Genomic DNA, 42635 nt, shown 5'->3' on the forward strand with positions numbered 1-42635 from the left:
AGAGTTAAGCCGGGAAGATCGCTACACACAGCAGCAGCGTTTGCGTACCGCAATCGCTCATCACGGACGCAAGCATAAAGAAGATATGGAGGCGCGCCACGAACAATTAACCAAAGGCGGCACCATCCTCTGATTAAAACGTGCGTCTGGCCACCAGCCAGGCGCCAACTACCAACAAAACTGCCCCGCAAATTGGGCCAATCAGCGCCCGAAGTGGTACGCCATGACTGCGGAAAATATCCAGCACCAGACCACCAATAAGTTGACTGGCGACCAGTACCGCAATGGTCGTTGCTGCGCCAACATTCTGATATCCGCTGATACTGGCGAAAACAAAAAACGATCCCAACAAACCAGGGATTAGAGTCCACCAGCGCACGCTGGACACCAGTTCGCCAAAGCCTGCTGTTCCTTGCTTAAACCATAAAATAGACACGAACAGCACAATCCCCACCAGTGAATTCAGCAGCATGGCGATGAGAATGGTGGAGGATGTCTGGGTGATGCGTACCATCAATGTGTTTTGCACCACAAGACCAATCCCGGCAGCGATCAAAAAGGCAAGGGTAAGCGACTGATTCATCCAAGTGAGTCCGGTTCGCTACGATCGTCAAGCTGCAATTGCATAAAGGTGAGATCCAACCAGCGGCCAAATTTAGTACCAACTTGGGGCATTTGCGCTGTGACGACAAATCCCAGCGACTGGTGCAGATGCAACGACGCCTGATTTTGTGATTCTATGCCGGCAACCATCACATGCTTACCGCAGTTCCGCGCTTCATCAATCAACGCGCGTAACAATTTTCGCCCAAGACCTTTGCCCTGATGATCCGGATGGACATAAACCGAATGTTCCACGGTATGGCGAAAACCGTCGAAACTACGCCAGTCACCAAACGAGGCATATCCTGTAACTACGCCATCTTCTTCGCTCACCAGCACCGGATAACCCGATAAAGTTCGTGCTTCAAACCAGGCAATGCGGTTATCTGTATCCACAGTCTGGTCGTTCCAGATAGCTGCCGTATGCAGTACAGCGTGGTTATAAATTTCCGCAATTGCAGCACAATCGGCTTTGCGGGCAGAACGGATGGACATCTTAAGCCTCGATAAAATAATGATGATGACGTTATCAATACTATCGAAAACAGCCCGAAGCAACGGATTCCTCGATGAAATTATTGCGTGTCGCAGTAGTGATGTGACGGCTGCAAACTAAACCAATCCAGTGAGCCTGCTACTATTGATGGATTCATGCCAAAAGCACAGGAGAGCATTATGGGTCAACAAAAGCAACGTAATCGCCGTTGGGTTCTGGCGTCGCGTCCACACGGCGCGCCGGTTCCGGAGAATTTCCGTCTTGAAGAAGATGATGTCGCCACGCCGGGTGAAGGACAGGTGTTACTGCGCACGGTCTACCTGTCGCTCGATCCGTATATGCGCGGGCGCATGAGCGATGAGCCATCTTATTCACCACCGGTTGATATTGGTGGCGTGATGGTCGGCGGCACGGTGAGTCGGGTGGTGGAATCTAATCATCCGGATTACCAGCCTGACGACTGGGTGCTGGGTTACAGCGGTTGGCAGGATTACGACATATCCAGTGGCGATGATCTGGTGAAACTTGGCGATCATCCGGAAAATCCTTCGTGGTCACTGGGTGTGCTGGGGATGCCAGGCTTTACGGCTTATATGGGGCTGCTGGATATCGGTCAACCTAAAGAGGGTGAAACGCTAGTGGTTGCTGCAGCAACGGGACCGGTCGGTGCGACAGTGGGGCAAATCGGCAAACTAAAAGGTTGCCGCGTGGTGGGTGTTGCCGGTGGCGCGGAAAAATGTCGCCATGCCACAGACGTTCTCGGTTTTGATGTTTGCCTTGATCATCATGCAGATGATTTTGCCGAACAACTCGTGAACGCGTGTCCGAAAGGCGTTGATATCTATTATGAAAACGTTGGTGGTAAGGTGTTTGATGCGGTGCTGCCTTTACTCAATACATCCGCGCGTATTCCCGTTTGCGGTTTAGTGAGCGGCTATAACGCCACCGACCTGCCTTCCGGGCCGGATCGTTTACCGCTACTTATGGCTACGGTGCTGAAAAAACGTATTCGCCTGCAAGGGTTTATTATTAGCCAGGATTATGATCATCGCATCCATGAGTTCCAGCAAGAGATGGGGCAATGGGTGAAGGCGGGGAAAATTCACTATCGTGAACAAATTACCGATGGTTTAGAGAACGCCCCGCAGACATTCATCGGTCTGCTGAATGGTAAAAACTTCGGCAAAGTCGTGATCCGTGTTGCGGATGATGATTAACATTTCAGGTGGCGGCATTCTTGCCGCCACTAATGAATATTATTCAAATCGCCATGCGAGATTTACGCCTACACCATAATTCCGCCCAGGCGCAGGCTCGTAATATCGACCATTCGATTCATTAACAATCACCGAGCCGACATATTCTTTATCGAATAAATTATCGACACGACCAAATAAATCTATTGTCATATTACGATAATTATATTTGTAACCGGTGAACAAACCGACGAGAGTGTAAGAGGGCGCTTTTGCCGTATTTTCGTCATCCGCCATGATATCGCCCATATAACGTGCTTCTGTGCCTGCATACCAGCCTTCTTCTGGTACATAACCTAATGACGCAAAGCCCATATTGCGGGCGATCCCGGGCATTCGGTTACCATTACAGTCCTGAGCGTTACAAACATTGCTGCGATAAGTTGCGTCAAGCCGCGTCCACGACGCTTTCACACGGAAATCTCCGGCAAAACGCTGATCCCAGGCCAGTTCAGCCCCCTGACGGCGCGTCTTCCCGGCATTTTTATACGTGGTACGCCCGCCGCTACTGCTATCAACAACGATTTCATCATCGGTATCAGTCTGGAATAACGCAGCGGTAAACAAGCCATCGCCGATACGCGTTTTACTGCCGATTTCGATTGTGTCGTTGGTGGACGGTTTTAAACCAAAGTTCATGCCACTTTGCCCGTCAGCACGGTAAGAAAGCTCGTTAATGGTTGGCGTTTCAAAACCGCGCCCGGCTGCCAGATAGACGTTCCAGGCATCGGTTATGGCGTATTTCAACGATCCCGCAGGAAGCCATTTGTGATAACTGGCATCACCGCTGTCATCACCGTTACCCGGGGTAACGTAATGATCGTCAGAGTCAAACCACACGGAGCTGTAGCGCACACCAGCATCCAACGATAGTTTGTCAGTTAGTTGCCACTGGGTTTGTAAATAGGGATCGACGTTCCACATCAGATTGCGCTCGTCGCGGCGCAGATCCCCTTTTTGCCCGTACTCCGGCACGCCGTTATTAAGGCGGAAGTTATTGTAACCCTTGCGGTTTTCGCTCATGTTTTCATAGTTCAGGCCAGTAGTGAAAGTGACCGGAACCCCCAGCTCGCCACGATGTGTCCAGCGGCTGTCTATACCCTGGTAATGACGTTGCAGAGTAATTACGCCGCCCGCATGAGATGGGGTAAGTTGGGGGGCCATCGGAATCGATTGATACTGGGTCGTTTCCCGTTCACCTGCGTACAGCATCACGCTCATATCATCCCGCGAACTCAGGCTGCGCTCATAACGCAACCCTGCCTGAGTTTGCTTGATGGTTTTTCGCGTGTCGTACTGTTCTGCACGAGGCGCTTGTTGCGGATTCGCTTTCCATTCAGCTTCGGTCAACCCACCAGGGTCATCGGCTTTGATATCCACACTGTTGAAAATCAGGTTTAACTTACTGGCGTCATCAATGTGTACGCCCAGTCTGGCATTGGCTAAATTTTTCTGTGCGCCGCTATGGTCACGATAGCCGTGAGTTGTAAAACGCGTGGTCGAAACGGTGTAATCGACATCGCCAGGCTGTGTGCCGTCGCCCGTTGCGCCCGTTGCTTTCAGGCCATAGCGCCAGCTACCAAAACTGCCGTAGTAACTACTGGCTTCAATGGTTGGTGGCTGTTGTCCGGTCTGGGTGGTGACATTCATTACACCGCCGGACGCATTGCCATACAGGGCAGAGAAGGGGCCTCGCAGCACTTCCACATTTTGCACACTGCTTAAATCGATATTGGATGTTTGCCCTTGTCCGTCGGGCATGGTAGCGGGAATACCATCAACATACAGGCGAATACCGCGAATACCGTAAGTGGAACGGGAGCCAAATCCGCGAATAGACAGTTGTAGATCCTGCGCATAGTTCTGCCGGTTTTGTACCTGCAAACCAGGCACACTGGTCAGTGATTCAGACAAATTGATGCGCGGCGTTGCCAGACGCATCTCCTCGCCATCGACCACGCTTACCGCAGCGGGTGTGTCCAGTTCAGAAACTACCTGCGGCGCGGCGCTAACAATCATGGTTTGTTCATTAGCGGCAAAAGTGGAAGGAGAAAGGAGAATCAGTGCGGGTAAAACGGTCTGTCGGACGGAAAAAATCTTCATGAAAAAAGCCAGGTTAAGAATGGGAAAACGCTTTAATGGTAATAAATTTGTAAATTTATGGAAAACGAAACGGCACAATACGTTAATCAATTGAGAAAATTGTAGTCGTAACAACAAGAAATGCTCCACATTTGAGAAAATAATGATTACCATTCCCATTTATAACAAGGGTGTAACGAAGATTATGCTCAACGAAGCATTGTGAAGCAGCTATAAATCGGTTCATCAAAGGGAGTCGTCATGCATTTACGTCATCTGTTTTCATCGCGCCTGCGTGGTTCATTACTGTTAGGTTCATTGCTTGTTGCTTCATCATTCAGTACGCAGGCCGCAGAAGAAATGCTGCGTAAAGCGGTAGGTAAAGGTGCCTACGAAATGGCTTATAGCCAGCAAGAAAACGCGCTGTGGCTCGCCACTTCGCAAAGCCGCAAACTGGACAAAGGCGGTGTGGTTTATCGTCTTGATCCGGTGACTCTGGAAGTCACTCAGGCGATCCATAACGATCTCAAGCCGTTTGGTGCCACTATCAACAACGCGACGCAAACGCTGTGGTTTGGTAACACAGTAAACAGTGCGGTCACGGCAATTGATGCCAAAACGGGCGAAGTGAAAGGGCGTCTGGTGCTGGACGATCGCAAACGTACAGAAGAGGTGCGTCCGCTGCAGCCACGTGAGCTGGTTGCTGACGATGCCACGAACACTGTTTACATCAGCGGTATTGGGAAAGAGAGTGTGATTTGGGTGGTTGATGGCGAGAATATCAAACTGAAAACCGCCATCCAGAACACCGGTAAAATGAGCACCGGCCTGGCGCTGGATAGCAAAGGCAAACGTCTCTATACCACTAACGCCGATGGTGAACTGATTACCATCGACACTGCCGACAACAAAATCCTGAGCCGTAAAAAGTTGCTGGATGATGGCAAAGAGCATTTCTTTATCAACATCAGTCTCGATACTGCCAACCAGCGAGCGTTTATCACTGACTCCAAAGCGGCAGAAGTGCTGGTGGTCGATACCCGTAACGGCAATATTCTGGCGAAGGTAGCAGCACCGGAATCCCTGGCTGTGTTGTTTAACCCGGCGCGTAATGAAGCCTACGTGACGCATCGGCAGGCGGGTAAAGTCAGTGTGATTGACGCGAAAAACTACAAAGTGGTGAAAACGTTCGATACGCCGACCCATCCTAACAGCCTGGCGCTTTCTGCCGATGGCAAAACGCTGTATGTCAGCGTGAAGCAAAAATCGACTAAACAACAAGAAGCCACTCAGCCGGACGATGTGATTCGTATTGCGCTGTAATAGATATGGCGAGGGTGAAAATGGAGTGACTTGCCTGACTTTTATCACGCCGCATCCGGCACCTTCGTCAGTAATTTGAATTTGCCCGGCACGTAGCCGGGCAATTTTGCAATTAACTCGCCGTTTCAGGCTTAAACACAATTTCCTGTTGTTCTTCATCTTCCTTGACGACTGGCGCAGTGCTGTGAATTTCAGCAACGCGTTTGCGCACACCAAACCAGCCTATAACCAGCAGAATACCGATAATCGGCAGCGCCGCGATGGTATAAGTCCCGTTCGGGTAATCGAACGCCATCAGCACAAGAACACTCAGTAAAAACAGTAATGTCAGCCAGGAAGTGAAGGGCGCGCCAGGCAGTTTAAAACTGACATCTGCCGCTTTACCTTCTTTGATGGCTTTACGCAGGCGCATCTGACAAACAATGATAAACGCCCACGAGGCGATAATTCCCAATGACGCGAAGTTCAGGACAATCTCAAATACGCGCGACGGCACCAGATAATTGAGGAATACGCCAACGACATACACAACCAGCGTCGCCAGAATCCCGGCATACGGCACATGCTGGCGACTCATTTTCGCCATAAAACCCGGCGCAGATCCGCCCATCGCCATCGAGCGCAGAATACGCCCGGTGCAGTACAGACCAGAGTTCAGGCTGGAGAGGGCAGCGGTCAATACCACAATATTCATGATGCTACCAATGTACGGCACACCGAGTTTAGAGAAGAAGGTCACAAAAGGACTTTGACCGGCCTGATACGCACTCCACGGCAATAACATAACTAGCAACACCACGGAACCGACATAAAACAGGCCAATACGCCAAATCACGCTGTTAATTGCTTTTGGCACCATAGTCTGCGGATCTTTACATTCTCCGGCGGCAGTTCCGACCATTTCGATGGAGGCAAAAGCAAATACCACGCCCTGAATTAACACCAGCGCAGGCAGCAAACCGTGGGGGAAGAAGCCGCCATTATCGGTAATTAAATGAAAGCCAGTGGTGTTGCCATCCAGCGGCTGACCGCTACCGAGGAACACTGTACCCACGACCAAAAAGGTCACAATGGCGAGCACTTTAATCAGCGCAAACCAGAACTCCATCTCTGCGAACCATTTCACACCAATCATATTCATGGTGCCAACGATGGTCAGCGCAGCGAGTGCAAATACCCATTGCGGCACGCCGCCAAACGCGCCCCAGTAATGCATATACAGTGCGACGGCGGTGATATCGACAATCCCGGTCATCGCCCAGTTGATGAAGTACATCCAGCCGGCAACATAAGCGGCTTTCTCTCCCAAAAATTCACGCGCATAAGAGACAAAACTACCACTGGAAGGGCGATGTAATACCAACTCACCCAACGCACGCAAAATAAAAAACGAAAACAGGCCGCAGATTAAATAGACCAGTGCCAGTGCCGGGCCGGCCATTTGCAGTCGGGCACCCGCGCCTAAAAACAAACCAGTCCCAATCGCGCCGCCAATGGCGATCATCTGCACCTGGCGATTACCCATCGCTTTGTGATAACCCTCTTCATGGGCATTAAGCCAGCGGCGTTTCGCGGCGTGTTGATCTGAAGTGTCGGTGTCGTGTTTACTCATTGCTCTCCCTGATTGCTTCGTTGAAAAAGTCTTATAAGCCGCCATGAACAATGTTTATTCATCCTGGCGATGACAGTTATTACCATTATTCTTTATGGGTATAAAACTATCGGCGCAGCATCCTACCTGTTATCGATAAACGATGCAAAATATCCCCTTACAAGTTGAGTGGGGATTAAAAGGATTGCTGAAAAAATGACAAATCTTAGTCCTGGCCGCCCTGTTTACTGACCTACACTTAAGCTTTAACGCTGTGTGGGGGAAATATGATTAAGGTGTATGGGGTTCCACCATGAGTGAACTGATGCTGACTTTGGCTGATATTCCCTATAAGTTTGTTGATGTCAGCGGAATAGAGTTATTTAGCCCACCGATTTCGCCCACTTTCTTTCGCCCGATATAACGAGGCATCGGCATCAGCAACTATTTGTTCAGCCGTTTTTGCAGGAGCAGAACAGGCAATCCCCTGACTAACCGTAACAAATGCACTAACAGCAGATGCCTGATGCGGGATAGCCGCCAGTTTAAGTTCTTGCTTAACTCTGGCTGCTATCGCTTCGGCTTCCTGCAAGCCCGCATTGAAAAGAATAATGGCAAACTCTTCACCGCCATAGCGCGTAACTACATCTTCGGGCTGGCGAATTGCACGTTGCAGTGCGTTGGCAACTTGTATCAGACAACGATCGCCAGCAGGGTGCCCATAAGTGTCGTTGTAGCGTTTAAAAAAATCGACATCCAGCATAATTAAAACGAACGACGTCTTTTGTTCGACGGCATCGCGTAAAATACTATCCAACGCTCGTCGGTTTGCCACTCCAGTTAAGGGATCGCGATGAGCTAATGCATCGAGGCGATGAATCAACTGGTTGTTGTACTTATTTTGTTGCCATGCTTCATCAAACCAACGCAACAAAATAAAACGTCCGCCATAGAGAGCCAGTGAAAAAATGCTCCAGATAACAGCGAAATGAATATTCACATACTGATTGAGCACAAGACTGGCTAACGGGATGGTAAACCATAATGGAATGACAAATGCGAGGAGTGATGGGGTGTGGAAATATAGCGCAACAACGGCACTAAGCATTAGTAATACGCACAGTGGATATGCAAAAGGCAGCGTCCAGTGTGCAATAAAATAAAAACAACACCATGACCATAGTAGGCTTAGAATAACCAATAACTGCTGAATATACTGTACTTTGTTGCGTGGGCTAACTAATAAAAGACCACTGATTAGCAGAATACCTAATGATGAAATATCAATCGTATGTACAAGATTTTTCTCATTAAACCATGGAGTCGTGCCTTCATTAAACAATACCCCTCGAAGCAAAACCAACGATGAAAAACTGATGTTAATCAACGCAAACCACGGCAGGCTAATCGCCATACCGCGAATAACCATATCCTGGCGGTTTTTCCATGAATAATGAGGGTGTTTTCTTTTGTCAGAATACATGTTTGTTTATAACCCAAAAAGGGCAGGGAACCTGCCCGACTTACACGAAAATTATGGCGTTACAATATTGAACCAGAATTCAAAGTTGTCCATATAACCTAACAGTTCGTTGAGTTTTTCCTCATTTCCAGTGATTTTTACTTCGCCTTTATCCGTGGCTTCTTTTAATGTCTCTTCCTTCAGGATGATTTTATTCAGGACATCGCGGGAGAGGGTGATAGTCGCATCGGCGTCAGAGGCTTGCGTATCAGCCGTGTGATTGAGCACACCGTTTTCCAGTTCCACTTTATAAGTGCCGCCATCTTCACCGAAATCAAAATTCAATACTGCTTTAGCGTCTGCCGCTTTCTCGCCATTTATATGCACAGCAAGGTAATCAAAGAACATTTCCGGCGTCATGGCACGAACGGTGTCAGGACTGGCTGTATTTGGCGTAGGCAGTTTTTGCACACCATTGCGTAATTCCTGTGCGCCAGTGAGATAAAAATTACGCCACGGCCCGGATTCGGCCTGGTAGCCTAACTGTTCAAGCGCATCGGCTTCCAGATTCCTTGCAGCCTGGTTGTTTGGATCGGCAAACACCACCTTACTGACAACCTGGGCAACCCAGCGGAAATTTCCCTGGTCATAATCCTGTTTGGCTTTTTGTAAAATGGCATCAGCACCGCCCATATACTCCACGAATTTTTTAGCGGCTTCTTCTGGTGGCAGTTCATCAAGAGTCGCGGGGTTACCATCAAACCAGCCAAGATAAAGCACATAAGTTGCTTTCACATCATGGCTCACTGAACCGTAATAACCGCGATTCGCCCAGGTGTTAGCAAGTGAAGAGGGCAATTTGAAGTTTGCGGCAATTTCATCACGAGTCAGCCCCTGATTCGCCATGCGTAGCGTTTGATCGTTGATATAACGGTACAAATCGCGTTGGCTTTTTAGCAGTTTGACAACGTTATCGTTACCCCAGGTTGGCCAGTGATGCTGGGCAAGAATAATCTCCGCTTTATCGCCCCACAGATTGAGGGCTTCGTTGATGTATTTAGACCACGGAAGAGGTTGACGAATTTTGGCACCACGCAGCGAATAGGTGTTGTGGAGGGTGTGCGTGACATCTTCTGCGGTTTCGATCAGTTTCTTTTCTTCAATAAACCACAGCATTTCGGAAGGTGCTTCGGAACCGGGCGCCATCAAAAAATCATAGGTCAGCCCGTCGATAGTCTCTTTTTGTCCGGTTTTGGTGATGTAGTTGGTAGGGGCAATCAATGTAACCGTTCCGGCTGAGGTCGTTGTTCCCAGCCCAGCGCCGACCTGACCTTTAGCATCAGGTTTCAACAAATTACCGTACATATAACTGGCTCGACGGCTCATTACATTGCCAGCCATAATATTTTCTGAAACAGCCTCTTCTAAAAATCCGGCTGGCGCATAAATTTTTGTTTTTCCTGACTTAACGTCAGCTTCATCAACCACACCGCGAACGCCACCGTAGTGATCGACATGACTGTGCGTGTAGATAACTGCCACCACTGGTTTTTGACCGCGATTTTTATAATAAAGATCCATGCCAACTTTAGCTGTTTCTGCTGAAACCAGTGGATCAACAACGGTAATACCTTCTTTACCTTCAATGATGGTCATATTTGATAAATCGAGATTGCGAATCTGATAGACGCCTTCAGTCACTTCAAATAAGCCGCTGATATTTATCAGTTGCGCCTGACGCCATAAACTTGGATTGACAGTATCAGGTGCTTTATCGCCTTCTTTGATAAAAGAATATTGCTGTGGGTTCCAGATTACATTCCCTTGTTCACCCTTAATCACTTCCTGAGGTAAAGGAGCAATAAAACCTTTATGAGCATCAGCAAAATCGCTGTTATCGGAAAACGGCAATTGACTATAAAGTGCGTTATTCGCTTGTTGGGTGGCAGCGGAGGCCTCTTTGGGCGCTTCTGCTGCGATGAGAGGAAGTGAACTTGTTGTGAATAATCCCATGACTAGCAGACTTTTAGCAATATGGTTAAGCTGCATCGCAAGTGTCTCCAGAAAGACTTTATAAAAGAAAGGATATTACGATTGAAAATTATGATTGAGGGCAAGAATAACTATAATTGGCATTAATAAATCAGCAAGCTGGATGTCGTGAATTTTCTTAATATGATAATAAATAAAGAATAGATTCTGTATGTTACAGGACGGGTGCTTATTGGCGCGGAAGCTAATAGTATATGTATGTTATTAAAGTGACGGCGTATATATCGCACATCATTTCGCATCAAATAACACATGACGTTTTCGGCTTGTGCTAAATTTGCTGGCAGTCTTTAAAAAGGAGCACAACAATGCCGCACATAGACATTAAATGTTTTCCCCGTGAATTGGATGAACAACAAAAAACGGCACTGGCGGCGGAGATTACCGACGTCATTATTCGCCATCTGAACAGTAAAGAAAGTTCGATAAGCATTGCCCTACACCAGATACAACCGGAATCGTGGCAAGCTGTCTGGGACGCCGAAATCGCGCCCCAAATGGAGACTTTGATAAAGAAACCCGGTTACAGCATGTAATTGCTTAACCAGCCGTAACACGCTTGCCGCTGGTAACAAAGGTGCCAGCGCCTAAATGATGTAGCGTATTGAGTTTATCGTCATCAAATTGCCAGCGGCCTTCGACAAAAACACGAGCGTCTGCCGCTGCTGATACCACTTCGCCAAACAGCGTGTCGTATTTTTCTTGCGCAGAAGTCGCGGGAAGCAAGCGGCACTCCATCCATGCCAGACATTTCTTTTCGACCACCGGCAAGCCAAGCACCGGACCTTTCACAACCGGAATGCCATAACAGTTAAACTTATCTTCATCACGCCCAGAAATGCTGCCCACTGCCCACGTCCAGTTTGTTGCTGCGACGCCTGGGATCACAATGCCAAACATGCCACTACGTTCAATCAACTCCCGTGACCATGTCGATTTATCGACCACAATTGCCACGCGTGGTGGTTCGAACTCCACGGGCATCGACCAGGCCGCAGCCATAATGTTACGTCGCTGGGATTGCTCATCGAAACTGGTGATCAGGACGGTAGGGCCGTGGTTTAACAGACGGCTGGCATGATGCAACTCAACGGGAATAAATTGGCTCACGGTATCGCCTCGCTAAGAAAGTGGTTTTAAAAGCGTAGCTCGTAACGCAATAAGTAACGAAATTAACGGGATTGGCGATTTGCGAACGTGATGCTTGTCCGCGATCGCACAAAATAGCCGGTGTGGCGTCCATTCCAGGTTATAAATTGAGAAAACCACTAAGGGAAACGCCTGATGACGCCCATTCTGAATCACTATTTTGCCCGTATTCGCTGGACGGGTGCTGCTGCGGTCAATATCGATACGCTACGAGCATTACACCTGAAACACAATTGCACTATTCCATTTGAAAATCTCGACGTTTTGCTGCCGAGAGAAATCCAGCTTGATGATCAATCGCTTGAAGAGAAGCTGGTGACTGCGCGACGTGGCGGTTACTGTTTTGAGCAGAATGGTGTGTTTGAGCGAGTGTTACGTGAGCTGGGATTTAACGTTCGCAGTTTGTTAGGTCGTGTGGTGTTATCTAACCCACCATCGTTGCCGCCGCGCACGCACCGTCTGTTGTTAGTAGAACTGAAGGGTGAACAATGGATTGCCGACGTCGGTTTTGGTGGTCAGACGCTGACCGCGCCAATCCGTTTAGTGCCGGATATCGCGCAAACCACGCCACACGGAGAGTATCGGTTGTTGCAGGAGGGTGATAACTGGGTTTTGCAGTTTAATCATCATCAGCACTGGCAGTCGATGTACCGTTTTGATCTCTGCGAGCAGCAACAAAGTGATTATGTGATGGGCAATTTCTGGTCGGCGCACTGGCCGCAGTCGCATTTTCGCCATCATCTGTTGATGTGCCGCCATTTGCCGGACGGTGGCAAGCTGACGCTGACCAATTTCCATTTCACCCATTATGAAAATGGGCACGCGGTGGATCAGCGGAATCTACCGGATGTGGCGTCGTTATATGCCGTGATGCAGGAACAATTTGGGCTGGGCGTGGATGATGCGAAACATGGGTTTACCGTGGATGAACTGGCACTGGTGATGGCAGCGTTCGACACACATCCGGAGGCAGGGAAATAGTTTGTGCCGGATGCGGCGTAAACGCCTTATCCGGACTAAATTAGCCAACAGATTCACGCTTGTAGGTCTGATAAGCGAAGCGCATCAGGCAATTGGAACCGGCAACGGTTTCAGAGATCAATGGCCCATTCGGCATGAAACAAAATCACCGCTGTGCCAGAAATGGTGACTTTCTCCGGTTGGTTGTCCCGAATAGTCACCGTCACATCAATCACGCCGTCACGCCCCAGAGCTCGCCCCTGATGGCCTTTAACACACAACACGTTGCCATCGTGGGGCAATACGTTGTGATGCACTAACCATGCGCCCATTGGGCCATTGGCATTGCCGGTCACCGGATCTTCCACAATACCAATCGCAGGCGAGAACATGCGACCATCGGTTTCGTTTTTGCCTGGGCGGATCTGGAAGGGGAAGAAACCATTGCAGCCAATCTGTTTACTGATAGCGGTCAGCGCAGCAAGGTCAGGCGAAAGGGCGTCGATATCCACTTCCGGTTTCAACGGGATCATCACTTTTGAGTGTCCTGTTGTTGCCACCTGAATTGGCAAGCCTGGCAAAATATCGTCTTCAGTGAGATGGAGCGCGTTGATAATTGCCGCGCGAGCTTCACCTTCCAGCGGCGGTTCAAAGCCCGGCGTGCCTTGCTCCAGAGAAATACGATAATCACCGTTTTGTTTTTCGATAGTGACACGGTGCTTTCCCGCCAACGATGTTTGCCAGACGGTGCAATTTCCCAAACCCAATACCTTTGAACGTACATAGTGCGCTGCTACCGTCGCGTGACCGCAAATTGGCACTTCAACCATTGGCGTAAAGTAGCGAATGTGTACATCGCTGTCGTCACTGCGCAGCAGAAAAGCCGTTTCCGAATGGCCTAACTCGCGGGCGATAAGTTGCATTTGTGCTTCGCTAAGATTATCGGCAGGGAATACAACACCGGCAGAATTGCCGCGAAACGGTTGAGAGGTAAAAGCATCGACGTGGTAAATCTGCGGTTTCATTACTGTTCTCCTGTGGCTGGAGAACTATCATAGCCTGCAATCGGCCGGAGAGCGAAAGGCTATCCGGCCGGCATGAGAATTATCGCCGTGAGCGCACAATCTGATACCTGCGGGTAAAGTACTCAAACGGTGCGCTCCATACATGCACCAGTCGGGTGAACGGGAAGAGCAGGAAGATGGTCATTCCCAACACCAAATGAACGCGGAAGATATAAGCTACGCCATCAAGATGCGTCGATGCGCCGCCCTGGAAAGTGACGATGCTTTGCGCCCATCCCACCAGCTTCATCATTTCACTGCCGTCCGGATGTTGTGCTGAAAAGGGAATGGTGGTTAACCCAAGAATGCACTGAATTAACAAAATGGCGAGGATCAGGATATCCGCACCAGAAGACGTCGCCCTGATACGCGGATTCGTTAAACGGCGCACCAGCAACCCCGCACCGCCAATCAGCGTCAACACCCCGCAAATACCGCCGAGGATCATCGCCATCTGCTGTTTTACCGCCACCGGAAGGAACCACGCGTACATCCAGTGCGGCGTTAACATGCCGAACAGATGACCGAAGAAGATCCCCAGAATACCGATATGGAACAAGTTCGACCACAGCACCATTCCGCGTTTATCCAACATCTGGCTTGAGGAGGCACGCCAGGTGTACTGCCCGTAATCGTAGCGCAACCAGCTTCCGAGGATAAAAACCGTGCCACACAAGTACGGGTAGATATCGTAAAAAAAGACGTTCAGATACTGAATCATTTCCCACCTCCCGCACTGATGTCCACATACTGCGGTGCGACATCCTGACTAAAGCGTCGCTGATATTGATTAAGCGGCGAGCTGTCACACGCCGTGGCGTTATCTTCAATAAACTTCACCTGTTCCTCTTCCCACACGGCATCCAGTGCCTGACGGGTGTCGTCGCGCTCCTCGCTGCGTATCTGTTTTGTGACACTGTCACTTGAGAGTGTACTTCCCGCCAGATGCAGCAGGGCGTCAAACAACGGATACCACGGCGCCTCACGTTGTTTTAAGCGCCCGCCGAGCAGGGCGAGGATTGGCGCAACGTTGAGCAAACCTTCTTTAGCCTGGTTGTCGGGTAGCACACTTAAATACTCCAGATACAAAGGCAGATAATCAGGCAACTCGCGACAATTTAGTTGCAGGCCGACTTTTTCATACTCCGCCAGCAGATCCACCATTGCCTGACCGCGATCGCGTGACTCGGCATGAACATGTTCAAATAGCAGCAGCGAAGTGGTGCGTCCACGGTCAAACACTTCACACCATTCAGCCTGTTTATCCAGCAGCGGCGCATTAAGCAGGTCGCAGGTGAAATCGGTGAGCATCGGCGCGTCGTGGCGAATCAGCGCCAGCGCGTCGTCTTTGTTCTCCCATAGCAGCTCGTCCGGATACTCCATCAACAAGCCGATCACTTTGAGGATTTGCATTATTCGCCCTCCGCTTTATTGCGTACTTCGGTAATGTCGATGGCATCGATTCGGCTACTGTTGAACAGATTGAATTTAGTATCAGAGCCGTGGCAACCGTCGCCAAAAGTAAAGCCGCAGCCGTTGCGTTCACCGAAGGCGTCGCCCGCCATTTCCCGATGACTGGTCGGAATGACAAACCGATCTTCATAGTTGGCGATAGCGAGATAGCGATACATATCTTCCACCTGGGCGACGCTCAACCCGACTTCGTCGATCGCGCGGGTATCAGTTACACCTTCTACGGTTTGCGAACGCATATAGTGGCGCATTGCCATCATCCGTTTCAGCGCCCGCAGTACAGGACCGGTATCGCCCGCACTCAACATATTGGCGAGGTATTGCACCGGAATACGCAGGCTTTCGATGGCGGGAAGTACGCCTTCGCTTTTGGGCAGTCCGCCCGCGTCGGCGTAAGACTGAATCGGCGACAGCGGCGGCACGTACCAGACCATCGGCAGGGTGCGATATTCCGGGTGCAACGGTAGCGCCAGTTTCCAGTCCATTGCCATTTTGTAAACCGGCGAACGCTGGGCGGCCTCAATCACGTTTTGCGGGATACCTTGTTTCAGGGCTTCTTCGATCACTGATGGATCGTGCGGATCGAGGAACACTTCGCACTGGCGTTCATAGAGATCAACTTCGCGCTCGGTGCTCGCTGCTTCCTCGATGCGGTCGGCGTCGTAGAGCAGTACACCAAGATAACGAATGCGCCCCACGCAGGTTTCGGAGCAGACCGTGGGCTGACCGGACTCAATTCGCGGATAACAGAAGATGCATTTTTCCGACTTGCCGCTTTTCCAGTTGAAGTAGATTTTTTTGTACGGACAACCGCTAATGCACAAGCGCCAGCCACGACATTTATCCTGATCGATCAGCACAATGCCGTCTTCTTCGCGTTTGTAGATAGCGCCGCTGGGGCAGGTCGCCACGCAGCTGGGGTTGAGGCAGTGTTCGCAAAGGCGCGGCAGGTACATCATGAAAGTGTTTTCAAACTGACCGTACATCTCCTTTTGCATGGCTTCGAAGTTGCGGTCGCGGGCGCGTTTTTCAAACTCGCCGCCCAGCAATTCTTCCCAGTTTGGCCCCCAGATCACTTTGTCCATCCGTTTGCCGTCAATCAGCGAACGTGGGCGGGCAGTGGGAATGTGTTTACCTTCCGGCGCGCTATGCAAATGTTCGTAGTCGAAGGTGAAAGGTTCGTAGTAGTCGTCAATCTGCGGTATCACCGGGTTGGCGAAGATTTTAGTTATTACGCCCATCTTGCTGCCCAGGCGCGGGCGGATCTTGCCATTCACATCACGTACCCAGCCGCCTTGCCATTCTTCCTGATCTTCCCAGTTTTTCGGATAACCAATGCCCGGTTTGGTTTCGACGTTGTTAAACCATGCGTACTCCATGCCTTCGCGCCCGGTCCAGACGTTTTTACAGGTCACCGAACAGGTGTGGCAGCCGATACATTTATCGAGGTTAAGCACCATGCCGACTTGCGAACGTATTTTCATTTTTTCGCCTCCTGTACCTGATCGCGACCTTCATCGTCCAGCCAGTTAACGTTTTTCATCTTACGGATCATGATGAACTCATCGCGGTTCGAGCCGACGGTGCCGTAGTAGTTAAAGCCCCAGGCCAGTTGCGCGTAACCGCCAATCATATGCGTCGGTTTCGGGCAAACGCGGGTGACCGAGTTATGAATGCCGCCGCGCATACCGGTCACTTCTGAACCAGGGATATTCATAATGCGCTCCTGGGCGTGATACATCATGGTCATGCCCGGCGGCACTCGCTGACTGACTACCGCACGAGCCGTCAGCGCACCGTTGGCGTTAAACACTTCCACCCAGTCGTTATCAACAATGGTCAGTTCGCGGGCATCGGTTTCGCTGATCCAGACAATCGGCCCGCCGCGCGAGAGCGTCAGCATTAGCAGGTTTTCACTGTAGGTAGAGTGAATGCCCCATTTCTGGTGCGGCGTCAGGAAGTTAAGTGCTTTTTCCGGGAAGCCGTTTGGCGGGATCTGGCGCATTTCACTGACACTGCGGGTGTCGATAGGCGGGCGATAAGCCACCAGGCTTTCACCAAAGGCGCGCATCCAGGGATGATCCTGATAGAGCTGCTGGCGTCCCGACAGCGTGCGCCACGGAATTAACTCGTGAACGTTGGTGTATCCCGCGTTATAGGAGACGTGATCGCTTTCCAGACCGGACCAGGTGGGGCTGGAAATGATTTTACGTGGTTGCGCCTGAATATCGCGAAAGCGAATCTTCTCATCCTCTTTGTGTAGCGCCAGATGAGTATGTTCGCGCCCGGTGATCTCGCCCAGCGCCTGCCAGGCTTTTACCGCTACATGGCCGTTGGTTTCCGGTGCCAGCGCCAGAATGACCTCTGATGCATCAATGGCGGTGTCAATCAGCGGACGCCCCTGTGCCGGGCCATCGCGTTTGGTGTAATTGAGTTTGCCGAGGAAATCGATTTCATCCTGGGTATTCCACGAAATCCCTTTACCGCCGTTGCCAAGTTTGTCCATCAACGGCCCCAGCGAGGTAAAACGTTCATAGGTAGCAGGGTAGTCGCGCTCCACCGCCACAATATTCGGCGCGGTCTTACCTGGGATTAGGTCGCATTCGCCTTTGCGCCAGTCGAGCACTTCACATGGTTGGGAGAGTTCTGCCGGAGAGTCGTGCAATAACGGTTGCAGTACAATATCTGTTTCTTTGCCAAGATGCCCCACGCAGACTTGCGAAAATGCTTTGGCGATACCTTTGTAGATTTCCCAGTCGCTGCGTGATTCCCAGGCGGGATCGACCGCCGCAGAAAGTGGATGAATAAACGGATGCATATCCGAGGTATTCATATCGTCTTTTTCGTACCAGGTCGCGGTGGGCAAGACGATATCGGAGAATAAACAAGTGCTGGACATGCGGAAGTCGAGCGTCACCAGCAGGTCGAGCTTGCCCTCTATCGCGGCGGTTTGCCACTCGACTTCTTCCGGTTGAATTCCCTCCGTCAGCCCAAGTTCTTTCCCCTGAATACCGCTTTCCGTACCCAGCAGATATTTCTGCATATACTCATGGCCTTTGCCGGAGGAGCCAAGCAGGTTAGAACGCCAGACAAACAGGTTACGCGGATGATTGCTGCCGTTATCTGGCTGCTCGCAGGCCATACGCAAATCACCCGATTTCAGCGCCTGAGCGGTAAATTCAGTGGGTGATAATCCGGCCTTGTCGGCTTCAGCTTTCAACGTGAGCGGATTACGCCCCAACTGCGGCGCAGAAGGTAGCCAGCCCATGCGTTCGGCGCGAACGTTGAAATCAATCAGATGACCGCTGTATTTACTGGCATCGGCGAGCGGTGAGAGCAATTCCTGAGCGGTGACTTTTTCATAGCGCCACTGGCTTGAGTGATTGTAAAAAAATGAGGTGCTGTTCATCTGGCGCGGTGGGCGGTTCCAGTCAAGCGCAAAGGCCAGTGGTAACCAACCGGTTTGCGGACGCAGTTTTTCCTGGCCGACATAGTGTGCCCAGCCCCCGCCGCTTTGCCCAACACAACCGCAGAAGATCAACATATTGATCATTCCCCGATAGTTCATATCCATGTGATACCAGTGGTTAACACCAGCACCGAGGATAATCATCGAACGTCCGTGGGTTTTATGGGCGGTATCGGCAAATTCACGGGCGATGGTTTCAATATACTGGCGCGGCACGCCGGTAATTTGCTCGCCCCATGCCGGCGTGTAGGCTTTGATTTCAGCGTAATCTTTCGCGCTGTTTTCGTATTCCAGCCCGCGATCAAGACCGTAATTTGCTAGCACCAGATCATAAACGCTGACCACCGGACAGACACTGCCATCGGCGAGCGTCAGATTTTTCACCGGAAGCTGGCGTACCAGAATCGGATCGTGTTTTACGCTGCGAAAATGCGGGTTTTCAATGCCGCCAAAGTAGGGAAAAGCCACGCCAGCAACAGCGTCGTGTTGACCGAGCAGGGTTAACGACAATTCGGTTTCTGAACCTGCGGCAATGGATTCCAGATTCCATTTGCCTTTTTCTCCCCAGCGAAAACCAATCGAACCGTTCGGCACCACCAGTTCTCCAGCGGTATTAAACGCCACGGTTTTCCACTGCGGATTGTTGTTTTCGCCCAGCCCGTCAACCAGATCGGATGCCCGTATCATCCGTCCGGGAACGTAGCTGCCATCGTCGCGCGGTTCCAGCATTACCAGCATCGGCATATCGCTGTAGCGGCGGCAGTAGTTGATAAAGTAGTCGCTGGGGTTATCGAGGTGGAACTCTTTTAAGATCACATGGCCCATCGCCATTGCCAGCGCGCTATCGGTGCCTTGCTTTGGCGCCAGCCACTGGTCGCACAGTTTTGCTACTTCCGAGTAGTCCGGGGTAATGGCGATAGTTTTGGTGCCTTTGTAGCGCACTTCGGTAAAGAAGTGAGCGTCTGGCGTGCGCGTCTGCGGTACGTTAGACCCCCATGCGATGATGTAGCTGGAGTTATACCAGTCGGCGGATTCCGGTACGTCGGTTTGTTCGCCCCAGGTCATCGGCGAGGCGGGCGGCAGGTCGCAATACCAGTCATAGAAACTTAAGCAGGTGCCGCCTAGCAGTGACAGATAGCGTGTTCCGGCGGCGTAAGAAATCATCGACATCGCCGGGATCGGCGAGAAACCGGCAACGCGATCAGGGCCGTAAGTTTTGATGGTCCAGACATTAGCGGCAGCAATCAGTTGATTCAGTTCCTGCCAGTTGGAGCGGATAAACCCACCGCGTCCGCGTACCTGCTTGTAGCTCAGGCACTTTTGCGGGTCATTCATAATTGATGCCCACGCCAGTACCGGATCGCTGTGTTGTTTAAGTGCTTCGCGCCACAGTTCAATCAGCCGTTTACGAATTAGCGGGTATTTCAGGCGGTTGGCACTGTAGAGATACCAGGAGTAACTTGCGCCACGCGGGCAGCCGCGTGGTTCATGATTGGGCAGGTCAGGGCGAGTGCGTGGGTAGTCGGTCTGCTGAATTTCCCAGGTCACCAGGCCGTTTTTAACGTAGATTTTCCAGCTACAGGAGCCGGTACAGTTAACGCCGTGGGTGGAGCGCACGATTTTGTCGAACTGCCAACGCTGGCGATAGCTGTCCTCCCAGTCGCGGTTGCTATGCATCACCTGTCCGTGACCATCGGCAAAAGTTTCGCCCTTTTGTTTGAAGTAGCGAAAGCGATCCAAAAGTTTACTCATGACATGACTCCTGCTCCAGGAATGATTTGGGATCTGATGCCTTGTCAGATGCGGCATAAACGCCTTATCCGACCTACGGGTGCGACACGTCGCATCAGGCATCGATCTCTTATTTTTGGCTAAACTTCCGCCGACCATAGACCAGCCAGGTCAGCAGTACACAGATGATGTAAAAGATTAAAAACACTTTCATCGCGCCCACCGGAGAGCCTGTCATATTCAGCGACATGCCAAACGCCTGCGGAATAAAAAAGCCGCCAACTGCGCCAATGGCTGAGATAAAGCCCAGCGCCGCCGCCGTTTCGGTGATCGCTTCTCGCTGCGCTTCATCATCGCTGCCACCTTTCATCTTGACGCGATAAATGGTTATCTGGCGGAAGATGACAGCAATCATCTGGAAGGTGGAGCCACTACCCAGACCCGCTGTCAGGAACAACCCCATAAACACGACGAAAAATGCGATGAAATTGCCGGAACCTGTACCAGGCAGAGTGAGGAACAACAGGGCACTGAAAAGCGCCATAAAAATAAAGTTGATAAGCGTCACCCGCACGCCGCCAAATTTATCGGAGATAGCACCGCCAACTGACCGGGCAATCGCGCCGATAAACGGCCCAAAGAACGCCAGTTGCAGTATATTCACATCCGGGAACTGAGTTTTCGCCAGCATGGCAAAACCAGCGGAAAAACCGATAAACGAACCGAAGGTGGCGAGATAGAGCAGACTCAACAGCCAGAGATGCAGACGTTGTAAAACGGGCAACTGGTCGGCAATTGACGCGCGTGAACTGGCGATATCGTTCATCCCAAACCAGGCGGCGATAGTGGCAATTGCCAGCAGTGGCACCCAAATCCATGCGGCGTTTGCCAGCGACATCAACGAGCCATCGGCCTGCGGTACGCCATTAACATCGAGAAAGGCAAATACCGGAACAAAAATCACCAGTGGCGCAACCAGTTGCATCACGCTGACGCCTAAATTGCCTAATCCGCCATTAATCCCTAATGCGCTACCTTGTTTTGCTTTCGGGAAGAAAAAACTGATATTGCCCATACTGGAAGCAAAATTCGCGCCAGCGAAACCACACAGCAAGGCAATAACAATAAATATTCCAAAAGGAGTATGGGGATTTTGTACGGCAATACCGAGCCAGACGCAGGGAATAATCAGGAGCGCGGTACTAAAAACAGTCCAGCGACGCCCACCAAATATAGGCACCATAAAGGAGTAGGGGACACGTAATAATGCGCCAGAAACGGAGGGTAATGCGGTTAATAAAAAAAGCTGATCGGTCGTAAAATTAAAGCCAATTTTATTGAGATTAACGGTGACTGCGCTAAATAACATCCAGACACAGAATGCAAGAAGTAAACAACTGACTGATATCCAGAGATTTCTTCGTGCTATATGTTTTCCTTTATTTTCCCAGAAGGCCGGATTTTCTGGCTTCCAGTCGCGCAAAAGATAACGATTACTTTTCTCATTTTGCAGTGCCATATTCTTCCTCACATGCACACGTTGGTAATGAAAAAAAGAAAGACAGGACGTTGGGCGCGATGACCCACTTTTAGAATTAAGAGAATCAGGTGAGATACTGACTGAAAGAATAGATAAGAAAGCGCAGCCGCGCGGTGAGAATGCGGATTATCTGAAGGGTTATGTGTTACTGAATGTAACAAAGATATATCATTGCCTTCACTAATATTTCAATCCGCATACCCTGAACGAACTTTGTTGCAGCATGAAACTTATCGGTGACGTGTCGCCAGCCAACAGAGCAGAGAGCCGCCACAGACCATGAGTGCGCCTTGCCAGAATGAGAACGATAGCGGTGCGTTGAGTAGCACGGCAGCCAGAGCAGAAGAAAGTACAGGCGTAAAATAAGAACCAACCGCCATAATCGTTACGTTGCCATGTAAAATACCGACATTCCAGGCGGCGTAAGCAAATCCTAAAGTAAATGCCGCAGATATGAGTTTAACGATGACAGGAAAGCTAAAAACCATCTCTGGTTGTGGCGTTATAAAATAGTAAATCCATAGACTTGCCCCCGTCAGAAGAACGAAAACAGTAATGCCGTTAAATCCACGGGCATATTTATTCGTGACTGTGCAATAAGCTGCCCAGATAAACGCACCAATAAACGCCAAAAAATAACTTAATGGACTGGTGGTAATATTATTGATGATTTCATCATATTGTAGCCCGTTGTCGCCGCCTAATACCCAACAGACACCCATCAAAGCTAAAAGCAATCCGGGAATAATCAGCCAGTTTGTTTTCTGACCATTAAAAAGAATGGCGAAAAGTATCGTCAGGCTGGGCCATAAATAGTTCACCATGCCTACTTCTATCGCCTGATGGCGGGTAGCAGCATAACCTAAGGAAAGCGCGAGGCAGATTTCATAACTCACGAACAATACGCTGCCAGCAAGTAAATAGCCTTTCGGGATCTGCCGGATACGCGGGAATCCAACGGTGAAGATTAACAGCAGCCCGCTTAATGAATAAATCGCCGCCGCACCACCGACCGGGCCGAGCCCCTCGCTGACACCGCGAATCAATCCTACCATGGTGCTCCACAGGACGATCGCGATTAGCCCTATGAGCGTTGCTTTTTGTCGTGTCATGCGCGTTGTTTAGTCTCTCTTGCCGTTAAAAATTAAGCTGAAATTTATAGCATTTTTTTAACCGGCCTGTCAGGCAGTGGTGTGTTTTTCTACCGCCATTGAGGTAGGTCAATTTGCGCAGGCGGATTATTTTGTGGCAAACACGTGTTCTTTTTGATTTCGCGCAAAAAGATTCAGAATTTTACTGTTAGTTTTCTCGCGCAGTAATACCCCTGAAAAAAGAGGAAAGCAATGGACGTCAGTCGCAGACAATTTTTTAAAATCTGCGCGGGCGGTATGGCGGGAACAACAGTAGCGGCATTGGGCTTTGCCCCGAAGCAAGCACTGGCTCAGGCGCGAAACTACAAATTATTACGCGCTAAAGAGATCCGTAACACCTGCACATACTGTTCCGTAGGTTGCGGGCTATTGATGTATAGCCTGGGTGATGGCGCGAAAAACGCCAGAGAAGCGATTTATCACATTGAAGGTGACCCGGATCATCCGGTAAGTCGTGGTGCGCTGTGCCCGAAAGGGGCCGGTTTGCTGGATTACGTCAACAGCGAAAACCGTCTGCGTTACCCGGAATATCGTGCGCCTGGTTCTGACAAATGGCAGCGCATTAGCTGGGAAGAAGCATTCTCCCGTATTGCGAAGCTGATGAAAGCTGACCGTGACGCTAACTTTATTGAAAAGAACGAGCAGGGCGTAACGGTAAACCGTTGGCTTTCTACCGGTATGCTGTGTGCCTCCGGCGCCAGCAACGAAACCGGGATGCTGACCCAAAAATTTGCCCGCTCCCTCGGGATGCTGGCGGTAGACAACCAGGCGCGCGTCTGACACGGACCAACGGTAGCAAGTCTTGCTCCAACATTTGGTCGCGGTGCGATGACCAACCACTGGGTGGATATCAAAAACGCTAACGTCGTGATGGTGATGGGCGGTAACGCTGCTGAAGCGCATCCCGTCGGTTTCCGCTGGGCGATGGAAGCGAAAAATAACAACGATGCAACCCTGATCGTTGTCGATCCCCGTTTTACGCGTACCGCTTCTGTGGCGGATATTTACGCACCTATTCGTTCCGGTACGGACATTACGTTCCTGTCTGGCGTTTTGCGCTACCTGATCGAAAACAACAAAATCAATGCCGAATACGTTAAGCATTACACCAACGCCAGCCTGCTGGTGCGTGATGATTTTGCTTTCGAAGACGGTCTGTTCAGCGGTTATGACGCTGAAAAACGCCAGTACGATAAATCGTCCTGGAACTATCAGTTCGATGAAAACGGCTATGCGAAACGCGATGACACGCTGACTCATCCGCGCTGTGTGTGGAACCTGCTAAAAGAGCACGTTTCCCGCTATACGCCGGACGTCGTGGAAAACATCTGCGGTACGCCAAAAGCCGACTTCCTGAAAGTGTGTGAAGTGCTGGCCTCCACCAGCGCACCGGATCGCACAACCACCTTCCTGTACGCGCTGGGCTGGACGCAGCACACCGTCGGTGCGCAGAACATCCGTACTATGGCGATGATCCAGTTGCTGCTCGGCAACATGGGTATGGCTGGCGGCGGCGTGAACGCACTGCGTGGTCACTCCAACATTCAGGGTCTGACCGACTTAGGTCTGCTCTCTACCAGCCTGCCGGGTTATCTGACGCTGCCGTCAGAAAAACAGGTCGATTTGCAGTCTTATCTGGAAGCGAACACGCCGAAAGCGACGCTGGCTGATCAGGTGAACTACTGGAGCAACTATCCGAAGTTCTTCGTTAGCCTGATGAAATCTTTCTACGGCGATGCCGCGCAGAAAGAGAATAACTGGGGCTACGACTGGCTGCCGAAGTGGGACCAGACCTACGACGTCATCAAGTATTTCAACATGATGGACGAAGGCAAGGTCAGCGGTTATTTCTGCCAGGGCTTTAACCCGGTTGCGTCCTTCCCGGACAAAAACAAAGTGGTTAGCTGCCTGAGTAAGCTGAAGTACATGGTGGTTATCGATCCGCTGGTGACTGAAACGTCTACTTTCTGGCAGAACCACGGCGAGTCGAACGATGTCGATCCGGCGTCTATCCAGACTGAAGTATTCCGCCTGCCTTCGACCTGCTTTGCTGAAGAAGATGGTTCTATCGCCAACTCCGGACGCTGGTTGCAGTGGCACTGGAAAGGCCAGGACGCACCAGGCGAAGCGCGTAACGACGGCGAAATTCTGGCGGGTATCTACCATCACCTGCGCGAGCTGTACAAAGCTGAAGGTGGTAAAGGCGTAGAACCGCTGATGAAAATGAGCTGGAACTACAAGCAACCGCACGAGCCGCAGTCTGACGAAGTGGCAAAAGAGAACAACGGCTATGCGCTGGAAGATCTCTATGATGCCAATGGCGTGCTGATTGCGAAGAAAGGTCAGTTGCTGAGTAGCTTTGCGCATCTGCGTGATGACGGTACAACCGCATCTTCTTGCTGGATCTACACCGGTAGCTGGACAGAGCAGGGCAACCAGATGGCCAACCGTGATAACTCCGACCCGTCCGGTCTGGGGAACACGCTGGGATGGGCCTGGGCGTGGCCGCTCAACCGTCGCGTGCTGTACAACCGTGCTTCAGCGGATATCAACGGTAAACCGTGGGATCCGAAACGAATGCTGATCCAGTGGAACGGCAGCAAGTGGACGGGTAACGATATTCCTGACTTCGGCAATGCCGCGCCGGGTACGCCAACCGGGCCGTTTATCATGCAGCCGGAAGGGATGGGACGCCTGTTTGCCATTAACAAAATGGCGGAAGGTCCGTTCCCGGAACACTACGAGCCAATTGAAACGCCGCTGGGAACTAACCCGCTGCATCCGAACGTGGTTTCTAACCCGGTTGTTCGTCTGTATGAACAAGACGCGCTGCGGATGGGTAAAAAAGAGCAGTTCCCGTATGTGGGTACGACCTATCGTCTGACCGAGCACTTCCACACCTGGACCAAGCACGCATTGCTCAACGCAATCGCCCAGCCGGAACAGTTTGTGGAGATTAGCGAAACGCTGGCGGCGGCGAAAGGCATTGCCAATGGTGACCGTGTCACTGTCTCCAGCAAGCGTGGCTTTATCCGCGCGGTGGCTGTGGTAACGCGCCGTCTGAAACCGCTGAATGTAAACGGTCAGCAGGTTGAAACGGTGGGTATTCCAATCCACTGGGGCTTTGAGGGTGTCGCGCGTAAAGGTTATATCGCTAACACTCTGACGCCAAATGTCGGTGATGCAAACTCGCAAACGCCGGAATATAAAGCGTTCTTAGTAAACATCGAGAAGGCGTAAGGGGGCGAACAGATGGCTATGGAAACGCAGGACATTATCAAAAGGTCCGCAACTAACTCCATCACGCCGCCTTCTCAGGTGCGTGATTACAAAGCAGAAGTCGCGAAACTTATCGACGTTTCCACCTGTATCGGCTGTAAAGCCTGTCAGGTGGCGTGTTCGGAGTGGAACGACATCCGTGATGAAGTGGGGCACTGCGTCGGGGTTTATGATAACCCCGCCGATCTGAGCGCCAAGTCCTGGACGGTGATGCGCTTTAGCGAAACCGAACAGAACGGCAAACTGGAGTGGCTGATCCGTAAAGATGGCTGTATGCACTGTGAAGATCCGGGCTGCCTGAAGGCGTGCCCGTCTGCTGGTGCAATCATTCAGTACGCTAACGGGATTGTCGATTTCCAGTCGGAAAACTGCATCGGCTGTGGTTACTGCATTGCCGGGTGTCCGTTTAATATTCCGCGCCTCAACAAAGAGGATAACCGGGTATATAAATGCACGCTCTGCGTCGATCGCGTCAGCGTCGGCCAGGAACCGGCTTGTGTGAAAACCTGTCCGACCGGGGCTATCCACTTCGGCACCAAGAAGGAGATGCTGGAGCTGGCGGAACAGCGCGTGGCGAAACTGAAAGCGCGTGGTTACGAACATGCTGGCGTCTACAACCCGGAAGGGGTCGGTGGTACGCACGTTATGTACGTGCTGCATCACGCCGATCAGCCGGAGCTGTATCATGGTCTGCCGAAAGATCCGAAGATCGATACCTCGGTAAGCCTGTGGAAAGGCGCGTTGAAACCGCTGGCAGCGGCTGGCTTTATTGCCACTTTTGCCGGGTTGATTTTCCACTACATCGGTATTGGCCCGAATAAGGAAGTGGACGATGACGAGGAGGAGCATCATGAGTAAGTCGAAAATGATTGTGCGCACCAAATTTATTGATCGCGCCTGTCACTGGACCGTGGTGATTTGCTTCTTCCTGGTGGCGCTGTCCGGGATTTCGTTCTTCTTCCCGACGCTGCAATGGCTGACGCAAACCTTCGGTACGCCGCAGATGGGACGCATTTTGCACCCGTTCTTCGGCATTGCGATTTTCGTTGCGCTGATGTTTATGTTCTTCCGCTTTGTGCATCACAACATCCCGGATAAGAAAGATATTCCGTGGCTGTTGAACATTGTCGAAGTATTAAAAGGCAATGAGCACAAAGTGGCGGATGTTGGTAAGTACAACGCCGGGCAGAAGATGATGTTCTGGTCGATCATGAGCATGATTTTCGTGCTGCTGGTGACCGGGGTGATTATCTGGCGTCCGTACTTTGCGCAGTACTTCCCGATGCAGGTTGTTCGCTACAGCCTGCTGATCCACGCGGCTGCCGGTATCATCCTGATCCACGCCATCCTGATCCATATGTATATGGCATTCTGGGTGAAAGGGTCGATTAAAGGGATGATCGAAGGGAAGGTGAGCCGTCGCTGGGCGAAGAAACACCATCCGCGCTGGTATCGTGAAATCGAGAAGGCAGAAGCGAAAAAAGAGAGTGAAGAAGGGATATAATCTCTTTTGAACTTTAAGCTGAAAATGGCGCTGTAAAAGGCGTCATTTTCATATTGTAGACAACGTAGGCTTTGTTCATGCCGGATGCGGCGTGAACGCCTTATCCGGCCTACAAACCCTTCAAATCCAATAGATTGCAGTGAACTTGTAGGCCTGATAAGCGTAGCGCATCAGGCAATGTTGCGTTTGTCATCAGTTTTAAATGGCGCTTTATAAGGTGCCATTTTTTATTGCGTAACCAGACGGCGCAGTCGCGACACATCCACCGTCTTTTCCGCCTCAGCCAGACTCCAGGCGTTTTGCAGATTCAGCCACATTTGCGGCGAACTGCCGATCACCACGGAAAGTTTAATTGCCATTTCTGGCGTCAAAGCTGCTTTTCCGGTCAGCAATCGGCTTGCCGTTGAGGGAGCAATTTCCATTGCTCTGGCAAACTCGCGCAGGCTGACATTAAGTTCGTCCAGTGATTCCTGAATAATGTCCCCCGGGCGGGGATGATTGGCCATTTTCATTAGTGATAGTCCTCGTAATCCAGTATGTATGCATCGCCATTGACGAACTCAAACGTGATTCGCCAGTTGCCCGAGACAGATATTGCCCAAATTCCATCGCGATCGCCGCTTAACGGGTGTAGGCGGTAACCGGGCATATCGATATCAGCAAGACAGCTTGCTGCATCAATCACAGCGAGTCGGTGGCGTAATCGTTTGACTTGCGTCGGTATAACGCCGGAGGTTTTGCCGAGAAGAAACAAGTCACACAATCCCTTGTGTCTGAAATTCATTATCATCTCTTCATCCTTGTTCCCTCGAAAGGAACGCTATCACTATTGTTCCGTGCAGCGCAACAAATTTCGCTACGTTTTCGCGAATTGTGAGGGGAAAGATGGGTGAGGAAAAGAAGAAGAGTGAAATTGCGGAAAGCGTCTCGCAAAACAGGCTGCGACCCGAATATGGCAGTCGCAGCAAAGGCCTCTTAGCGGCGGAAATCAATCACCATACGGCCACGGATTTTGCCTTCTTCCATCTCGGTAAAGATGGTGTTGATGTCCGCTAACGGACGCAGGGCGACTTTCGGCACCACTTTGCCTTCGGCGGCAAACTGGAAAGCTTCGGTGAGATCCTGGCGCGTGCCGACCAGTGAACCGACCACTTCAATACCATCCAGCACAAGGCGTGGGATGTCCAGGCTCATGGACTCCGGCGGCAGACCGACTGCCACAACACGCCCGCCTGCACGAACGGCATCAACCGCCGAGTTAAATGCGGCTTTGGCTACTGCTGTAACAACCGCAGCGTGTGCACCGCCCGCTTTCTCCTGCACAATTTTGGCGGCGTCTTCGGTGCGTGAGTTAATCGCTAAATCTGCCCCCATTTCAGTCGCCAGTTTTAACTGCTCATCATTGACATCAATGGCGATCACTTTGGCGTTAAAGACATTCTTCGCGTATTGCAGGGCGAGGTTACCCAGACCGCCAAGACCGTAGATAGCAATCCACTGACCGGGACGAATTTTTGACAGTTTAACCGCTTTGTAGGTGGTGACCCCCGCACAGGTAATGCTGCTGGCAGCAGCCGAATCCAGGCCATCTGGCACTTTTACTGCGTAATCAGCAACCACGATGCACTCTTCCGCCATCCCGCCATCAACGCTGTATCCGGCATTTTTAACTGAACGGCAGAGCGTTTCGTTACCACTGTTACAGTATTCGCAATGACCGCATCCTTCGTAAAACCACGCCACGCTGGCACGATCGCCTGGTTTTAATGAGGTGACACCTGGGCCAACTTCTGCCACCGCACCGATGCCTTCATGGCCCAGAATTACGCCGGTTTTGTCACCAAAATCGCCATTCTTAACATGAAGATCGGTATGACATACACCACAACACTCCATTTTCAGCAGGGCTTCGCCATGTTTCAGTGAGCGCAGTGTTTTATCCGTAACGTCAACATGATGATCCTTCGTAACAACCGCAGCCTTCATAGTTCCTCCTTTTCGGATGATGTTCTGCATAGCAGGTGAGGCAAATGAGATTTATTTGCCACTACCCAGTATGGATGAGATCTGAAAAAGGGAGAGGAAAATTGCCCGGTAGCCTTCACTACCGGGCGCAGGCTTAGATGGAGGTACGGCGGTAATCGCGGTATTCGGCTTGCCAGAAATTATCGTCAATGGCTTGTTGCAAAGCTTCGGCAGACGTTTTCACCGCCACGCCTTGCTGCTGCGCCATTTTGCCAACCGCAAACGCAATTGCGCGGGAGACTTTCTGGATGTCTTTCAGTTCCGGCAGTACCAGACCTTCGCCGTTCAGCACCAGCGGCGAATACTGAGCAAGCGTTTCACTTGCCGACATCAGCATCTCATCGGTGATGCGTGACGCGCCGGAAGCAATAACGCCCAGCCCGATGCCAGGGAAAATAAAGGCGTTGTTGCACTGGGCGATAGGGTAGATTTTATCTTTCCATACCACTGGATTAAACGGGCTACCGGTGGCGACCAGCGCGTTACCTTCGGTCCAGGCGATAATGTCCTGCGGTGTGGCTTCCACGCGTGAAGTCGGGTTAGACAGCGGCATCACGATCGGACGCGGACAGTGTTTATGCATCTCACGGATGATCTCTTCCGTAAACAGCCCGGTCTGTCCTGAGACGCCAATCAGAATATCTGGTTTTACATTGCGCACCACATCCAGCAGTGACAGCACATCGCTGTCGGTATCCCAGTCACTGAGGTTTTCGCGTTTCTGCACCAGTTTGGTCTGGAAAGGCAGCAGGTTCGGCATCTTGTCCGTCAGCAGGCCAAAGCGATCGACCATAAAGACTTTCTGCCGCGCCGCTTCTTCGCTTAATCCTTCGCGCTGGGTCTGGGCGATAATCATTTCGGCAATGCCGCATCCCGCTGAACCGGCGCCGAGGAAGACAATCTTTTTCTCGCTTAACTGACCACCTGCTGCGCGGCTGGCTGCGATCAGTGTGCCGACCGTTACCGCTGCGGTGCCCTGAATGTCATCGTTAAAAGAACAAATTTCATGGCGATAGCGGTTAAGCAACGGCATCGCATTTTTTTGTGCAAAGTCTTCAAACTGCAGCAACACGTTTGGCCAGCGTTGCTTCACTGCCTGGATAAATTCGTCAACGAATTCATAGTATTCATCGTCAGTGATGCGCGGATTACGCCAGCCCATATACAACGGGTCGTTAAGCAGTTGCTGGTTGTTGGTGCCGACGTCCAGCACCACCGGAAGAGTATACGCCGGGCTGATGCCGCCACAGGCGGTATAGAGCGACAGTTTACCGATCGGAATACCCATCCCGCCGATGCCCTGGTCACCAAGACCCAAGATACGTTCGCCATCCGTCACCACAATCACTTTAATGTTGTGATTCGGCACGTTTTGCAGAATGTCGTCCATATTGTGGCGGTTCTGGTAAGAGATAAACACGCCGCGCGAACGGCGGTAGATCTCAGAAAAACGCTCACAGGCTGCGCCAACGGTCGGGGTATAAATAACGGGCATCATCTCATCAAGATGATTGTTTACCAGTCGGTAGAAGAGGGTTTCGTTAGTGTCCTGGATGTTACGCAGGTAGATGTGCTTGTCGATTTCGGTTTTGAATCCCTGATACTGGATCCATGCACGCTCCGCTTGTTCTTCGATGGTTTCGACCACTTCCGGCAGTAACCCTAGCAGGTTGAAGTTACGGCGTTCTTCCATGCTGAAGGCGCTGCCTTTATTCAACAACGGAAATTCCAGCAGTACAGGGCCAGCGTAAGGAATATAAAGCGAACGCTGTTTTTTTGTTTTTGGTTCCATGTCACTCACTCTTTTTTGAATATCCATCCCTGGGGTTTTTATCGTCTTTGCTTTACCGCCAGGGCGTCGCCCCCAAGTATAAAGCAGATAAAAACAAAAACACCATTGCGCAGGCAATGGTGTTTAATCGTCATTGAGGACTGATTGTTAAGGATTACTTTTCAGCGGGGCGTTTTCTGCCGGTTGGGTTATTTACCACGCTGGATTTGTCACCTTCGGTAACTATTTTGCGCTGGTTAGAAATTTTATGATCCAGTCCAAGAATATGACGTGCCTGACGGTTCGATTTCATTTGTACTCCTCAATCCTGTTGCTAGTTTTAAGGACAACATCGCCGTAGCGAAGAAACACGTGCTAAACCCCTAAATTAGGTTGCCGATCAAGCATAGCAGCTTAAAGCGTAGGGTGCTGGCCACTGACCACATAATTGATCGTTTGCTGGTAGATATCACTGAGGATGTCGTTATCAGAAGCTTCCACCCATTTGGTCAGCTCCATGAGAATGTCATCTTCAGTGACAACACCGTGCTCTGCCCGAAGGCCTTGCTCAATGGCATTAACCAGAGCGGGTTCTGCTGTTGAATTTTCTGCCTGATAATAAGTAAACATAGTGATTCTCCGTGTCTGTGTATTTATGGTGTCTGCTACGGATCGCAGATTTATAAAGCACATTCAGCATGGCAAATATTTGCCGCTTCGTTGTTAAGATTAGTCCTGGTTGATGTGTTTTATATTTTAACCGCATGATATTCATGACTATTGTTATTGGCATTCGTTGCTTGATATTGCTGCAATATCTTTTAAACCATATATTCCCCGCCTTCTGTTGTGGTAATTTCATTTAAGTTCGGAGGTAATATTTTCGCGGGATTTTATTCGGAATATCCTGCTTATCCTCGTACTGTTTCTCACGTAGTCTATAATTTCCTTTTTAAGCCCACAGGAGAGCAACAATGACAATCCATAAGAAAGGTCAGGCACACTGGGAAGGCGATATCAAACGCGGGAAGGGAACAGTATCCACCGAGAGCGGCGTGCTGAACCAACAGCCGTATGGGTTTAACACGCGTTTTGAAGGCGAAAAAGGAACCAACCCTGAAGAATTGATTGGCGCGGCACATGCCGCTTGTTTCTCGATGGCACTTTCATTAATGCTGGGGGAAGCGGGATTCACGCCAACATCGATTGATACCACTGCCGATGTATCGCTGGATAAAGTCGATGCTGGTTTCGCGATTACCAAAATCGCACTGAAGAGTGAAGTTGCCGTACCGGGTATTGATGCCTCAACCTTTGACGGCATTATTCAGAAAGCAAAAGCCGGATGCCCGGTTTCTCAGGTACTGAAAGCGGAAATTACGCTGGATTACCAGTTGAAAGCATAAGTACTCGCCGGATGATGTTGTCATCCGGCAAGCATTTACACCAATATTTTCTGCTTATCTCAATGAAATCTCGCATTTAAACTGCATCGTCATTCTTTTCGTTATTCCCGCCTGTTCCCGAACAATCATTATTGCATCAGGTTGTAAACTCCTATTTCGTTCAGAATAACAGTAAAACTCTGTTTATTTATGTTCTCTGTTTGATGGTGAGAAACATTTATGGCATTGTAAGATTCAGTTGATTTAATTAATTTGAATTAATTAAATTTAATTAATGAGCTAATTAACATTGTTTAATAAGGATGAAACTATGTTGATGAAAAAGGTCTCTTTTGCTATTGCTTTAATTTCTCTAAGTCAGTATGCAAGCGCATCTTCAGAATTTAATTTCTTATCTGACAATGTTTTTGGTGATGCTTCTCTTTCATTTCTGAATGGTGAGTCAGGTGAGTTTGTTTATAGCGATGGCGGTAAACTTAGCCAACTGGACTGGAAAATTCAAAATACCCCCATTATTAAAATGGGGCTAACCTGGGATGCAATCTCATGGCTGACGCTTAATGCTAAAGGCTGGACGACGATTGCGTCTGCCGGTACGCTAATGGATGATTATGACTGGCTGGAGCCGGGGCAGCACCACTGGAGCGATTGGTCACATCACCCGGCAACGCGGTTGAATTTTGCAAATCAGTTTGATCTCAATATGACAGGTTGGTTTTTAACGGATCCGAGTTACCAACTCGGCGCTATGTTAGGCTATCAGGAGACGCGTTTCAGTTGGCTGGCGAAAGGAGGTTACTATAGTTATGATAATGGTGCCGACACTGGAGATATTCCTCATGACCAAAGAGTTATTGGCTACCAACAAAAATTCAGTGCGCCTTATTTAGGTCTTTCTGGTAAATATGTCTATCATGATTTTGATATTATTGCTCAATTTAAATATAGCGCCTGGGGAGAAGGGAAAGGAACAGATCAGCATTATTTGCGCAACATTACATTTAAAGATAAAGTATCCAACCAAAAATATTATTCAGGTCTTATTAATGCGGGGTATAACATTAACTCACAGGCGCGGATTTTCACAGAAATATCATGGAGTAGATTCTCTAATGATATTGGTAACACAGTAATTTCTTATAAAGACAAGGGTGAAAGCGTAAAAGAGAAAGATTCGCCAGGGATGCAAAACTATAATTACATTATTGGCGCGGGCATTCAGTACAAATTTTAATATAGCGTCGGGCGAATGGCGGAATATGAATACATGAAATCTTGCCCGCCTGCGCGGGCAAGATGTTCTAAGCGTCGATTTGAAGCGGTAGCGTAGTAGACATCCAGCCAGGGATCTCCTCAGCGGGCAAAGGACGTGAGAAGAAATAACCCTGAATCACGGGGCAGTGGATCTTGCGTAACATCTCAAACTGTTCTTTCGTTTCCACACCTTCTGCCACTACGGTTAAGTTCAGGCTTTGCCCAATGCTGGTAATGGCTTCTAATAAGGCACGGATGCGTTTTTCGCTCAGGCAACGATCGACAAAACTTTTATCGATTTTAATTTCCGTTACCGGCAGGCTGACTAAGCGTGACAGGCCGGAAAAGCCTGTGCCGAAATCGTCGACAGATAAACCTACGCCCATATCCCGCAGGATCTGGATGCGTTTAAAGATCTCCGTATCGTGTTCCATCATCATGCTTTCAGTGATTTCCACCGTCAGCTGGTGGCCGTCAATCTGCCAGGCTTCCATCGCATCGCAAACCTGATTGGGTAGCTGATTACTGCGAAAATGAAGCGCAGATAAGTTTACGGATAACGCCGGGATATGAATATTCTGGCTTCGCCATTCTGCTAACTGGCGACAGGCCTCAGCAATTACCCAACGACCAATATTTTCAATTTCACCAATCTCTTCTGCGAGGGGAATAAACCGGGAAGGGGGAACATGTCCATGCTGCGGGTCATACCAGCGAGCAAGAGCTTCAATACCATACAGTTCACCCGTTTCGGCGAAGATCTGCGGCTGGTAAACCAGCTTCAACTGGTTGTTGCTGATTGCTTCTTTCAGCGCCGCACCTAATATCAACCGCTCTTTAACCATCTCGTTCATTGTCGGGCTAAAGAACTGCCAGCCGTTACCGCCGTTTTTGCGAATGAAATCCATCGCATTGTGGGCGGTAGAAAGCAGGTAGTCACGGTTTTTGCCAACGTCGTAACTGATACCAATACTTAAGGTTAAAGGAAAAGGCTGATTGTCAATGATGACCGGTTTGCTAACGACGTTGCGTAGCTCATCAGCGATTTGGGTAATGTTGCTGACTTCATCCTCCAGACTAATGAGGACAAACTGTGCACCTTCAACGCGGCAAAGATACTGGTCGGGTTTGAGTTTTTCGCGAAAGCGATTAACGACTTCTAACAATGCCTGATCGGCCCACGCATAGCCGAGGCTGTCGATCACATCCTGAATATGGTCGACGCCAATAAGATAAACCACCGGAGATACAGCTCTATCGACAAGGTCATCGAGGTAATTGTGCAGATTATTGCGATTTGGCAGACCGGTCATCGGATCAAACTGGATTAGCTGTTCGATGTGCTGGCGGCTTTTCTCCTGTTCCAGCGCCAGTGCGGCCATATGCTGGCTGATGTCTGCCACGCGTTCGACAAATGCACTGGTTTCTGTCCCTGCAGACGTCTTGATTTGCAGAACTCCCGCTGGTGCGCCATCGCGCTGGCGAATGGTAACAGCCCAGCTTTGTGCATTCTTTACTTCTGTCCCATGAGAGGACGACGCCCAATGCACTGGCATCCCATTACGCAATGCATACAGCGACACATGCGATTCATGAAGAATGGCTTCAATATTACGGCAAATGATTTCCCCCATTTCGTGAAACGGCGGGCTGCTGCACATGGCGGCGAGGATGTTGCCTTCCAGCTGGCGGATTTGCCGTTCTTCGGTGATATCTGAGAAGGTCATTACCAGATTTTGTAGATGAGCAAGCACGTCATAGACCGGACTGATAGACGCTTTAATCCAGATATTTTCACCCGTGCGCGTTAATAGCAAAAATTCATCTTGATCGCGGGAGGTTTTCCACAAAAGCTGCTGTAAGCGGATGCGGTTATCTGTCGGGTATTCAGGAATGTTAAGCAGCGCATCGGGCTGCATACCGCTGGCTTCGCTGATGCAATAGCCGAACATTTCTGTAAACGCGCGATTGCACTGAACGATATGACGCTCAGGATCAAGCACAATCACAGGTCGGTCGAGATGATCCACGGCAATGAGCAACTGCCGGGTCTGTTCTTTCTGCGCCATTTCAACGCTGGCATCTCGCACCAGCGCCAGGTAATAAATTTTCCCCTCGGCAGTCACTTTTGACAGGGCAAATCGTGTCCATATTTTACTGCCATCTTTTTTCTCCAGCTGCAATTCCCGGCTCATTCCTTCGACACGCGCTTTACCACCTTCGCGGTTATGCCGGATGTATTCAGGGTGTGCAGAGCGCAAATTATGGGGAATCAGCATATCGATGTTATTGCCAATGACCTCTTCGCGTTTATATCCCCAAAGCTTCTCTGCAGCGGGGTTGAAAAACATGACTTCATCATTTTCGTTGATTAACACCGCGCCCATCATATTTTGCTCAAGCGCGGGGAAAAAAATGCCGTCAGCGGCATTTTCTGCATCGGTTAGCTTCATGATTACCTCTGCATCCGGGTGAATCTAAAGACTGGCTTTCCAGAGTTCAACACGGTTTCTACCTCGTCTTTTGGCGATATACAGAGCTTCGTCAGCTATTTGAATTAAACGTTCATAATCCGGATGTCCATTAAACATGGCGGCACCAATGGACAGAGAGAGGTAAATATCTTCGCCGTTTGCAGCTTTCAGTTTGGTTTTTTCTACCCGACTGCGAATACGTTCTGCGGTACGTAAAGTGTCAGTTTCTGAGGCTTCCGTCAGTACAATGATAAATTCATCACCACCGTAGCGGAAAACATAATCACTACTACGGACGTTGTCGTAAAACGCCTGCGAGACTTTACGCAGAATTTCGTCGCCGGTGTTATGTCCCCATGTATCATTGATCTCTTTGAATTTATCAACATCGATGATGAGAACAGATAACGGCGTGCCAGCCCGATTGGCATGGGCAATTTCACGTTTGAAGATAGTCGGCAGGAAACGGCGGTTAAGTAGCTTAGTCAACACATCCATTCCCACTTCATGGCGAGAAACTTCTTCAAACAGTTCTCGCAATAAGGTTGTAATTTGCGATACGGTATTTCGTATCTGCAATAAAAACTTCACTCGCAGACTTTTGTTACTCAGATTCTTGGCATGGAGTATTGTCTGATTAAAAACCCCGTCGAAATCCTGAATAAGGCGGGAGATATGACCGACTTCGGCAATACCGCTAAAATAATGCCGACCTTTATGGTTAAACCATAAGCCAAAATCAGCCTGGCTTAACGGTAAGCTGCTGCCTAAATCAGAATCCAACAGGACTTTATAAATAACATCTAATTCCCATGAAAGTAATGAGGCTATTTGCCGTTCTTTTTCTTCTTCGGCATTTTCAAGTAGTGAGAAGATACGATAATTCTCGTCTTCTTTAGCCGCACTACTGTCGCTAAAGGTAAACGCCCGGGTCATAACTTCCATGGCTATATCAATACTGTTAATCGAAAAATGATAAACCTGAAGTTTATCCGCTGGCGAATAATCAGAGGAAAATATCGCTGGATAGAGGATTTTCTTCAATACACGAAAACCCATCTCAACGATTTCTACGGGAATGCCAATACGGGCATGTACTTCGGCCACGGTATGTTGGATTTGTATAAGCCTATCAACATCGTCCGCTTGCGCAGAGAGCACATCGATAATCCATGTTTCCAGAGCACTTTTAAGCTGCCTTTCAACCTGTTCGTTACTCAAAAACTCTTCGGCATGTGGGTCTGTGCGTACAATACGATAAAACTCATTGCTCAGGTAATGGGCATGTGCAACAGCAATTTCTGCGGCTTTAGCGCGAATGAGAGGGGAAGCCTGGGTAACTAATCCAGTCCACTCATCTTTCATTCTTTTAAAGTACATCTCCATAATTCAGCCCCTTATACGACTGGAAAGGCAGATGGGATCGAAAAACGAAACGCAACATACTGGACAGACTTATCGCACCATATTCTCCTGAAATATGAGGATATAATGAAAAGAAATAAACGGATTAGACAGTTTTAATCTACGCTACTGTTCTTCTGAAGAGTATAGCCCATCGTGATTATTTTTCGGTGGTGACGAATATCGTATTGTTTTTCATGTTGATACTAATTAATCAGAGGATTGTAGCAATTTGCTTATATGGAGATAATTTTATTTAAGAGGTTACGGCATTTTGCAGGGTGACAAGCCGGTGCTTACATCACCGGCATGACACAGTAAAAGAGGGCGTTTAACTACCCCAACGACTTTGCAGATAACTAACGGCTTGTTGGGTCTGTGGCTTATTAAGGTAATCTTCGCGGAACAGAATCGTGCCGCTAATTTCGGGTACAGCATCGTTAAGATCAAGCTGCTTTTTTAGTTCTGGCACGCCGCCGTTAACCATCCAGTCAGGTTCTATCTTTGAGGGTTCACCCACTTTATAGAAGGCAACGCCGATATATAGCCGGGTTTTGGTCGGTTTGACGACATCTGCCCACCATTTTGCCAGTACGTCATAGCGTGCTGCGCTACGTGAGAAAGGCCAGTAAATTTGTGGGGCAATATAATCCAGTAAACCATGTTCTACCCAACGGCGGGTATCTGCATAGGATTCGTCATAGGCTGCTGCGCCTCGTGTATCGGAACCGAGCGGATCGTGTGATCGGTTGCGCCAGACGCCAGCCGGGCTAACGCCAAATTCAACCTCTGGCTTAATGCTTTTGATGGTGTGCGATACCTTTGCAATTAACTGCTGGGTATTGTTGCGCCGCCAGTCTGCTTTTGATGCAAAAGCTCTCCCATATTTGCGGTACGTCTCGTTATCGTTCAGCAGCGAACCCGGTGATTCAGTATAGAAATAATCGTCGAACTGCACGCCATCTATCGGATAACGGGAAACCACTTCCGCAACTATTGATGTGATCCAATCCTGAACCTCAGGGATACCAGGGTCGAGAACAAAACGGTCGCCCGATGTTCTGATCCAGTCGCGATGCTGCACGTAGACACTGGCTGGTTGCTGTGACAGGGTGCTATTCAATTCCCTGATAGTTCCGGGTTTTGTATTAACCGACACGCGGTAGGGATTAAACCATGCGTGCACTTTCATCCCACGCTTGTGGGCTTCGTCGAGCATAAATTGCAGCGGATCGTAACCTGGATCTTCACCAATCTTGCCGGTCAGAAGATCGGACCACGGTAAAATTTTCGATGGCCAAAGGGCTGTACCATCGGGCTTTACCTGGAAAAAGACCGTATTTATGCCGAGACGTTGTAGATGATCTAACTTGTCAATCATCGCCTGTTGTTGTGCGCGTGCTCGGCTGGTGGGGTTACTGATATTAACCGAGGAAACGGGGGGCCAGTCGAGGCGAGAGACAGTAGCCAGCCAGATACCTCGCATCGGCTGCGCTGGTTGATGTGTTGTCGCTGGTGATTTTGAACCTGCTGGTGGTGTAGTTATTGGCGTTGGCGGTGTGGTCTTACAACTACACAGTAAAAGAGCCAGAGCAACGAGTGTGGCTGGCTTTTTGATCGTTAATTTCACGTTTCGGGAGCAGATATCCATATATGCTGGTTTCCGGTAAACAGATGTGTTGCTCATTCTCGTACTTATCTGGGGCAAGTCAATACGATAACAGGTACGAAAAAGGGAGCGATTAACTATCGCTCCCTTGTCTTATCCCCTTCAGAGATGGTTAATGTTTCTTATCGTTCATCACAATATAGTGCGGTGAACGAGCACGTGGATGCAGGAAGAAGTGACCTTTCGGTGCGTTCTGGCTGTTAATTGGCTCCAGTGTCACACCGGTATTCGCTTTGCCTTTACGATCGTGGATGGCATAGAGAATAAAGGGCAGGGCAAGTACCACCAGGAAGCTAACGACCAGTAATTCGACATACATATCGGTAGAGTCACCCTGGATATTATCCGGCGGCAGGAAGGAAACAATAAACGCCATGATTGAGGTCAGCAGGCCGACAATAGCCACAACCAGTTTCACGCCTTTACCACCAGGGATATTAAATGTGCGTTTTAAGTCAGGATGTTTAAGGACTAACACAATGTAGCCAATAAACAGCATGAAATAAGCACACAGATAAATCACCACCGTCAGCGCCAGTGCGATCAGGAAGGACATGTTGTTACCACCACCGGTATTGGTGAGGATAATCAAGGCGATAGAGGTAATCACTAGCTGAGAAATAACCAGAGTGACCGGCACGCCATTTTTGTTCATTTTGGCGAACGCTGGAGGTAGCAGGTTTTTCTGCGCTGTGACATACATCCCGCGAGAAGGACCCACAATCCAGGAGGCGATTTCTGCCAGAACACCCAGCAGCAGCAGTGCGGAGATCACGCGAACCGTCCACTCAATTTCCGGTGCCACATGGGACATCAGAACGGTAAAGGTTTGCATTACCCCAGCGGACAGATTGATTTCATTACCCGGAATGACCATCGCAATGGACAAACCACCAACAGAACTTAAGCAGATTGCCGCCACCATCAGCAATAACATTGCCAGCGGATAATCTCGCCCCGGATTGCTCATTTCATTGACGTGGGTTGCGGAGGCTTCTACACCCATATAACTCAATATAAAGGCAACAAACACAACCAGGGTGCCAACTTTAGAGAAATCCGGGAAGAAGGTTTTTGCATCCATTTCGATAGCAACTGGCGCACCGGAGTGCAGGTAAATCGCCGCTAATGCAATCAAAATAAATGCGGGTAACAGGATACCGGCAAAGAAGCCGACTTTAGCAATTCGCGCTGTATATTTAGTACCGCCAAACTGAGTTAATGCCAGAACCCAAAGAATGATGAGTGCCGCAATGGTTTTTGTTACCGGGTCTTCATTCAGTGCTGGCCATTTAAGAATGTAGGAGAGTGCCCCTAACACGAAATAGAGCATCGGAATAAAGCCGATAGCGATTTGCAAATAACCAAATGAGATCGCTGCAAATCCCCATTTTAACCCCAGGGTATTCGATACCCAGGCGAAAACGCCGCCTTCCTCCCAACCGTCCACGGTAGCCATTTCCGCAGCACAGAGTCCAACGGGGATAAACCATAAAATCCCGCCTAATAGCAGGAAGAAAACTAATGAAAAACCGGATGTTGCAAAGGTAGGGTATTCATAAACAGCCATTACCATCGATGCCGTAATAGCGAAGAACCCAAGTAATGTTAGCTGCTTAGCTTTACCTGTCTGTACTGATGTAGCCATATTTTCCCCCTAAAACGGTATTCCTGTCGGAACCGCGCCTGTCTTGTTCTGAAGCGTATTCAGAGCAATATTTTCCATTGCTAATGCCAGTGAACAGACTTTGGAATTTGTCCCGAAACGAGAGCGTTCCGGGACACCGTTACCACTTAAACGTTATCAGGTATGTTTAAAGCTGTTCTGCTGGGCAATACCCTGCAGTTTCGGGTGATCGCTGAGATATTTCAGGGAGGCTTTGTAGTCTTCCAGCAACAGTTCAGCGAAGTCCATTTCGAAACCACGACGGCACATAATACGCATCACCACAATGTCGGTGGCTTCACCGCCGAGGGTAAAGGCCGGAACCTGCCAGCCGCGCAGACGCAGACGTTCAGAGAGGTCATACAGGGTGTATCCCGTATTTTCCCCGTCTTTCAGTTTGAAGCAGACCGCTGGGATACCTTCGTCCGGGCGACCTGTACAGATGAACTCATACGGTCCCAGTTTAGCGATTTCATCCGCCAGGTAAGTGGCGACCTGGTAAGAGGCGTTTTGTACTTTGGTGTAGCCTTCGCGACCAAGGCGCAGGAATTCATAGTATTGCGCAATTACCTGACCGGCAGGGCGAGAGAAGTTGATAGCGAAAGTCCCAATCTGACCGCCGAGATAGTCAACGTTGAACACCAGTTCTTTTGGCAGTGCTTCTTCATCACGCCAGATAACCCAGCCGCAGCCGAGCGGAGCCAGACCAAATTTATGACCTGAAGCACTGATCGATTTCACGCGCGGCAGGCGGAAGTCCCAGACAATATCCGGAGCCACG

35 protein-coding genes and 1 pseudogene (1 of these 36 only partly in view) are annotated in these 42635 nt (G+C 49.8%); 11 read left to right on the forward strand and 25 right to left on the reverse strand.

Annotation, left to right across the window (positions count from 1 at the left end; all coding sequences use genetic code 11):
- Positions 1 to 133: the 3' portion of a DUF2526 family protein YdcY gene (gene ydcY / locus A7098_RS13330; protein ID WP_000018633.1), read on the forward strand. The gene continues 101 nt to the left of window position 1, outside the view; 133 of the gene's 234 nt are visible here — the last part of the coding sequence; the start codon falls outside the window, past its left edge; the stop codon is at positions 131 to 133.
- On the opposite strand, the gene A7098_RS13335 is transcribed toward ydcY, so the two are convergent.
- Both A7098_RS13335 and mddA read right to left on the reverse strand, forming a co-directional pair.
- Entirely contained in the window at positions 134 to 583 is a 450-nt protein-coding gene (locus A7098_RS13335; protein WP_021550811.1) for a DMT family transporter, read from the reverse strand. It lies immediately after the preceding gene.
- Positions 580 to 1098, reverse strand: a complete 519-nt coding sequence (mddA, locus tag A7098_RS13340; protein ID WP_010347329.1) for an L-methionine sulfoximine/L-methionine sulfone acetyltransferase — start codon at positions 1096 to 1098, stop codon at positions 580 to 582. The genes A7098_RS13335 and mddA overlap by 4 nt, the downstream gene beginning before the upstream one ends.
- Positions 1099 to 1278: 180 nt before the next feature.
- Between mddA and curA the strand changes: the two genes are divergently transcribed.
- A complete protein-coding gene (curA, locus tag A7098_RS13345) occupies positions 1279 to 2316 on the forward strand; it encodes an NADPH-dependent curcumin/dihydrocurcumin reductase (protein WP_105280933.1) in 1038 nt (345 codons plus the stop codon).
- Positions 2317 to 2355: 39 nt separating this feature from the next.
- Here the strand turns inward: curA and pqqU are convergent, their stop codons facing one another.
- Positions 2356 to 4458 (reverse strand): TonB-dependent receptor PqqU, encoded by a 2103-nt coding sequence (pqqU, locus tag A7098_RS13350; protein ID WP_105280934.1) that lies wholly within the window; start codon positions 4456 to 4458, stop codon positions 2356 to 2358.
- Between the two features lie 240 nt (positions 4459 to 4698).
- On the opposite strand from pqqU, the gene A7098_RS13360 reads away from it, so the two are divergent.
- The gene (locus A7098_RS13360) at positions 4699 to 5760 is read left to right on the forward strand and encodes a YncE family protein (protein WP_000550658.1); all 1062 of its coding nucleotides are present in this window, start codon (positions 4699 to 4701) and stop codon (positions 5758 to 5760) included.
- A gap of 112 nt (positions 5761 to 5872) precedes the next feature.
- Here A7098_RS13360 and ansP read toward each other — a convergent pair whose 3' ends face one another.
- Positions 5873 to 7372: an L-asparagine permease gene (gene ansP / locus A7098_RS13365; protein ID WP_032225162.1), complete on the reverse strand. Its 1500-nt coding sequence runs from the start codon at positions 7370 to 7372 to the stop codon at positions 5873 to 5875.
- Between the two features lie 292 nt (positions 7373 to 7664).
- Between ansP and A7098_RS24245 the strand changes: the two are divergent.
- Positions 7665 to 7730, forward strand: a pseudogene (locus tag A7098_RS24245) (glutathione S-transferase); the annotation flags it as partial.
- Here A7098_RS24245 and A7098_RS13370 read toward each other — a convergent pair.
- Positions 7731 to 8780: a GGDEF domain-containing protein gene (locus A7098_RS13370; RefSeq protein WP_105280935.1), complete on the reverse strand. Its 1050-nt coding sequence runs from the start codon at positions 8778 to 8780 to the stop codon at positions 7731 to 7733. It lies immediately after the preceding pseudogene.
- 105 nt (positions 8781 to 8885) lie between these two features.
- The gene (locus A7098_RS13375; RefSeq protein WP_085460733.1) at positions 8886 to 10862 is read right to left on the reverse strand and encodes an alkyl sulfatase dimerization domain-containing protein; all 1977 of its coding nucleotides are present in this window, start codon (positions 10860 to 10862) and stop codon (positions 8886 to 8888) included.
- 311 nt (positions 10863 to 11173) lie between these two features.
- Between A7098_RS13375 and pptA the strand changes: the two genes are divergently transcribed.
- Positions 11174 to 11401, forward strand: coding sequence for a tautomerase PptA (gene pptA, locus A7098_RS13380; RefSeq protein ID WP_001120152.1), 228 nt, complete (start codon positions 11174 to 11176; stop codon positions 11399 to 11401).
- A gap of 4 nt (positions 11402 to 11405) precedes the next feature.
- Here the strand turns inward: pptA and A7098_RS13385 are convergent, their stop codons facing one another.
- A complete protein-coding gene (locus A7098_RS13385) occupies positions 11406 to 11975 on the reverse strand; it encodes a flavin reductase family protein (protein WP_000077277.1) in 570 nt (189 codons plus the stop codon).
- Positions 11976 to 12149: 174 nt separating this feature from the next.
- Here A7098_RS13385 and nhoA point away from each other — a divergent pair, with 174 nt between their 5' ends.
- On the forward strand, positions 12150 to 12995 hold the full coding sequence (nhoA, locus tag A7098_RS13390) for an N-hydroxyarylamine O-acetyltransferase (protein ID WP_105280936.1): 846 nt from the start codon (positions 12150 to 12152) through the stop codon (positions 12993 to 12995).
- A gap of 110 nt (positions 12996 to 13105) precedes the next feature.
- On the opposite strand, the gene A7098_RS13395 is transcribed toward nhoA, so the two are convergent.
- The 7 genes from A7098_RS13395 to yddG form a co-directional block, all read right to left on the reverse strand.
- Positions 13106 to 13999 (reverse strand): PhzF family isomerase, encoded by an 894-nt coding sequence (locus A7098_RS13395; protein WP_105280937.1) that lies wholly within the window; start codon positions 13997 to 13999, stop codon positions 13106 to 13108.
- Between the two features lie 79 nt (positions 14000 to 14078).
- Complete coding sequence (narI, locus tag A7098_RS13400) at positions 14079 to 14759, reverse strand: respiratory nitrate reductase subunit gamma (protein WP_000617141.1); 681 nt, start codon at positions 14757 to 14759, stop codon at positions 14079 to 14081.
- Complete coding sequence (narW, locus tag A7098_RS13405; RefSeq protein WP_001166380.1) at positions 14756 to 15451, reverse strand: nitrate reductase molybdenum cofactor assembly chaperone; 696 nt, start codon at positions 15449 to 15451, stop codon at positions 14756 to 14758. The genes narI and narW overlap by 4 nt, the downstream gene beginning before the upstream one ends.
- Complete coding sequence (narH, locus tag A7098_RS13410) at positions 15451 to 16995, reverse strand: nitrate reductase subunit beta (RefSeq protein ID WP_000702538.1); 1545 nt, start codon at positions 16993 to 16995, stop codon at positions 15451 to 15453. Before narH ends, narW begins: the two co-directional genes overlap by 1 nt.
- A complete protein-coding gene (gene narZ, locus A7098_RS13415; protein WP_105280938.1) occupies positions 16992 to 20732 on the reverse strand; it encodes a nitrate reductase Z subunit alpha in 3741 nt (1246 codons plus the stop codon). Before narZ ends, narH begins: the two co-directional genes overlap by 4 nt.
- Positions 20733 to 20841: 109 nt before the next feature.
- A complete protein-coding gene (gene narU / locus A7098_RS13420) occupies positions 20842 to 22230 on the reverse strand; it encodes a nitrate/nitrite transporter NarU (RefSeq protein ID WP_105280939.1) in 1389 nt (462 codons plus the stop codon).
- A gap of 251 nt (positions 22231 to 22481) precedes the next feature.
- Entirely contained in the window at positions 22482 to 23363 is an 882-nt protein-coding gene (yddG, locus tag A7098_RS13425; protein ID WP_010347315.1) for an aromatic amino acid efflux DMT transporter YddG, read from the reverse strand.
- Between the two features lie 231 nt (positions 23364 to 23594).
- Between yddG and fdnG the strand changes: the two genes are divergently transcribed.
- From fdnG to fdnI, 3 genes are read left to right on the forward strand one after another with little or no spacing between them, the layout of a single operon-like run.
- Positions 23595 to 26642, forward strand: a complete 3048-nt coding sequence (fdnG, locus tag A7098_RS13435; protein WP_135522432.1) for a formate dehydrogenase-N subunit alpha — start codon at positions 23595 to 23597, stop codon at positions 26640 to 26642.
- Between the two features lie 12 nt (positions 26643 to 26654).
- A complete protein-coding gene (gene fdnH, locus A7098_RS13440; RefSeq protein WP_001240583.1) occupies positions 26655 to 27539 on the forward strand; it encodes a formate dehydrogenase N subunit beta in 885 nt (294 codons plus the stop codon).
- Positions 27532 to 28185 carry a formate dehydrogenase-N subunit gamma gene (gene fdnI, locus A7098_RS13445; protein WP_000045638.1) on the forward strand — a complete coding sequence of 218 codons (654 nt, stop codon included), beginning with the start codon at positions 27532 to 27534 and terminating at the stop codon, positions 28183 to 28185. The genes fdnH and fdnI overlap by 8 nt, the downstream gene beginning before the upstream one ends.
- 227 nt (positions 28186 to 28412) lie before the next feature.
- On the opposite strand, the gene A7098_RS13450 is transcribed toward fdnI, so the two are convergent.
- From A7098_RS13450 to bdm, 6 genes are all read right to left on the reverse strand, one after another.
- Positions 28413 to 28697, reverse strand: coding sequence for a HigA family addiction module antitoxin (locus A7098_RS13450; protein ID WP_000781370.1), 285 nt, complete (start codon positions 28695 to 28697; stop codon positions 28413 to 28415).
- Positions 28697 to 28975, reverse strand: coding sequence for a type II toxin-antitoxin system RelE/ParE family toxin (locus A7098_RS13455; RefSeq protein ID WP_105280940.1), 279 nt, complete (start codon positions 28973 to 28975; stop codon positions 28697 to 28699). The genes A7098_RS13450 and A7098_RS13455 overlap by 1 nt, the downstream gene beginning before the upstream one ends.
- 185 nt (positions 28976 to 29160) lie before the next feature.
- Positions 29161 to 30171 carry an alcohol dehydrogenase AdhP gene (gene adhP, locus A7098_RS13460; protein WP_105280941.1) on the reverse strand — a complete coding sequence of 337 codons (1011 nt, stop codon included), beginning with the start codon at positions 30169 to 30171 and terminating at the stop codon, positions 29161 to 29163.
- 133 nt (positions 30172 to 30304) lie between these two features.
- A complete protein-coding gene (gene maeA, locus A7098_RS13465) occupies positions 30305 to 32002 on the reverse strand; it encodes a malate dehydrogenase (protein WP_000433478.1) in 1698 nt (565 codons plus the stop codon).
- Positions 32003 to 32156: 154 nt separating this feature from the next.
- Positions 32157 to 32294, reverse strand: coding sequence for a stationary-phase-induced ribosome-associated protein (gene sra, locus A7098_RS13470; protein ID WP_000841554.1), 138 nt, complete (start codon positions 32292 to 32294; stop codon positions 32157 to 32159).
- 101 nt (positions 32295 to 32395) lie between these two features.
- Positions 32396 to 32611 (reverse strand): biofilm-dependent modulation protein, encoded by a 216-nt coding sequence (gene bdm / locus A7098_RS13475; RefSeq protein ID WP_000495766.1) that lies wholly within the window; start codon positions 32609 to 32611, stop codon positions 32396 to 32398.
- Positions 32612 to 32955: 344 nt separating this feature from the next.
- Between bdm and osmC the strand changes: the two genes are divergently transcribed.
- On the forward strand, positions 32956 to 33387 hold the full coding sequence (osmC, locus tag A7098_RS13485) for a peroxiredoxin OsmC (protein WP_000152304.1): 432 nt from the start codon (positions 32956 to 32958) through the stop codon (positions 33385 to 33387).
- 310 nt (positions 33388 to 33697) lie between these two features.
- Positions 33698 to 34621 (forward strand): omptin family outer membrane protease, encoded by a 924-nt coding sequence (locus A7098_RS13490; RefSeq protein ID WP_000928773.1) that lies wholly within the window; start codon positions 33698 to 33700, stop codon positions 34619 to 34621.
- Between the two features lie 67 nt (positions 34622 to 34688).
- Here the strand turns inward: A7098_RS13490 and dosP are convergent, their stop codons facing one another.
- From dosP to A7098_RS13515, 5 genes are all read right to left on the reverse strand, one after another.
- On the reverse strand, positions 34689 to 37094 hold the full coding sequence (dosP, locus tag A7098_RS13495) for an oxygen-sensing cyclic-di-GMP phosphodiesterase DosP (RefSeq protein WP_105280942.1): 2406 nt from the start codon (positions 37092 to 37094) through the stop codon (positions 34689 to 34691).
- 24 nt (positions 37095 to 37118) lie between these two features.
- Positions 37119 to 38501, reverse strand: coding sequence for a diguanylate cyclase (locus A7098_RS13500; RefSeq protein WP_000426303.1), 1383 nt, complete (start codon positions 38499 to 38501; stop codon positions 37119 to 37121).
- A gap of 349 nt (positions 38502 to 38850) precedes the next feature.
- On the reverse strand, positions 38851 to 40170 hold the full coding sequence (locus A7098_RS13505) for a glycoside hydrolase family 10 protein (RefSeq protein WP_105280943.1): 1320 nt from the start codon (positions 40168 to 40170) through the stop codon (positions 38851 to 38853).
- Positions 40171 to 40300: 130 nt separating this feature from the next.
- A complete protein-coding gene (gene gadC, locus A7098_RS13510; protein WP_000246004.1) occupies positions 40301 to 41836 on the reverse strand; it encodes an acid resistance gamma-aminobutyrate antiporter GadC in 1536 nt (511 codons plus the stop codon).
- A gap of 156 nt (positions 41837 to 41992) precedes the next feature.
- The coding region (locus A7098_RS13515) for a pyridoxal-dependent decarboxylase (protein WP_301005542.1) at positions 41993 to 42635 on the reverse strand (643 nt) is incomplete at its 5' end.

This window comes from Escherichia sp. MOD1-EC7011 (genome assembly GCF_002965005.1).
GTDB lineage: Bacteria > Pseudomonadota > Gammaproteobacteria > Enterobacterales > Enterobacteriaceae > Escherichia > Escherichia ruysiae.

Excerpts from the sequence above, each read along its gene's own strand:
- gadC (WP_000246004.1), bottom strand. The coding sequence starts at position 41,836 with ATGGCTACATCAGTACAGACAGGTAAAGCTAAGCAGCTAACATTACTT.
- narZ (WP_105280938.1), bottom strand. The coding sequence starts at position 20,732 with ATGAGTAAACTTTTGGATCGCTTTCGCTACTTCAAACAAAAGGGCGAA.
- A7098_RS13455 (WP_105280940.1), bottom strand. The coding sequence starts at position 28,975 with ATGATAATGAATTTCAGACACAAGGGATTGTGTGACTTGTTTCTTCTC.
- mddA (WP_010347329.1), bottom strand. The coding sequence starts at position 1,098 with ATGTCCATCCGTTCTGCCCGCAAAGCCGATTGTGCTGCAATTGCGGAA.
- A7098_RS13500 (WP_000426303.1), bottom strand. The coding sequence starts at position 38,501 with ATGGAGATGTACTTTAAAAGAATGAAAGATGAGTGGACTGGATTAGTT.
- narW (WP_001166380.1), bottom strand. The coding sequence starts at position 15,451 with ATGCAAATCCTCAAAGTGATCGGCTTGTTGATGGAGTATCCGGACGAG.
- A7098_RS13335 (WP_021550811.1), bottom strand. The coding sequence starts at position 583 with ATGAATCAGTCGCTTACCCTTGCCTTTTTGATCGCTGCCGGGATTGGT.
- pqqU (WP_105280934.1), bottom strand. The coding sequence starts at position 4,458 with ATGAAGATTTTTTCCGTCCGACAGACCGTTTTACCCGCACTGATTCTC.
- dosP (WP_105280942.1), bottom strand. The coding sequence starts at position 37,094 with ATGAAGCTAACCGATGCAGAAAATGCCGCTGACGGCATTTTTTTCCCC.
- narU (WP_105280939.1), bottom strand. The coding sequence starts at position 22,230 with ATGGCACTGCAAAATGAGAAAAGTAATCGTTATCTTTTGCGCGACTGG.
- A7098_RS13360 (WP_000550658.1), top strand. The coding sequence starts at position 4,699 with ATGCATTTACGTCATCTGTTTTCATCGCGCCTGCGTGGTTCATTACTG.
- yddG (WP_010347315.1), bottom strand. The coding sequence starts at position 23,363 with ATGACACGACAAAAAGCAACGCTCATAGGGCTAATCGCGATCGTCCTG.
- narI (WP_000617141.1), bottom strand. The coding sequence starts at position 14,759 with ATGATTCAGTATCTGAACGTCTTTTTTTACGATATCTACCCGTACTTG.
- nhoA (WP_105280936.1), top strand. The coding sequence starts at position 12,150 with ATGACGCCCATTCTGAATCACTATTTTGCCCGTATTCGCTGGACGGGT.
- A7098_RS13505 (WP_105280943.1), bottom strand. The coding sequence starts at position 40,170 with ATGGATATCTGCTCCCGAAACGTGAAATTAACGATCAAAAAGCCAGCC.
- curA (WP_105280933.1), top strand. The coding sequence starts at position 1,279 with ATGGGTCAACAAAAGCAACGTAATCGCCGTTGGGTTCTGGCGTCGCGT.
- bdm (WP_000495766.1), bottom strand. The coding sequence starts at position 32,611 with ATGTTTACTTATTATCAGGCAGAAAATTCAACAGCAGAACCCGCTCTG.
- narH (WP_000702538.1), bottom strand. The coding sequence starts at position 16,995 with ATGAAAATACGTTCGCAAGTCGGCATGGTGCTTAACCTCGATAAATGT.
- osmC (WP_000152304.1), top strand. The coding sequence starts at position 32,956 with ATGACAATCCATAAGAAAGGTCAGGCACACTGGGAAGGCGATATCAAA.
- pptA (WP_001120152.1), top strand. The coding sequence starts at position 11,174 with ATGCCGCACATAGACATTAAATGTTTTCCCCGTGAATTGGATGAACAA.
- maeA (WP_000433478.1), bottom strand. The coding sequence starts at position 32,002 with ATGGAACCAAAAACAAAAAAACAGCGTTCGCTTTATATTCCTTACGCT.
- ansP (WP_032225162.1), bottom strand. The coding sequence starts at position 7,372 with ATGAGTAAACACGACACCGACACTTCAGATCAACACGCCGCGAAACGC.
- A7098_RS13395 (WP_105280937.1), bottom strand. The coding sequence starts at position 13,999 with ATGAAACCGCAGATTTACCACGTCGATGCTTTTACCTCTCAACCGTTT.
- A7098_RS13490 (WP_000928773.1), top strand. The coding sequence starts at position 33,698 with ATGTTGATGAAAAAGGTCTCTTTTGCTATTGCTTTAATTTCTCTAAGT.
- A7098_RS13450 (WP_000781370.1), bottom strand. The coding sequence starts at position 28,697 with ATGAAAATGGCCAATCATCCCCGCCCGGGGGACATTATTCAGGAATCA.
- adhP (WP_105280941.1), bottom strand. The coding sequence starts at position 30,171 with ATGAAGGCTGCGGTTGTTACGAAGGATCATCATGTTGACGTTACGGAT.
- A7098_RS13375 (WP_085460733.1), bottom strand. The coding sequence starts at position 10,862 with ATGCAGCTTAACCATATTGCTAAAAGTCTGCTAGTCATGGGATTATTC.
- A7098_RS13370 (WP_105280935.1), bottom strand. The coding sequence starts at position 8,780 with ATGGTTATTCGCGGTATGGCGATTAGCCTGCCGTGGTTTGCGTTGATT.
- fdnI (WP_000045638.1), top strand. The coding sequence starts at position 27,532 with ATGAGTAAGTCGAAAATGATTGTGCGCACCAAATTTATTGATCGCGCC.
- fdnH (WP_001240583.1), top strand. The coding sequence starts at position 26,655 with ATGGCTATGGAAACGCAGGACATTATCAAAAGGTCCGCAACTAACTCC.
- sra (WP_000841554.1), bottom strand. The coding sequence starts at position 32,294 with ATGAAATCGAACCGTCAGGCACGTCATATTCTTGGACTGGATCATAAA.